Origin of the sequence: Pseudomonas koreensis, from assembly GCF_012986595.1 — a bacterium.
Classification (GTDB): domain Bacteria; phylum Pseudomonadota; class Gammaproteobacteria; order Pseudomonadales; family Pseudomonadaceae; genus Aquipseudomonas; species Aquipseudomonas koreensis.
This window is the reverse complement of sequence record NZ_JAAQYM010000005.1, coordinates 172,311-228,449: the sequence shown is the minus strand read 5'-3', so window position 1 is coordinate 228,449 and position 56,139 is coordinate 172,311. Positions and strand designations below refer to the sequence as shown.

General features: G+C 60.2%; 57 protein-coding genes, 2 tRNA genes and 1 pseudogene (2 of these 60 running past the window's edge). 32 read left to right on the top strand and 28 right to left on the bottom strand.

The window, feature by feature from the left end:
* Positions 1-133, top strand: partial view of a divergent polysaccharide deacetylase family protein gene (locus HBN98_RS16985; RefSeq protein ID WP_083367283.1) — the 3' end only. The gene continues 644 nt to the left of window position 1, outside the view; the window shows 133 of its 777 coding nt (coding positions 645-777); its start codon lies off the left edge, out of view; its stop codon occupies positions 131-133.
* Positions 134-178: 45 nt separating this feature from the next.
* Here HBN98_RS16985 and HBN98_RS16980 read toward each other — a convergent pair whose 3' ends face one another.
* The 7 genes from HBN98_RS16980 to HBN98_RS16950 form a co-directional block, all read right to left on the bottom strand.
* Positions 179-934: a substrate-binding periplasmic protein gene (locus tag HBN98_RS16980; RefSeq protein ID WP_083367284.1), complete on the bottom strand. Its 756-nt coding sequence runs from the start codon at positions 932-934 to the stop codon at positions 179-181.
* Between the two features lie 73 nt (positions 935-1,007).
* Positions 1,008-1,778 carry an imidazole glycerol phosphate synthase subunit HisF gene (gene hisF / locus HBN98_RS16975; protein ID WP_007909211.1) on the bottom strand — a complete coding sequence of 257 codons (771 nt, stop codon included), beginning with the start codon at positions 1,776-1,778 and terminating at the stop codon, positions 1,008-1,010.
* Between the two features lie 9 nt (positions 1,779-1,787).
* Entirely contained in the window at positions 1,788-2,525 is a 738-nt protein-coding gene (hisA, locus tag HBN98_RS16970; protein ID WP_064585536.1) for a 1-(5-phosphoribosyl)-5-[(5-phosphoribosylamino)methylideneamino]imidazole-4-carboxamide isomerase, read from the bottom strand.
* A gap of 42 nt (positions 2,526-2,567) precedes the next feature.
* Positions 2,568-2,828, bottom strand: a complete 261-nt coding sequence (locus tag HBN98_RS16965) for a DUF2164 domain-containing protein (RefSeq protein WP_064585535.1) — start codon at positions 2,826-2,828, stop codon at positions 2,568-2,570.
* Positions 2,829-3,467 carry an imidazole glycerol phosphate synthase subunit HisH gene (gene hisH, locus HBN98_RS16960; protein ID WP_083367285.1) on the bottom strand — a complete coding sequence of 213 codons (639 nt, stop codon included), beginning with the start codon at positions 3,465-3,467 and terminating at the stop codon, positions 2,829-2,831.
* Positions 3,467-4,060 (bottom strand): imidazoleglycerol-phosphate dehydratase HisB, encoded by a 594-nt coding sequence (hisB, locus tag HBN98_RS16955; protein WP_007909204.1) that lies wholly within the window; start codon positions 4,058-4,060, stop codon positions 3,467-3,469. Before hisB ends, hisH begins: the two co-directional genes overlap by 1 nt.
* Before the next feature lie 269 nt (positions 4,061-4,329).
* Positions 4,330-5,994, bottom strand: a complete 1,665-nt coding sequence (locus HBN98_RS16950; RefSeq protein WP_083367286.1) for an OFA family MFS transporter — start codon at positions 5,992-5,994, stop codon at positions 4,330-4,332.
* Positions 5,995-6,311: 317 nt separating this feature from the next.
* Here HBN98_RS16950 and HBN98_RS16945 point away from each other — a divergent pair, with 317 nt between their 5' ends.
* The 6 genes from HBN98_RS16945 to HBN98_RS16920 all read left to right on the top strand — a co-directional run bounded on the left by HBN98_RS16945 (position 6,312) and on the right by HBN98_RS16920 (position 11,046).
* The gene (locus HBN98_RS16945) at positions 6,312-6,716 is read left to right on the top strand and encodes an acetyl-CoA sensor PanZ family protein (RefSeq protein ID WP_083367287.1); all 405 of its coding nucleotides are present in this window, start codon (positions 6,312-6,314) and stop codon (positions 6,714-6,716) included.
* A gap of 78 nt (positions 6,717-6,794) precedes the next feature.
* A complete protein-coding gene (locus HBN98_RS16940; RefSeq protein WP_083367288.1) occupies positions 6,795-9,020 on the top strand; it encodes an AsmA family protein in 2,226 nt (741 codons plus the stop codon).
* The gene (gene mutY, locus HBN98_RS16935) at positions 9,017-10,084 is read left to right on the top strand and encodes an A/G-specific adenine glycosylase (RefSeq protein WP_083367289.1); all 1,068 of its coding nucleotides are present in this window, start codon (positions 9,017-9,019) and stop codon (positions 10,082-10,084) included. Before HBN98_RS16940 ends, mutY begins: the two co-directional genes overlap by 4 nt.
* Complete coding sequence (locus HBN98_RS16930; protein WP_083367290.1) at positions 10,081-10,353, top strand: oxidative damage protection protein; 273 nt, start codon at positions 10,081-10,083, stop codon at positions 10,351-10,353. The genes mutY and HBN98_RS16930 overlap by 4 nt, the downstream gene beginning before the upstream one ends.
* A gap of 103 nt (positions 10,354-10,456) precedes the next feature.
* Positions 10,457-10,532 (top strand) — tRNA-Phe (locus HBN98_RS16925).
* Between the two features lie 163 nt (positions 10,533-10,695).
* Positions 10,696-11,046, top strand: coding sequence for a hypothetical protein (locus HBN98_RS16920; protein WP_064585529.1), 351 nt, complete (start codon positions 10,696-10,698; stop codon positions 11,044-11,046).
* 13 nt (positions 11,047-11,059) lie between these two features.
* Here HBN98_RS16920 and HBN98_RS16915 read toward each other — a convergent pair whose 3' ends face one another.
* Positions 11,060-11,341, bottom strand: a complete 282-nt coding sequence (locus tag HBN98_RS16915; protein WP_083367291.1) for a YceK/YidQ family lipoprotein — start codon at positions 11,339-11,341, stop codon at positions 11,060-11,062.
* A gap of 74 nt (positions 11,342-11,415) precedes the next feature.
* Positions 11,416-11,532: pseudogene (locus HBN98_RS27950) on the bottom strand (carboxypeptidase regulatory-like domain-containing protein); the annotation flags it as partial.
* A gap of 159 nt (positions 11,533-11,691) precedes the next feature.
* Here HBN98_RS27950 and HBN98_RS16910 point away from each other — a divergent pair.
* From HBN98_RS16910 to HBN98_RS16900, 3 genes are read left to right on the top strand one after another with little or no spacing between them, the layout of a single operon-like run.
* Complete coding sequence (locus tag HBN98_RS16910; protein WP_083367292.1) at positions 11,692-12,642, top strand: alpha/beta hydrolase family protein; 951 nt, start codon at positions 11,692-11,694, stop codon at positions 12,640-12,642.
* Positions 12,643-12,670: 28 nt separating this feature from the next.
* On the top strand, positions 12,671-13,084 hold the full coding sequence (locus HBN98_RS16905) for a hypothetical protein (protein ID WP_025110944.1): 414 nt from the start codon (positions 12,671-12,673) through the stop codon (positions 13,082-13,084).
* Between the two features lie 6 nt (positions 13,085-13,090).
* A complete protein-coding gene (locus tag HBN98_RS16900) occupies positions 13,091-13,543 on the top strand; it encodes a hypothetical protein (protein ID WP_083367293.1) in 453 nt (150 codons plus the stop codon).
* Between the two features lie 69 nt (positions 13,544-13,612).
* Here the strand turns inward: HBN98_RS16900 and gabP are convergent, their stop codons facing one another.
* Positions 13,613-15,004: a GABA permease gene (gene gabP, locus HBN98_RS16895; RefSeq protein ID WP_083367294.1), complete on the bottom strand. Its 1,392-nt coding sequence runs from the start codon at positions 15,002-15,004 to the stop codon at positions 13,613-13,615.
* Between the two features lie 552 nt (positions 15,005-15,556).
* Between gabP and HBN98_RS16890 the strand changes: the two genes are divergently transcribed.
* The 6 genes from HBN98_RS16890 to HBN98_RS16865 all read left to right on the top strand — a co-directional run bounded on the left by HBN98_RS16890 (position 15,557) and on the right by HBN98_RS16865 (position 20,262).
* Complete coding sequence (locus HBN98_RS16890; RefSeq protein WP_064585522.1) at positions 15,557-16,330, top strand: ABC transporter ATP-binding protein; 774 nt, start codon at positions 15,557-15,559, stop codon at positions 16,328-16,330.
* Positions 16,331-16,343: 13 nt separating this feature from the next.
* Positions 16,344-17,093 (top strand): ABC transporter substrate-binding protein, encoded by a 750-nt coding sequence (locus HBN98_RS16885; RefSeq protein ID WP_083367295.1) that lies wholly within the window; start codon positions 16,344-16,346, stop codon positions 17,091-17,093.
* 75 nt (positions 17,094-17,168) lie between these two features.
* Positions 17,169-17,864, top strand: coding sequence for an ABC transporter permease (locus HBN98_RS16880; RefSeq protein WP_083367296.1), 696 nt, complete (start codon positions 17,169-17,171; stop codon positions 17,862-17,864).
* Positions 17,861-18,550 carry an ABC transporter permease gene (locus HBN98_RS16875; protein ID WP_003220713.1) on the top strand — a complete coding sequence of 230 codons (690 nt, stop codon included), beginning with the start codon at positions 17,861-17,863 and terminating at the stop codon, positions 18,548-18,550. The genes HBN98_RS16880 and HBN98_RS16875 overlap by 4 nt, the downstream gene beginning before the upstream one ends.
* Complete coding sequence (locus HBN98_RS16870; protein ID WP_083367297.1) at positions 18,531-19,766, top strand: methyltransferase; 1,236 nt, start codon at positions 18,531-18,533, stop codon at positions 19,764-19,766. The genes HBN98_RS16875 and HBN98_RS16870 overlap by 20 nt, the downstream gene beginning before the upstream one ends.
* Before the next feature lie 420 nt (positions 19,767-20,186).
* Positions 20,187-20,262, top strand: a tRNA-Thr gene (locus HBN98_RS16865).
* A 201-nt stretch (positions 20,263-20,463) separates the two neighbouring features.
* Here HBN98_RS16865 and HBN98_RS16860 read toward each other — a convergent pair.
* Positions 20,464-21,144, bottom strand: coding sequence for an RES family NAD+ phosphorylase (locus tag HBN98_RS16860; RefSeq protein ID WP_083367298.1), 681 nt, complete (start codon positions 21,142-21,144; stop codon positions 20,464-20,466).
* Complete coding sequence (locus HBN98_RS16855; protein ID WP_083367299.1) at positions 21,141-21,551, bottom strand: MbcA/ParS/Xre antitoxin family protein; 411 nt, start codon at positions 21,549-21,551, stop codon at positions 21,141-21,143. Before HBN98_RS16855 ends, HBN98_RS16860 begins: the two co-directional genes overlap by 4 nt.
* A 333-nt stretch (positions 21,552-21,884) precedes the next feature.
* On the opposite strand from HBN98_RS16855, the gene HBN98_RS16850 reads away from it, so the two are divergent.
* A complete protein-coding gene (locus HBN98_RS16850) occupies positions 21,885-22,811 on the top strand; it encodes a LysR family transcriptional regulator (protein ID WP_007961685.1) in 927 nt (308 codons plus the stop codon).
* On the opposite strand, the gene HBN98_RS16845 is transcribed toward HBN98_RS16850, so the two are convergent.
* From HBN98_RS16845 to HBN98_RS16820, 6 genes are all read right to left on the bottom strand, one after another.
* Positions 22,728-23,045, bottom strand: coding sequence for an AzlD domain-containing protein (locus HBN98_RS16845; protein WP_003220702.1), 318 nt, complete (start codon positions 23,043-23,045; stop codon positions 22,728-22,730). The two genes, HBN98_RS16850 and HBN98_RS16845, sit on opposite strands and share 84 nt — an antisense overlap.
* Positions 23,024-23,740 carry an AzlC family ABC transporter permease gene (locus tag HBN98_RS16840; RefSeq protein WP_003220701.1) on the bottom strand — a complete coding sequence of 239 codons (717 nt, stop codon included), beginning with the start codon at positions 23,738-23,740 and terminating at the stop codon, positions 23,024-23,026. Before HBN98_RS16840 ends, HBN98_RS16845 begins: the two co-directional genes overlap by 22 nt.
* Positions 23,737-24,114, bottom strand: a complete 378-nt coding sequence (locus HBN98_RS16835; RefSeq protein ID WP_003220700.1) for a GNAT family N-acetyltransferase — start codon at positions 24,112-24,114, stop codon at positions 23,737-23,739. Before HBN98_RS16835 ends, HBN98_RS16840 begins: the two co-directional genes overlap by 4 nt.
* Before the next feature lie 79 nt (positions 24,115-24,193).
* On the bottom strand, positions 24,194-24,940 hold the full coding sequence (locus tag HBN98_RS16830; protein WP_064585516.1) for a 2OG-Fe dioxygenase family protein: 747 nt from the start codon (positions 24,938-24,940) through the stop codon (positions 24,194-24,196).
* A 231-nt stretch (positions 24,941-25,171) separates the two neighbouring features.
* The gene (locus tag HBN98_RS16825) at positions 25,172-26,458 is read right to left on the bottom strand and encodes an OprD family porin (RefSeq protein WP_083367300.1); all 1,287 of its coding nucleotides are present in this window, start codon (positions 26,456-26,458) and stop codon (positions 25,172-25,174) included.
* A 295-nt stretch (positions 26,459-26,753) separates the two neighbouring features.
* Positions 26,754-27,422, bottom strand: coding sequence for a DsbA family protein (locus tag HBN98_RS16820; protein ID WP_083367301.1), 669 nt, complete (start codon positions 27,420-27,422; stop codon positions 26,754-26,756).
* A 251-nt stretch (positions 27,423-27,673) separates the two neighbouring features.
* On the opposite strand from HBN98_RS16820, the gene HBN98_RS16815 reads away from it, so the two are divergent.
* On the top strand, positions 27,674-29,767 hold the full coding sequence (locus tag HBN98_RS16815) for a TonB-dependent receptor (RefSeq protein ID WP_083367302.1): 2,094 nt from the start codon (positions 27,674-27,676) through the stop codon (positions 29,765-29,767).
* Positions 29,768-29,917: 150 nt separating this feature from the next.
* Here the strand turns inward: HBN98_RS16815 and HBN98_RS16810 are convergent, their stop codons facing one another.
* The 3 genes from HBN98_RS16810 to HBN98_RS16800 all read right to left on the bottom strand — a co-directional run bounded on the left by HBN98_RS16810 (position 29,918) and on the right by HBN98_RS16800 (position 34,647).
* Complete coding sequence (locus HBN98_RS16810) at positions 29,918-30,130, bottom strand: hypothetical protein (protein WP_007961849.1); 213 nt, start codon at positions 30,128-30,130, stop codon at positions 29,918-29,920.
* Positions 30,131-30,376: 246 nt separating this feature from the next.
* Entirely contained in the window at positions 30,377-31,483 is a 1,107-nt protein-coding gene (gene aguA / locus HBN98_RS16805) for an agmatine deiminase (RefSeq protein WP_083367303.1), read from the bottom strand.
* Between the two features lie 251 nt (positions 31,484-31,734).
* A complete protein-coding gene (locus tag HBN98_RS16800) occupies positions 31,735-34,647 on the bottom strand; it encodes an aminotransferase (RefSeq protein ID WP_083367304.1) in 2,913 nt (970 codons plus the stop codon).
* A gap of 239 nt (positions 34,648-34,886) precedes the next feature.
* On the opposite strand from HBN98_RS16800, the gene rfbB reads away from it, so the two are divergent.
* The 7 genes from rfbB to HBN98_RS16765 are packed head-to-tail and all read left to right on the top strand — an operon-like array spanning position 34,887 to position 41,925.
* Positions 34,887-35,969, top strand: a complete 1,083-nt coding sequence (gene rfbB, locus HBN98_RS16795) for a dTDP-glucose 4,6-dehydratase (protein ID WP_083367305.1) — start codon at positions 34,887-34,889, stop codon at positions 35,967-35,969.
* On the top strand, positions 35,966-36,841 hold the full coding sequence (gene rfbA, locus HBN98_RS16790; protein ID WP_083367306.1) for a glucose-1-phosphate thymidylyltransferase RfbA: 876 nt from the start codon (positions 35,966-35,968) through the stop codon (positions 36,839-36,841). Before rfbB ends, rfbA begins: the two co-directional genes overlap by 4 nt.
* Positions 36,838-37,383 (top strand): dTDP-4-dehydrorhamnose 3,5-epimerase, encoded by a 546-nt coding sequence (gene rfbC, locus HBN98_RS16785; protein ID WP_083367307.1) that lies wholly within the window; start codon positions 36,838-36,840, stop codon positions 37,381-37,383. Before rfbA ends, rfbC begins: the two co-directional genes overlap by 4 nt.
* Complete coding sequence (gene rfbD, locus HBN98_RS16780; protein WP_083367308.1) at positions 37,380-38,249, top strand: dTDP-4-dehydrorhamnose reductase; 870 nt, start codon at positions 37,380-37,382, stop codon at positions 38,247-38,249. The genes rfbC and rfbD overlap by 4 nt, the downstream gene beginning before the upstream one ends.
* Positions 38,250-38,282: 33 nt before the next feature.
* Positions 38,283-40,091 carry a sensor histidine kinase gene (locus HBN98_RS16775; RefSeq protein WP_083367309.1) on the top strand — a complete coding sequence of 603 codons (1,809 nt, stop codon included), beginning with the start codon at positions 38,283-38,285 and terminating at the stop codon, positions 40,089-40,091.
* Positions 40,088-41,473, top strand: a complete 1,386-nt coding sequence (locus HBN98_RS16770) for a sigma-54-dependent transcriptional regulator (protein WP_083367310.1) — start codon at positions 40,088-40,090, stop codon at positions 41,471-41,473. Before HBN98_RS16775 ends, HBN98_RS16770 begins: the two co-directional genes overlap by 4 nt.
* On the top strand, positions 41,470-41,925 hold the full coding sequence (locus HBN98_RS16765; RefSeq protein ID WP_083367311.1) for a thioesterase domain-containing protein: 456 nt from the start codon (positions 41,470-41,472) through the stop codon (positions 41,923-41,925). Before HBN98_RS16770 ends, HBN98_RS16765 begins: the two co-directional genes overlap by 4 nt.
* Before the next feature lie 85 nt (positions 41,926-42,010).
* Here HBN98_RS16765 and cysQ read toward each other — a convergent pair whose 3' ends face one another.
* Positions 42,011-42,844: a 3'(2'),5'-bisphosphate nucleotidase CysQ gene (cysQ, locus tag HBN98_RS16760; protein ID WP_083367312.1), complete on the bottom strand. Its 834-nt coding sequence runs from the start codon at positions 42,842-42,844 to the stop codon at positions 42,011-42,013.
* 5 nt (positions 42,845-42,849) lie between these two features.
* Complete coding sequence (nudE, locus tag HBN98_RS16755) at positions 42,850-43,416, bottom strand: ADP compounds hydrolase NudE (RefSeq protein ID WP_064585501.1); 567 nt, start codon at positions 43,414-43,416, stop codon at positions 42,850-42,852.
* Between the two features lie 88 nt (positions 43,417-43,504).
* Here nudE and yrfG point away from each other — a divergent pair, with 88 nt between their 5' ends.
* Positions 43,505-44,167 (top strand): GMP/IMP nucleotidase, encoded by a 663-nt coding sequence (yrfG, locus tag HBN98_RS16750; protein WP_083367313.1) that lies wholly within the window; start codon positions 43,505-43,507, stop codon positions 44,165-44,167.
* A 111-nt stretch (positions 44,168-44,278) separates the two neighbouring features.
* Here yrfG and lysM read toward each other — a convergent pair whose 3' ends face one another.
* Complete coding sequence (gene lysM, locus HBN98_RS16745) at positions 44,279-44,719, bottom strand: peptidoglycan-binding protein LysM (protein WP_083367314.1); 441 nt, start codon at positions 44,717-44,719, stop codon at positions 44,279-44,281.
* Positions 44,720-45,001: 282 nt separating this feature from the next.
* Between lysM and fdhD the strand changes: the two genes are divergently transcribed.
* From fdhD to HBN98_RS16730, 3 genes are all read left to right on the top strand, one after another.
* Entirely contained in the window at positions 45,002-45,841 is an 840-nt protein-coding gene (gene fdhD / locus HBN98_RS16740) for a formate dehydrogenase accessory sulfurtransferase FdhD (protein WP_083367315.1), read from the top strand.
* Complete coding sequence (locus HBN98_RS16735; RefSeq protein WP_064585497.1) at positions 45,838-48,186, top strand: FdhF/YdeP family oxidoreductase; 2,349 nt, start codon at positions 45,838-45,840, stop codon at positions 48,184-48,186. Before fdhD ends, HBN98_RS16735 begins: the two co-directional genes overlap by 4 nt.
* 279 nt (positions 48,187-48,465) lie before the next feature.
* The gene (locus HBN98_RS16730) at positions 48,466-48,945 is read left to right on the top strand and encodes a glycine zipper domain-containing protein (protein ID WP_083367316.1); all 480 of its coding nucleotides are present in this window, start codon (positions 48,466-48,468) and stop codon (positions 48,943-48,945) included.
* Between the two features lie 64 nt (positions 48,946-49,009).
* On the opposite strand, the gene HBN98_RS16725 is transcribed toward HBN98_RS16730, so the two are convergent.
* The 4 genes from HBN98_RS16725 to HBN98_RS16710 all read right to left on the bottom strand — a co-directional run bounded on the left by HBN98_RS16725 (position 49,010) and on the right by HBN98_RS16710 (position 53,753).
* Positions 49,010-49,441, bottom strand: a complete 432-nt coding sequence (locus HBN98_RS16725; RefSeq protein ID WP_083367317.1) for an acyl-CoA thioesterase — start codon at positions 49,439-49,441, stop codon at positions 49,010-49,012.
* 126 nt (positions 49,442-49,567) lie between these two features.
* The gene (locus tag HBN98_RS16720; RefSeq protein ID WP_083367318.1) at positions 49,568-50,794 is read right to left on the bottom strand and encodes a 3-hydroxyacyl-CoA dehydrogenase; all 1,227 of its coding nucleotides are present in this window, start codon (positions 50,792-50,794) and stop codon (positions 49,568-49,570) included.
* Positions 50,795-50,917: 123 nt separating this feature from the next.
* The gene (locus HBN98_RS16715; RefSeq protein ID WP_083367319.1) at positions 50,918-52,852 is read right to left on the bottom strand and encodes a RecQ family ATP-dependent DNA helicase; all 1,935 of its coding nucleotides are present in this window, start codon (positions 52,850-52,852) and stop codon (positions 50,918-50,920) included.
* 397 nt (positions 52,853-53,249) lie between these two features.
* Positions 53,250-53,753 (bottom strand): polysaccharide deacetylase, encoded by a 504-nt coding sequence (locus HBN98_RS16710; protein ID WP_083367320.1) that lies wholly within the window; start codon positions 53,751-53,753, stop codon positions 53,250-53,252.
* Between the two features lie 290 nt (positions 53,754-54,043).
* On the opposite strand from HBN98_RS16710, the gene HBN98_RS16705 reads away from it, so the two are divergent.
* The 3 genes from HBN98_RS16705 to HBN98_RS16695 form a co-directional block, all read left to right on the top strand.
* Positions 54,044-54,331 carry a hypothetical protein gene (locus HBN98_RS16705; RefSeq protein ID WP_064585491.1) on the top strand — a complete coding sequence of 96 codons (288 nt, stop codon included), beginning with the start codon at positions 54,044-54,046 and terminating at the stop codon, positions 54,329-54,331.
* 95 nt (positions 54,332-54,426) lie between these two features.
* Positions 54,427-55,554, top strand: a complete 1,128-nt coding sequence (locus tag HBN98_RS16700; RefSeq protein ID WP_083367321.1) for a lipase family protein — start codon at positions 54,427-54,429, stop codon at positions 55,552-55,554.
* Between the two features lie 367 nt (positions 55,555-55,921).
* Positions 55,922-56,139 carry the 5' portion of a hypothetical protein gene (locus tag HBN98_RS16695; RefSeq protein WP_083367322.1) on the top strand. Its footprint extends 82 nt past the window's final position, so the window shows 218 of its 300 coding nt (coding positions 1-218); it begins with the start codon at positions 55,922-55,924; its stop codon lies off the right edge, out of view.

Below are 56,139 nucleotides of genomic sequence, written 5' to 3'. Positions count from 1 at the left end.
ACTGGCGGTGCTGGAGCGCGAATTACCGAAGCTCAAGTCCCAGGGGATTGAGTGGATCGACGTCAAGCAGATGATCAGCGTGCGCAGCAATCGCGCGACGGCTGCTCACGGCAAGGATGGCGTGTACCGCTGACCCGGCAACATCCGCTCCCACATGTGTATCAGGGAAGCTCAGGCCTCAGAGATACCGGCCCATGATCTCGTCCACCACGCCGTCCTTGCGCATCTGATCCAGCGCTGCCTGCAGCTTCTTCACCGTCTCGTCCGACACGTTCTTGTTCAGCGCCAGGTACAACTCGGCGCTGTTGAAGCGCAGTACGGTCTTGAGCCCGGTCACGCCGTCCTGTCTTGCCAGGTAGCGCCCGGCCGGGTCACCGGTGGCCCACAGGTCGATCTGGCCGTTGACCAGTTTTTTCGCGTTGTCCTGATCGCGCAGCACCACCAGCGGCTTCAAGCCTTGCTTGGTCAGCGTCTCGGCAATCGCGTCGCCCTTGTAGGCGCCGATCTTGTATTTGCGGGCGTCATTGAGGGTGTCGAGGATGATCTTGCTGTCGGCCCTGGCCAACATGATCCAGTCGTCCGGACCGATGGGGCCGACCCATTTGAACAGTTTTTCGCGATCCGGCAGCCGCGCCATCACGAAGGCACCGTAACCGGGATTCTCCAACGCCAGCTTGTAAACCCGCTCCCAAGGGAAGCGCAACGTCAGGCTGTAGGTCAGGTCGGCACGCTTGAACATCTCACGCACGATGTCGGCGGCAATGCCATTGATGTTCTCGCCTTTGGCGAAGTTCTTGCCGTCTTTCGCCATGTTGTACGGCGGGAAGTTTTCGGTAAGGAGCACCAGATCGGTGTCGGGACTGTTTTCGGCGCGGGCCGTGTTGAGCAGCAACACAGAAGCGCTGGCGAGAACAAGAAGCAGGCGTTTGATCATGTCGGGCTACCGGAATCCATGGCGTGCCCAAGAGTGCCTTGGGTACGCCATGCTGTCCACTGGCCTGTACGGTTTAGCGCATCACGATGCCGCGTTTGGCCATATACGCTTTGGCTTCCTGCACGGTGTATTCGCCGAAGTGGAAAATACTCGCCGCCAGTACCGCGCTGGCGTGGCCTTCGAGGATGCCGTCGGCCAGATGCTGCAGGTTGCCGACGCCGCCGGAAGCGATCACCGGAATGCCCAGCGCATCGCTGATGGCGCGGGTCACGCCGAGGTCGAAGCCGTTTTTCATGCCGTCCTGATCCATGCTGGTCAGCAGGATCTCGCCGGCACCCAGGCCTTCCATCTTTTTCGCCCACTCGACCGCGTCGAGACCGGTCGGCTTGCGCCCGCCGTGGGTGAAGATTTCCCAGCGCGGGGTTTCACCCGGGCCGGAGACCTTCTTCGCATCGATGGCGACGACAATGCACTGCGAACCGAAATGCTGCGCGGCTTCGCCGACAAACTCCGGGTTGAACACCGCTGCGGTGTTGATCGAGACCTTGTCCGCGCCGGCATTGAGCAGGTTGCGAATGTCCTGCACGGTGCGCACGCCGCCGCCCACGGTCAGCGGGATGAACACCTGGCTGGCCATGCGTTCGACAGTGTGCAGCGTGGTGTCGCGGCCATCGACGCTGGCGGTGATGTCGAGGAAGGTAATCTCGTCGGCACCCTGCTCGTCATAGCGACGGGCGATTTCCACCGGGTCACCGGCGTCACGGATGTTCTCGAACTTCACACCTTTGACGACCCGGCCGTTGTCCACGTCCAGGCAAGGGATGATGCGTTTGGCCAGCGCCATGGTCAGTCCTCAGCCTTGATACGAGTCGCAGAAAGCTTGCGCTTCGGCGACGTCGAGGGTGCCTTCGTAGATCGCCCGGCCAGTGATGGCGCCGATGATGCCCGGTGCCTTGGCGTCGAGCAGCGTCTTGATGTCACCCAGATTGTGAATGCCGCCGGAAGCGATCACCGGGATCTTGGTGGCTGCAGCCAGCGCAGCGGTGAACGGTACGTTGCAGCCCTGCATCATGCCGTCTTTGGCGATGTCGGTATAAACGATCGAGGACACGCCGTCGGCTTCAAACTGCTTGGCCAAATCGATGACTTGCACGGTGCTGATTTCAGCCCAGCCATCGGTGGCGACGAAACCGTCCTTGGCATCCAGACCGACGATGATTTTGCCCGGGAACGCGCGGCAGGCTTCAGCGACGAACGCCGGATCTTTCACCGCTTTGGTGCCGATGATCACGTAGCTCACGCCGGCCTTGACGTAGTGCTCGATGGTTTCCAGCGAACGGATGCCACCGCCGATCTGGATCGGCAGGTTCGGGTAACGCTTGGCGATCGCGGTGACCACTTCGCCGTTGACCGGCTGACCTTCGAACGCGCCGTTCAGATCGACCAGATGCAGACGGCGGCAGCCGCCCTCCACCCACTTGGCAGCCATGCTCACCGGGTCATCGGAGAACACTGTGGAATCTTCCATGCGGCCCTGGCGCAGACGTACGCAGGCACCGTCTTTAAGATCGATAGCGGGAATAATCAGCATCTGGCAAACCTTCAAATTTGAATGTTCAGCTTGGCTCGGAAATCAGTTTTTCTCGAGCGCCCACAGGTCGCTTTCGATGCTTTCAAACCGCTCTTTGAGGTGGGTCTGCACATCGAAAATCGCCCTGTTGTAATAGTGCGGAGCAATTTCGCGGGTAAACAGCTCAAGAATTTCCGCCGCTTCGAACGAACCCAGGTCGAGTTCGAAACGATCCTCCATGAACCGCTGGATCTTGCGGTTGGCCTCGTTCTCCTGTTCGGGAGTGAGGGTCAGGATCGGCGGCTTGGACTTCTTGGCAACCATTTACCAGCGACCGTCCCACGCAGCGAAGTTCTGCAGCAGCTGCAGGCCATGGGTATGGCTTTTCTCCGGGTGGAACTGCACGGCGAAACGCGAGCCGTCGGCCAGCGCTGCAGCGAAATCGACCCCGTAATGACCGCTGCCGACCACCTGCCGCGCGTTGGCGGCGGCGATGTAGTAGCTGTGCACGAAGTAGAAACGCGCCAGGTCCGGAATGTCGTGCCACAGCGGGTGGCTGACCTTCTGCTGCACTTCGTTCCAGCCCATGTGCGGGACTTTCAGGTGCTCGCCGTCTTCATGCAGGTCTTTGCCGAAGAACTTCACCGCGCCCGGGAACAGGCCGATGCAATCGACGCCGTCGTTCTCTTCGCTGGTGTCGAGCAAGGCTTGCATGCCGACACAGATACCGAGGAACGGACGATCCTGGCTGACTTCACGCACCAGCGAGTCGAAACCGAGGCGACGGATCTCCGCCATGCAGTCGCGAATCGCGCCAACCCCGGGAAATACCACGCGGTCGGCTTCGCGGATCACGTCCGCATCGCTGGTGATCAGCACCTTGCCGGCGCCGACGTGCTCGAGGGCCTTGGCCACCGAGTGCAGGTTGCCCATGCCGTAGTCGATAACTGCAACCGTCTGCATTACAGAACGCCTTTGGTCGATGGCATTTGCCCGGCCATGCGCTCATCCAGCTCGACGGCCATGCGCAGGGCGCGGCCGAAAGCCTTGAACACGGTTTCGATCTGGTGGTGGGTGTTGGTGCCACGCAGGTTGTCGATGTGCAGGCTGACCAGTGCGTGGTTGACGAAGCCCTGGAAGAATTCCTGGAACAGGTCGACGTCGAAGCCGCCCACGGTGGCGCGGGTGTACGGCACGTGCATCTGCAGGCCTGGGCGGCCGGAGAAGTCGATCACCACGCGCGACAGCGCTTCATCGAGCGGCACGTAGGCGTGGCCGTAGCGACGGATGCCTTTCTTGTCGCCGATGGCTTTGGCGAACGCCTGGCCGAGGGTGATACCGACGTCTTCCACGGTATGGTGGTCGTCGATATGCAGATCGCCCTTGCATTCGATATCCAGGTCGATCAACCCGTGACGGGCAATCTGATCCAGCATGTGCTCAAGAAAAGGAACACCGATATCGAATCGGGCCTTTCCGGTGCCATCAAGGTTGATCGAGGCTTTGATCTGGGTTTCCAGAGTGTCGCGCTCGACAGACGCCTTACGTTCGGCCATCACCAGCTCCGCAAAATCATTGGGCGAAAAAGGCAGCCATTATAGGCACGCGGGGCCGAAACAGAAACACGAGACGTGATATGGCTGACGGACAGAAGCCCCGGCTGTCGCGGGTAGACATGTGCATACAAGCCATTACAGGCACCCCAAAACAACTGTAGGAGTGGGCCTGCTCGCGATGTGGGCCTCACCGTCAACATTTCTGTGACTGTCAGACCGCTGTCGCGAGCAGGCTCACTCCTACAGGGGTACTGCGTTTTACAGCTTACTTAGTGAAACAGTACCGCCGTCTTCTGCAGGGTCACCCACACACCCCACGCCAACGGAATCCCCACCACCAGCCACGCGGCGATCGCCAGCGGCTTGGTGCCCGGCGCGGCTTTCCACTCCAGCACGGTGCTGGCGTCAGCACCTTTGTCGTGACCCAGCGCCTGTTCGGCAGCCAGTTCAGCGTCAGTCATGAAGTATTTGTCGGCCACCGGACGCACCAGCAGGTTGCACAGGAAACCCAGCACCAGCAAGCCGGCGAGGATGTACAGGGTGATGTCGTAAGCGGCCGCGCGTTCAACGCCGATGCTCAACTGATACTCACGCAGGTAGTTGACCAGCACCGGACCGAGCACACCGGCCGCCGCCCAGGCAGTCAACAGACGACCGTGGATCGCGCCCACCATTTGCGTACCGAACAGGTCGGCCAGATACGCCGGAACGGTCGCGAAACCACCGCCGTACATCGACAGGATGATGCAGAACGCCGCCACGAACAGCGCAACGTTGCCCAGATGGCCCATGTTCGGGATCAGCGCGTACAGGGCAAAACCAAGGGCGAAGAACACGAAGTAGGTGTTTTTGCGACCCAGGTAGTCCGAGAACGAAGCCCAGAAGAAGCGGCCACCGATGTTGAACAGGCTGAGCAGACCAGTGAAACCGGCAGCGATCGCAGCGATCGAAGCCAGTTGCCCGGCGTCCAGTTGACCGAACGGCACGTCAACGCCCAGCAGCTTGCCGCCGAACACTTCCTGCAACAGTGGCGAGGCCATGCCGAGAATGCCGATACCGGCAGACACGTTCAGGCACAGCACCAGCCACACCAGACGGAATTGCGGGGTTTTCCACGCCACATTCACGTGCACGTGACGGTGAGTGATCATCGCGTTCGAGGCTTTTTTCGCCGGAGCGGTCCAGCCTTCAGGCTTCCAGCCGGTTGGCGGCACACGGTAAGCCAGAGCGCCACCGATCATGAACACGAAGTAGATCGCCGCCATGGCCACAAAGCTCTGCCACACGCCGACACCGGCAGGCGAAGCGAAGTGGCTCATCAGCGCAGTCGCCAGCGGTGCACCAACCATTGCGCCACCGCCGAAGCCCATGATCGCCATGCCGGTCGCCATGCCGCGCTTGTCCGGGAACCACTTGATCAGGGTCGAGACCGGCGAGATGTAGCCCAGGCCCAGACCGATACCGCCGATCACCCCGGAGCCGATCCACATCAGCCAGATCTGGTGGGTATAGATACCCAATGCCGAGATCAGCAGACCGCCGCACCAGCACAGTGCCGATACCACACCGGCCTTGCGTGGCCCGGCGTGTTCGAGCCAGCCGCCCCAGATCGCTGCCGAGCAGCCGAGGAAGATGAAGAACAGGGTGTAGATCCAGCCGAGCATCGAGATCGGCCAGTCACATTGCGACGAAAACACTTGTGCGATGAAGCTCATGTCCGGTGCGCAAGCCACCGGAGCGGTGACGCCCAGCGCCTTGGACAGCGGCAACCAGAACACCGAGAAGCCGTAAGCCATGCCGATGCACAGGTGGATGGCCAGAGCGGCCGGTGGAACCAGCCAGCGGTTGAAACCGGGCTTGGCGATGATGCGTTCCTTGGACAGGAACCCAGGCTGGTCGGCTTGCAGGCCGCCCGCCGTGATGCTTGTGCTCATTGTGTATCCCCCAATTATTAGTATGGTTCGCCAGCCACTGTTCACCCTCGGCCTTGATGCACGCAGGCATGACCGTTTTTTAGGTGAAGCTCCTTGAAGGCGCGACGTTAAGTCGCAGAAGGACGGACGAACTGGCGAAGGTTACCATTTGCACGTGACAGAAAAACCAAACTGACATCACCTTTTTCGTGTCACCTGATCTCTTCTCCTGCAGGAGCTGCGCAACGCTGCGATCTTTTGACCTTGTTCGAGAAAGCAAAATCAAAAGATCGCAGCCCGCGGCAGCGCCTGCACAGGGCCTTACAAACGGGAAAATCATGCCTGTCATCGTTCAAACGCTTGAAGACGCCAGTCACCAGGATCAACAGGATCTGCAGAAAATCTATCGGGACGCCCCGCAATGGCTGTTCACACCGTATTGCGGAGACACTCAACTGATCGAAAGCAGCCTGGCTGACGGGTCTTTGATTGCAGGACGTTTCAATGATCGACTGCTCGGTGCAGCACGACTGACAAGGCACGACACCGTTTGGTACTTGTCCCATTTGTGTGTGCGAAAAGTCACCCGACGCCGTGGCGTGGCTGAGCGGCTGGTGAACCAAGCGCAAAAAATGGCGTCGCAAGCGGGTGCGCAACTGCGCCTGCTGGCACCTGCCGGACAGCTTGAAGCGCAGGCGCTCGCGGCCAAACTGCACGTGCCGCTGCAAGTCATCGCGACATGACGGCGCGCCGAATCGGGCAGATGCAGCGCTATACTCCCCGGCTAAATTACGAATTCGACTAACTACAAGGACTCGCCCATGAAAGCGTTCGGCAAAATCCTGGGTCTGGTACTTCTCGGGCTGTTGCTGATTATTGTGGCGGCGGGCTTCGCCCTGACCCACCTCTTTGATCCCAACGACTACAAAGACGAGATTCGCCAGATAGCCCGCGACAAGGCCCACATCGAGCTGACGCTCAATGGCGATATCGGCTGGAGCCTGTTCCCGTGGCTCGGCCTGGAACTGCACGAAGCCAGCGTCGCCACGCTGATCAATCCGACCGAACCGTATGCCGACCTGCAGATGCTCGGCCTGTCCGTGCGCGTGCTGCCACTGTTGCGCCGCGAAGTGCAGATGAGCGACGTGCGTGTCGAAGGCCTGAATCTGCGTCTGAAGCGTGACAAGAACGGCCACGGCAACTGGGAAGACATCGGTAAGCTGCCGCCGCCCGCCACGCCTGCCGGCAGCCCGGCGCCAGCCAGCGCACCGGTTGCAGAGGCCACCGCCCAGCCGGAAAAACCGCCGCAGCCGATCCGCCTCGACATCGACAGCCTGACCGTCAACAACGCCCGCGTTGAATACAACGACGAGCAGACCGGCAAGCAATACAGCGCCGAAAGCATCCAGCTCAGCACGGGGGCAGTGCACGATTCGACCAATATTCCGCTGAAAGCCACGGCGTTCCTCAGCACCAATCAGCCGGTGCTGCGCGTGCGTACCGAACTCAATGGCGAGTTGCGCATTGAGCGCGCCCTGCAACGCTACAAGTTCGAAGACATGAAACTGTCTGGTGAGCTGACCGGCGATCCGCTGCAAGGCAAGACCATGACCTTCTCCGCTCAAGGCCAGGTATTGCTTGATAAAGCCGCGAACGTCGCCGAATGGACCGGGATCAAGATTTCCGCCAACCAGTTGCGCGCCTTGGGTGAGCTGAAGGCCAACGACCTCGACAAGACCCCGCAGATCACTGGCGGCCTCTCGATCGCCCAGTTCGATCTGGCGAAATTCGTCGACAGCATCGGCCAGACACTGCCGGCCATGGCGCCCGGCAGCCTGAGCAAGGTCGAGCTGGTCAGCCGCGTGGCTGCAACGCCAACCAGCGTCGCCTTCGACAACATCAACCTGAAACTCGACGACAGCAGCTTCAGCGGGCGTATTGCCGTGGAAGATTTCGCCAAACAGTCGCTGCGGGCGATCCTCAAGGCTGACACTTTCGACGTCGACCGCTACCTGCCGCCGAAATCGGACAAGGCGAAAAACGCCACGCAAGTGCGTCAGGCCGAAGTCGCCAGCACCGAAGCCGATGCAATGGCCGGTGCCGGTTCCACGCCGCTGCCGGACAAACCGAGCAAAAGCGCCTGGAGTACCGAACGTTTGTTGCCGGTCGAGCGTCTGGCCAAACTCGACGTCGATGCCGATCTGAGCTTCGGCCAACTGACTCTCGACAAACTGCCGATCCAGAACGCCGCACTCAAGACCACCGGCCAGGGCGGCCTGCTGACCCTGGAGAGTCTGCGCGGCGGCCTGTACAACGGCGACTTCGAAGCCAAGGGCACCCTCGACGTGCGCCCGAGTGCGCCGGTGCTGAACCTGCAGACCAAAATCAACCGCGTGCCGGCCGAGAAAATCCTCGAAAGCCAGGGCAAGAACCCGCCGGTCAAAGGTCTGGTCACACTGACCAGCAACCTCACCGGCAGCGGCAACAGCCAGCAGGCGCTGATCGAAACCCTCAACGGCAACGCCAGTTTCGTGATCAACAACGGCGTGCTGCTCAACGCCAACCTTGAACAGCAACTGTGCAAAGGCATCGCCACTCTTAACCGCAAAACCCTCAGTGGCGAACCACGGGGCAAGGACACGCCGTTCCAGGAACTCAAGGGCAACCTGACCTTGCGCAACGGCGTCGCCAGCAACCCGGACCTGAAAGTGCGCATCCCGGGCATGACCGTCAACGGTGACGGCGACATCGACCTGCGGGTGCTGGGCATGGATTACCGCGTCGGCATCATCGTTGAAGGTGACACCAGCGCCATGCCGGATCCGGCCTGTCAGGTCGGCGAGAAATTCGTCGGCATCGAATGGCCGCTGCGCTGCCGTGGTCCGCTGGAACTGGGGGCCAAGGCTTGCCGCGTGGACAACGAACGCCTGGGTCAGGTTGCGACCAAACTGGCCGGTGACAAACTGAGCGAAAAAATCGATGAAAAACTCGGCGACAAGGTCAGCCCGGAACTGAAAAACGCATTGAAGGGGCTGTTCAAGCGATGAGAGCGGAGCAGTTTTCCACGGCGGTGCTGGAATGGTTCGACCGCCACGGCCGCCACGATTTGCCTTGGCAGCAAGACATCAACCCGTATCGGGTGTGGGTGTCGGAGATCATGTTGCAGCAGACCCAGGTCAGCACCGTGCTCAATTACTTCGACCGCTTCATGACCGCGCTGCCGACGGTTCAAGCGCTGGCCGAGGCGCCGGAGGACGAAGTGCTGCACCTGTGGACCGGGCTGGGTTACTACACCCGCGCGCGCAATTTGCAGAAGACCGCGAAGATCGTCGTCAGCCAGTACGGCGGCGAATTTCCGCGGGACGTCGAAAAGCTCACGGACCTGCCGGGCATCGGCCTGTCCACCGCCGGCGCCATCGCGAGTATCAGCATGGGCCTGCGTGCGCCGATCCTCGATGGCAACGTCAAACGCGTTCTGGCGCGTTTCACCGCGCAGGAGGGCTACCCGGGTGAGCCGAAGGTCGCCAAGCAGCTGTGGGCCGCCGCAGAGCGTTTCACGCCGCATGATCGAGTCAACGCCTACACCCAGGCGATGATGGATCTCGGCGCCACGCTGTGCACCCGCAGCAAACCGAGCTGCCTGCTGTGCCCACTGGAAAAGGGCTGTGAAGCGCACATGCTCGGCCTGGAGACGCGCTACCCGATCCCCAAGCCGCGCAAGGCGATCCCGCAGAAACGCACGCTGATGCCGATGCTGGCCAATGGTGAAGGCGCGATTCTGCTTTATCGCCGCCCGTCCAGCGGCCTGTGGGGTGGATTATGGAGCCTGCCGGAGCTCGACGACCTCGACGACCTGCAACATCTGGCCGATCAGCACTCGCTAACAATGGGCGAGCAGCAGGCGCTGCCAAGCCTCGTCCACACCTTCAGCCATTTCCAGCTGTCCATCGAACCCTGGCTGGTTCAGGTGCAGGAGGCCAGCCATCACGTGGCCGAGGCCGACTGGCTCTGGTATAACCTCGCCACCCCGCCGCGCCTGGGCCTCGCCGCCCCGGTCAAAACCTTGCTCGAACGCGCGGCCGCCGTATTGAATGCAGGAGAGTCATCATGACCCGCACCATCATGTGCCGTAAGTACAAAGAACAATTGCCCGCCCTGGAACGCGCTCCTTTCCCGGGCGCCAAAGGTCAGGATATTTTTGACCACGTCTCGGCCAAGGCCTGGGCTGACTGGCAGAAGCACCAGACCCTGCTGATCAACGAAAAGCGTCTGAACATGATGAACGCTGAAGATCGCAAATATCTGCAGGGCGAAATGGACAAGTACTTCTCCGGCGAGGAATACGCCAAGGCCGAAGGCTACGTTCCGCCTGCGGAGTAAACACGCAAAATCGGGGGTCGGATCGTAAGCGACGGAATTAATTTAAGAAATTTTAAAAAAGTCGTTGACGTAAATCCGAAAAACCCTTTTAATGCGCCCCGTTGCCCAGATAGCTCAGTCGGTAGAGCAGGGGATTGAAAATCCCCGTGTCGGCGGTTCGATTCCGTCTCTGGGCACCAAATACCGAAAACCCTGAATCGCAAGATTCAGGGTTTTTTTATGCCTGCGATTTGATAACGGCTCAATCCAGCCCTTTTGCGCAGCCCAAAAGCGCGACGGGTTTCGAACCAAGGCGATCCGCGCTACTTTGACCGCACCTTATGGAAGAGGGTCATCCATTCGATGAACCAGAAAAGAACCCGCGTCCCCCTGCCCCATCCGCCACCCTATCGCCAGAGCCGGGTTTCCTTCTGGCTGATGGTGCTGGTCGGCGTACTGATCGCCTTCCTCATCGGCGCGTCGATTTACCTGATCGTCCACAGCTTGATCAGCGGCTCCATCACCACCTGGAACCGATCGGGCCCACGCCAGACCTACACCCTCGCGCTACAACCCCGGATGTACTGGTTCGAGATCGTGTCGCAGTGCGTCGGCACGGTATTCCTGATAGCCGTCGGCTGGATCGGATTATGGATTTACCGAATGGCGCACGAGCCCAGCGAAAAGCAGAAGGGCAAGCGTACGCGGGGGTAAATGGAGGTCGGCCTCAGAGGGTGTTGACGTAATCGACCGGCAACAAAACCGTGTCGAGCGCAGCGTCTACCGGTAGCGATACCACGGTAATCAGCGGGCAAACGATCATCATGTAGCAGATGACCGCTGAGGGCATGCCATCTCCCCCTCTCACGCCGAGCAAGTGCAGGTTCCCATCGACACCTTTGTAGTACGGCTCTGCAGAATCACCGTTCAGGCGCCCCATCATCGTTCCACATCCTGCCAACAGCAAAGCCCGGCTCACCGCTGAGCCGATACGCAAAATCCCTTTCAAACCATCACTTCCTGCATCACGAAACATAAGGCGCGGGATTGTACCCGCGCCTCGATTCTCCAATACACCCAACGTTATCCAGCGTCATTCCAGTGAAACACCAGATTGCGTGCCGTGCCGCTGCCAACGTCTGTCACGTCACGCCGTGTTTCGCCATTGCGAATGGCGACCACCGTGTATTTACCGGGTGGCGACTACACCTACAGGACCGCTCTGATTTTGTGACGCGGTGCGTCACGATTTCTCGACAGCGCAATGACTTCGAATCCTCAACGCAGCACACTCCGAATCGTTGCATTTACGCCTCGATGAAGTTCATTCTCAGGAGATCCCGCATAGACCGAGTGCTTATGAACTCATGCAGCATTACGCTCCCGCACAGCACCGTTACCGTCAATGATCCCTTCCATGAGGCCGCCGCCGACGGCTTTATGCTCGGCGGCTTCACCTGGCGTCACGTCCTGCCCGATGCGCAACGCCCGGTAGTCATCATCAACGCCGCCACCTCGGTACGCTGCCGCCACTATTCGCGCTTCGCCGATTACCTGTTCGCCACCGGCTTCGACGTGATCACCTACGACTACCGAGGCATCGGCGAATCGCGTCCGGCAACCCTGAAAGGCCTGGAGACCTCATGGACCGACTGGGGCGCGCTGGATTTCGAGGCGATGCTCAAGCGCGCGCAACGGGAGTTTCCCGGCCAGCCAATCGATGTCGTCGGCCACAGTTTCGGCGGTTGTGCGGCGGGGCTTGGCGAATCCGGGCAGGTCATTCGTCGGCTGGTGACGGTCGGCGCGCAGTTCGCTTACTGGCGCGACTATGCGTCTGAACACCGTTGGCGCATGTTCGGCAAATGGCATTTGCTGATGCCGCTGCTGACGCGCATCTGTGGCTATTTCCCCGGCAAGCGCCTCGGCTGGCTGGAGGACACGCCCGCCGGCGTCGTACGCGACTGGAGCACGCCTGCCGCGCGCTACGAGCAGCGCCCGAGCGGCCGCCGACTGCTGACGGCAACCGGTCGGCTGCCCTTCGCCAACGTCCGCGCAGAGACCTTGGCGATCAGCATCAGCGACGACCCCTACGGCACCATTCCAGCAATCGAACGCCTGCTCGGCTACTTCAGCCATGCGCACAAAACCCACCTGCGCATCGAGCCGCAGGACATCGGCGAACAACAAGTCGGACATTTCGCCTTTTTTCGTAGCGCATACCAAGCCACACTATGGCCCATCGCTCTGACCTGGCTGCAAATCGGCGAGCTGGCCCCCGACTCACCCGGGCGGACAGTGCCGCGCAGCTGAGCCCTATCAACGCACGACGGAACACACCATGGCCTCCGCCAACAAGCAGCAAAAACGCGCCGCCCGGGCCAAGACCAAGGCCAAGCAAAACCGCACCAAACGCGCCGAGGCGCCGGTCGAGCTGGACCCGAACGATGACCGCATCGACTTCGAGTCGGTGGACCTGACCGAGCTGTTCAAGAAAATGATCGACGCCGAGAAGATCAGCCAGCAAGCCCTGTGCACCGCGTTCCTAGAAGACCCGCTGCTGGAGCTGGTTTACGAGCAGGAAGGCGAAGAAGGCGCGATGGATTTCATCCTCGCCGCGCTGATCGAGTATCGCCAGTGGTCGAAAGAGACCGACGAAGCCGGCGCGCTGGCCTGGATCGAATCCCCGGCCTTCCAGGCCGACTATGTGGCGGCGTCCGACGCGATCGCCGCACAAACCCAACAGAAGAACTGAGTTCCCATGGCATCCCTGAACAAGCAACAGAAACGCGCCAAACGCGCCAAGGCCAAAGCCAAGCACATCCGCATGGTCGGCCGTAAGCCACTGGAACAGGACGCCGACCTCGGCCATCTCGCCGAGCCGATCCCGGAATACACCCTGGCGATGTTCAGCAAAATGCGCGACGCCGAAGCCGTCAGCCGCAACGAGATGCTGCTGACGCTGCTGCGCGAACTGGCGTTCATCATCGTTGACCATCCAGAGCTGCTGGACATGGAAAACGCCGAGAACGAAGGCATGGCCGCCACTCACCTGGCCGCCGACATGCTGATCGACTACCGCATGTGGGCCGACGGCATGGACATCGAAACCGCCCAGGCCTGGCTGAGCGAGCCGCAGTTCATCACCGATTTCGGGGTTGCGCTGGATGCATATGGCAAGTCGGTGAATACCGAAGAAGAAAAGAGCGAATAAACCCGCTCACCAACAAAAACGGCCGCTCGTCATCACTGACAGCGGCCGTTTTGCATTACGCGCTACGGATCAGTTGAGCACCACCGCACCACGTTTTTCCAGCTTGCGACGGCGTGCTACCAGCAGGCCGGCAGCAACCACCAGCAGGCTCAGCAGGCCGGTCGCGAGGATTTCCACGCGATGGGCTTCCTGGAACAGCATGATGGTCAGGGCGGCGACGATGAAGATGATCACCGCATAGGTCAGGCCCGGGAACAACCACATGCTGAAGGCGATTTTCTCGCCGCGGGCCATGCGCTGTTTGCGCATGCGCAGTTGCGAGAACGCGATCACCAGGTACACCAGCAGCGCGATGGCGCCGGAGCTGGCCAGCAGGAACTCGAACACCGCAGCCGGCGCCACGTAGTTGGCGAAGGTGCAGAGGAACGCCGCGCCGGTGGACAACATGACTGCCCAGTAAGGCGTACCGCTTTTGTTGGTGCGGGTCGACATGGCCGGCGCGTCGCCGCGCTTGCCCAGGGAGAAGAGCATACGCGACGAGGTGTACAGCGCCGAGTTCAGGCAGCTGGTTACCGCGACCAGCACCACGATGTCGACGATCATCTTGGCGTTCGGAATGCCCATGCGCTCAAGCACAGTCTGGTAGGAACCCAGGTTGGCCAGCGTAGGATCGTTCCACGGCACCAGGGCCACGACGATGAAAATCGACACGAGGTAGAACAAGCCAATCCGCCAGATCACCGAATTGGTGGCCTTGGAGATCTGCTTGCCCGGGTTCTTCGATTCCGCGGCCGCGATGGTCACGATTTCAGTGCCCATGAACGAGAACATGGTGGTCAGGATCGCGCCCAGTACCGCGCCCATGCCGTTGGGCAGGAAGCCGCCGGAGTCGAACAGGTGCGAAACGCCGCTGACCTGGCTGTTCGGCAGGAAGCCAAAAATGGCTGCCAGACCAAGGATGATGAAGCCGATGATCGCCAGCACTTTGATCAGGGCAAACCAGAATTCGAACTCGCCGTAATTCTTCACGCTGAACAAGTTGGTGATGGTCAGCAGCATCGTGATGACCAGAGCAAAAGCCCAGATGCCTACACCCGGGAACCAGGCGTGCAGGATGGTCGCGGCAGCGTTGGCTTCCAGCGGAATCACCAACACCCAGAACCACCAGTACAACCAGCCGATGGTGAAACCGGCCCAGTGCCCGATGGCACGGTCGGCGTAAGTCGAAAACGAGCCGGTGTCGGGCGAAGCAACAGCCATCTCACCGAGCATGCGCATCACCAGCACCACCAGGGTACCGGCGGCAGCGTAAGCCAGCAGCACGGCAGGACCGGCGGCAGCGATGGCGTGGCCGGAGCCAACGAACAGACCGGCGCCGATAACACCGGCGATCGACAGCATGGTCACATGACGCGGTTTGAGCCCCTGTTCGAGGCCATTGGAGCTTGGGGTACTGCTCATCGGAACTACCTTTGCGAGGAAAGCGATTGCGTCCGCCCGGTCTGGTTTTCCTTCTCGTAAAAAGAAACCAACGGGGCGTTCCAGATTCTGCACGCAATAAATGCGCCAAAATGTTTCAAACTCATCTGGGCTGCGGTTTTGCGCGCGACCGGACAGTCATCGCAAGTCCTTGGAATTAATGGCAATTCGCCAGAGCGTTACCCTGCGACTCACTTTTCAAACGATTGAGCGCACCAGAAACACACTGAAAAAGTGTGGGATGCACAATAAAAGGGCGATTCAGGAACGTTCGGCCGGATAGCGCTTCCAACACCCCGCCAAAGCTGGCAACATCGCGCCTTTTTTTACGCAACACCCACGGGTTTGCACGTTCAAACACCCGTTCGGTTGTTGATGGGGCGACAGTCTGCTGTGCCGATGCGACAACCTGCCACACGCCATCCGCTTACCGCCCGTAGCGCTGTTGGCTGCCATTGAAACGCTATGCTAGCTTGGCCGCCTCGCCAGGAAGGCCCGCCAACAGCAGGAGCGCAACATATATGAGGAACGCACATGGCTGAGGCCACGCCCGCGCTTGAAATTCGCAACTTGCACAAACGCTACGGACAGCTTGAGGTGCTCAAAGGCATCTCGCTGACCGCCCGCGACGGCGATGTGATCTCGATCCTCGGTTCCTCCGGTTCCGGCAAGTCCACGTTCCTGCGCTGCATCAACCTGCTGGAAAACCCGCACCAGGGCCAGATTCTGGTGGCCGGTGAAGAACTCAAGCTCAAGCCCGCCAAGAATGGCGAACTGGTTGCTGCCGACGGCAAGCAGATCAATCGCCTGCGTTCCGAGATTGGTTTTGTGTTTCAAAACTTTAATCTGTGGCCGCACATGAGCGTGCTCGACAACATCATCGAAGCCCCGCGCCGCGTGCTCGGCCAGAGCAAGGCCGAAGCCATCGAAGTCGCCGAAGCGCTTCTGGCCAAGGTCGGCATCGCCGACAAGCGCCACGCGTATCCGTCGCAGCTGTCCGGTGGTCAGCAGCAACGCGCGGCCATCGCTCGCACCCTGGCGATGCAGCCGAAAGTGATTCTGTTCGACGAGCCTACCTCCGCCCTTGACCCGGAAATGGTTCAGGAAGTACTTAGTGTCATCCGCGCACTGGCCGAAGAAGGCCGCACCATGCTGTTGGTGACCCACGAAATGGGCTTTGCCCGTCAGGTCTCCAGCGAAGTGGTGTTCCTCCACCAGGGGCTGGTGGAAGAGCAAGGATCGCCTCAGCAGGTGTTCGACAACCCGCTTTCGGCGCGCTGCAAACAATTCATGTCCAGCAACCGCTAACGGAGCAACATGCATGCAGAATTTTAAAAAGGTCTTCCTGGCCGCCGCCGTCACCCTCGCGTTCAGCGCCGGTGCCATGGCCGAGACCCTGAAGATGGGCATCGAAGCGGCCTACCCGCCGTTCAACAATAAAGATGCCAGCGGTAACGTGGTCGGCTTTGACAAAGACATCGGCGACGCCCTGTGCGCGAAGATGAAAGTCGAGTGCACCGTGGTCACTTCCGACTGGGACGGCATCATCCCTGCGCTGAACGCCAAGAAGTTCGACTTCCTGGTCTCTTCGCTGTCGATCACCGACGAGCGCAAGGGCGCGGTGGATTTCACCGACCCGTACTACTCGAACAAGCTGCAGTTCATCGCGCCGAAAAACGTCGACTTCAAAACCGACAAGGATTCGCTCAAAGGCAAGATCATCGGTACTCAGCGCGCGACGCTCGCCGGTACCTGGCTTGAGGACACCTACGGTAGCGATATCGAAGTCAAACTCTACGACACCCAGGAAAACGCCTACCTGGACCTGACCTCCGGTCGTGTCGATGCCATCCTCGCCGACAAGTACGCCAACTATGACTGGCTGAAAACCGACGCCGGCAAGAACTACGAGTTCAAAGGTGAACCGGTCGTGGAAAGCGACAAGATCGGCATCGCTGTGCGCAAAGGCGATCCGCTGCGTGAGAAGCTGAACGCTGCACTGAAGGAAATCGTTGCCGACGGTACCTACAAGAAGATCAACGACAAGTACTTCCCGTTCAGCATCTATTGATCTGACCTGCGGGACCGGCGCCGTGATCCGACGGCACCGGCTCCCGGCCTTGCCTGCCGATTTGAAAAGAAATCCATGATTATCGACCTCTACGGATTCGGCCCGGCCCTCGCCGCCGGCGCGCTGATGACCGTCAAACTGGCGCTGACGGCCCTGTGCCTGGGACTGGTACTCGGTCTGCTCGGCGCCTTGGCCAAGACTTCCCCGTACAAGCTGCTGCAATGGCTTGGCGGCACTTATTCAACCCTGGTGCGTGGCGTCCCGGAATTGCTCTGGGTGCTGTTGATCTACTTTGGTACGGTCAACCTGATGCGCAGCCTCGGTGAATTTTTCGGCAACCCCGACCTGCAACTCAGCGCCTTCGCCGCTGGCGTCATTGCACTGGGCCTGTGCTTCGGCGCCTATGCCACGGAAGTATTCCGCGGCGCAATCCTCGCCATTCCCAAGGGCCACCGTGAAGCCGGTGTGGCGCTGGGCCTGTCGAAATGGCGGATCTTCACCAAGCTGATCCTGCCGCAGATGTGGCGCATCGCCCTGCCGGGCCTGGGCAACCTGTTCATGATCCTGATGAAAGACACCGCGCTGGTGTCGGTGATCGGCCTGGAAGAAATCATGCGTCACGCACAGATCGGCGTGACCGTCTCGAAACAGCCGTTCACTTTCTATCTGGTGGCTGCGGTCATGTACCTGGGCCTCACCGTGCTGGCGATGACCGGCATGCACTTCCTGGAAAAACGCGCCGCTCGCGGCTTTGCGAGGAGCGCTTCATGAACTGGGAAGTGATCATCAAGTGGCTGCCGAAACTGGCGCAGGGCGCGACCCTGACCCTGGAGCTGGTGGCGATTGCCGTGATTGCCGGCCTGCTGCTGGCGATTCCGCTGGGCATCGCCCGCTCTTCGAAGCTGTGGTACGTGCGCGCCTTGCCCTACGCCTACATCTTCTTTTTCCGTGGTACGCCGTTGCTGGTGCAACTGTTCCTCGTCTACTACGGCCTGGCGCAGTTTGATGCAGTACGTAGCAGCGCCCTGTGGCCGTACCTGCGTGATCCGTTCTGGTGTACCACCGCGACCATGACCCTGCACACCGCGGCATACATCGCCGAGATCCTGCGCGGCGCGATCCAGGCGATTCCGCCCGGGGAAATCGAAGCGGCGCGGGCGCTGGGCATGTCCAAACCCAAAGCGATGTTCTACATCATGCTGCCGCGTGCCGCGCGCATCGGCCTGCCGGCGTACAGCAACGAAGTGATCCTGATGCTCAAGGCCAGCGCGCTGGCGAGCACCGTGACCCTGCTGGAACTGACCGGCATGGCCCGCACGATCATCGCCCGCACCTACCTGCCGGTGGAAATCTTCTTCGCCGCTGGGGTGTTTTATCTGCTGATGTCCTACGTGCTGGTGCGCGGCTTCAAGCTGCTGGAGCGCTGGCTGCGCGTCGATGCCTGCCAAGGGCGTTGAAACTTCCCACGTGCTGACGGGCGATGAACTACTCGCCCGCTTCACCGCGCTGGATGCTTTTTTGATTGAGCATCAGGCGTTGTGGAAACCTCGTCCGTTCACTCATCGTTCGCTACCGTGGGAAACCGCCTACCCCCAATTGTCTTCGTGGCTACGCGGACGATCGCTGCAAGAGGCAGAGCGTGCGCATAACCATCCTGCCGATCTCCTCGATGCGCCGGAGCCGTTCGCCACATTGGCGGCATTGTCGGCTGAGCTGAGCGCGGTCGGTGAGTTGCCAGGACATGCGCTCGAAGCGGCAGGCCATCACTTGAATGTCGATGTGCCGGGGCGCAAGTGGCAGCAGATCGAAGCGTTCGCCAGTCGTTTGTCTTTCACCTCGCAGCCGACGCATTGGCTGGACTGGTGTTCCGGCAAAGGGCATTTGGGCCGGCGCCTGTTAGGTGCAGGGCAACAGCTGACTTGCGTTGAATACGATCCGGCGTTGGTCGCCAGCGGTCAGGCGCTGAGTCAGCGGCATCATCTGCACGCACTGCATGTCGAGCAGGATGTGCTGGCATCAAACGCAGCAACCGTGTTGAGCGCTCAACACACCCCCGTCGCCCTGCACGCCTGCGGTGATCTGCATGTGCGCCTGATGCAACTGGCAAGCGCTGCCGGCTGTCAGCAGATGGCCATTGCCCCATGCTGTTACAACCGGATCAATCGCAGCGAGTACCAGGCATTGTCCTGCGCGGGCTTGCGATCCGCCCTACAGCTCTCGCTCGAAGATCTGGCGCTGCCCATGAGCGAAACCGTCACCGCCGGTGCCCGTGTCCGACGTCAGCGCGACACCTCCATGGCCCGACGCCTGGCCTTCGACCTGCTGCAACGGCAACTTCGCGGTGTCGACGAATACTTGCCAACCCCATCCCTACCCAGCGCCTGGCTGGACAAACCGTTCGCCGATTACTGCCGCGACCTGGCCGCGCTGAAAGAGTTATCCACAATCGGCACGCCAGATTGGCAGGCGCTGGAAACCGCCGGTTGGCAGCGGTTGGCCGAAGTTCGCAACCTGGAATTGCTCCGCGGATTGTTCCGACGGCCGCTGGAGCTTTGGCTGAATCTTGATCGAGCCATTTTCCTCAACGAACGGGGATACGTCGTACGCCTCGGCACCTTCTGCGACACCCCGCTGACCCCGCGTAATTTCCTGCTGCTGGCCGAACGCGCTTAGAATCTTTGCAGCCTGTGGATAACTCTGTTGATGGATTTCGAGTGGATCCAATATCCACGGCCGTTGCGCGACAAAAACAGCATTGGTCATTTTTTGTTCACATTGATAAAAAACCTGTAAAACAGGGCTTTGCGCACAAAATGAGAACCTGTCCACAAAATCCCCCGCAACACCGCTGTTGCGCCGATCCGTTGTGCATAAGCTTTCAATCAAAAGGACATAAACGGCGGAAATGAGTGCTTTAACGCTACAGAATTTCCGCCATCTCTCTCGGGCTGGAGTGGCCGCCGAGCAGCCCTATTTTGCGGCTTAAAACCCAACGACACAGCCCATGCCGCGCCTGATCCAGTGCCTGCGTAAAAATAGTCAGAATTCAGGGGTTTACAGAACCAACCCAATCGCTATAATCGTCGCCCACACGCCGGTATAGCTCAGTTGGTAGAGCAACTGACTTGTAATCAGTAGGTCCCGGGTTCGACTCCTGGTGCCGGCACCATACAAAACAAAGCCCCTGCAGAAATGCAGGGGCTTTGTTGTTTCTGGAACGTCCACATCACGTCCACATTGGCTTTCACGGCCGGATAATCAAAAATCGTCGTTAATCTGGATGGCTCTTCAGCGAGGCACATGTTTCTCTCGGCGCAGAGTGCGGCACCTCCGTGACACGTGCAGCCTGACACGCGCAAAGCCTCGCTTTTCACACCTGACTAATCTCAAACACAAACGAAATCCTGCGCTGACTCGCACTCCACACATAACGCAGATGCTTGCCCTGCTTCGGAATCGACACCGCCGGCGGTCGGAACGCGGCGACACATTCGTGGCCCGGCAGGCGGACGCTGTTGTAGAGCAGGCCCCAGGACTCAGACTCGCGCAGTTGTCGGGCGAATACCTGGGATGGGCCGTAGGCGTCTGGATCGGGTTGATGTAAATCGGGAAAGTCGTGACGCACATCGTGCAGCGGTTTAACCACGCGATTGACGTAAGTACGCATGGTCAACTCAAGATCCGCTTCGCGGGTGGCCGCGAGGAAACGCTCCTGGTGATAGCAGGTTTCGGCAATAGCGGCGGCCTGGCTACTGGCGGCGTAGTACACGCCGAAAGTGCCATCGGTAAAGCGGCTGCTTTTGCCGATGTGAGTAAACGCCGCCATGACCGGGGTGGAGCCGGGGCCGGAGAGTCGGTCTTCGGGGCGCACGCGGGCCAGAACGCCGGCCTGCTCGATCAGCCGATCGTTGGTCAATGCCTCCAGCGCGTAGGCGATTTCCAGGTCTTCGGGGTCGAGCACATCTTCGAACAGCGCAATCGGCGGGAAGCTGCTGTTGACGATCCGATAAGCCTTGGGCCATTGCGGTTCGGCCAGCGGTGGGGCCTTCACCCGCGCACCCCGTCGAGGTAACGGCGCACGTCGGCGATGTCGACCACCCTCCCCGCCAGCATGTAATCCAGCGCCGTTCGGCCATTGAATGGCGCAGCTGTGTTGGGGCTGCTGACCCATGTGTAGGCGCGCTCGCGGCTGTTGCTGAAGATGATGCTCAACGCCTTATGAATGCCCATCAAGTACGAGATACGCTCCAGCGTGTCGTGTGGCAGGCGAATGTTCGGCGGCAGGTGTTTGTACTTGTAGAACGTGGTGTTGCCGACGCCACCCAGCAACGTGCGCTGCTGCTCGGCGTTGCAACCCCAGCGGCCCATGAGATTGAAGAAGAACTTCAACGCAACGCGCCCGGCTTCGGGGACGTCGAGTTGTTCGCGCGGGTTGAGGGCTGGGGATGAGGTAGGCAAGGCCGTCTCCACTGCTGAGTGACATGCCTTCAAGACTAGTACAGATACGGATGTTTGTTTTCTTTTAATCCGCAAATGAATCAACTCGTCCCTTTGATCAAATCCTGTAAAAAGTCACGAATTGTTATTCCAAGTCAGTATTTTTTGACCTTCATCACCCCCAGGTCATCAAAAATCCCGATCCTGTGTCAGCTTCCAGCCATCGGCGGGGACATCAATTCGCTACTAAACCCGCGACAACTATGCTCAGGTGCTGGAATATAGCCGGCATATGACGCCGGATCGGCAGTCTCGTAAACAACAATACCCAGCCCACTTCAGAGGGCATTACCCATGGATAGCAGAACCTTACGCAACCTCATGCGCATCGTGCAGACCGGCTCGTTGTCGGCCGCAGCCGAGCATTCGTGCCTGACTGTGCAGGCCTTGGCCGCCCAGTTGAACAAGGTCGAAGAGCAGTTCGGTTTCCGCTTGTTTCGTCGTTCCAACAAGGGCCTGACGCTTACGCCGCAAGGCACTGAGCTGACGCCCTACATGGACAAAGTGCTGATTGCCACGCGACAGATGGAAGAAAAGGTCGAGGCGCTCAAGGTGCCGGGCCAGCGCACATTGAAGGTCGCGTTGAACAACACGTTGTCGTCTGACTTCAACCGGCGAATGATCGGACGCCTGATCGAGGTGTTTCCTGATTATCAGATGGAATTCAGCTACGCCGAGTCGATGGAAAACCTCAGCAAGCTGAAGAACGAAGACTTTGACCTCGCGGTGCTGATCGGGCCGCAGCGTCCGGGTTTGCCGAGTATCGTCCTGCCGGATGTGCAGGTACAGGTGGTCGGTGCCCATTGCGGGCAGGAAAACGATCCACTGACGTTGCTGGGCAACAAGTTTCAGGTGCGTCCTGCGGAAGATTGTCCGTATTCCCACAGCTTCCTGCGCTTTCTCGACGCCGGATTGGGCAATCACGAGAACGGTCAGCGCATGGTCTATTCCTGCAGCGAGACCCTGACCCTGTCGTTGATCACGCAGATGGACGCAGTAGGCATGGTGTCTCGCGAGGCCGCGCAGAAGAACGGCCTGACGATTTTCCCCGGTTTCGAGGATTTCCTCGAAGTGCGTCTGGCGGTGAACAACCCGAACCTGTCGGGCCAGGCCTTGAACGACGTGGTGGATCTGCCGTTACATGAACGAGCCGAGCGCAATGTACGCAGCCGTCCCAACCGCCACACTGAGAAAGAGGTTTTTGCTGAAATACGCACATAACAACGTCGGAATCGCTGCATAAAATTCCGGGCGATCGAGCTGTAGGTGCTGATCCTTGATCAACAAGGGTGTCAGGCTGATCGCAGCGACGATCGCCACCGGCAGGTACTCCAGCGCCCGCGCAACGAACGGCGGCCAGTGCTCGGTGTTGACTTGCAGTGGCAGTGCGCGCGGCAGGAAGGTCACGGCCATCATCAGCGCCACCACCAGGATCAGGAACGTTTGGTCAGGCATACACCCACTCCGCAGCCCACAAACGTGGCGATGAATACGTTGAACGGCGAGGTGCCGACCAGGCTCAGCGCGCCCATGCAGGCGACGGCGGCCGCGGCGGCGATGAGTTTGTTGCGGGTGTTGCACAGAGACACCAGCACGTAGAGCATCATCGCGGTCAGTGCGTAGTCGAGCTGATATTTGATCAGGTGCGACGCATATTGCGCGCAGACGGCGCCCAGCAATCCGCCCAGCACCCAGGAGGTGTGGCAAAACAGGTTGAAGCCGATCAGGTAACGGATATTGACCGGCGCGCCGGTGCCCAGCTTGACGCTGTGAAACGCAAAGGATTCGTCGGTGAGACCGCCAGCGTAGGCCCAGCGCTCCATGCGGCTAAGCCCGAGGGCTCGCAAGGCCTTGGCCATGTACACCGACATCAGCATGTGTCGCGCATTGATCAGGAACGTGGTCAGCACGATGGTGGTCAGCGAAGCCCCGCTGGAGATCAGCGCCAGCGCGGCGAATTGCGAAGCGCCGGCGTAGACGAACAAGCACATCGCCACCGGCAGCCACATCGGCAGCCCGGCGTTGACCGCCATCAGCCCGAACACGAACGACACCGTGAAATAACCGGCCACCACCGGGCTGGCTTCGGCAAACGTGCGCGATGGCTGATGGGCAGCCATCAGCGGCGCACTGCCGGACGTTTCATTCATAGATCCCTCTCAAATGTCCGCTCGCCGTGGGGTTCGCAAAAACCCTGGGCAGTCCAGAATCGCTTGCCCGCGAGGTTAGCATCGTCGACGAACAGAAACATCCGTAATACACCGACCCGCTTCATGTCAGACGACGCCGCTTCCACCAGCCGCTGGCCGACGCCCTGGCTGCGATAGCGTGGGCTGACCGCCAGATGGTTGATGGTGCCGCGACTGCCAAGCATGCCACCGAGCACCGCACCGACGATCTCGCCCTCGACGTCGAAGGCCAGGTAGGCCGTGGTGGTCTTCTGGATTAATACACCGCGCAGGCATTTGGCGTCCTGCCACTCGCAGAACGACACTTCGTCGAACTGACGGAAGAAGCGCTCCATGCGCTGCGCGTCCTTGGCGGTGGCGCGTCGCAGCACCACCGGCGTCGAGCACTCGACACCATCGACTGGGGTGATCTGATTAGCGAACAATGTCGAAAGCGGTCCCGGGCCGCGAGAAGGAAATCGCCAGAATCTGCCGATACGCCATGGCATGGGTGTGAGTGTTGCGCGCCGGGGTCACGTAGTGGCGCATGTCACGGTCAAGGAAGTACGTGGTATCGAGGATTTCCTGGTAAGTGGTTGACGCCAGTTGATGCTCGTGAACATCGTACAAACGGCTTTCCGCGCCCTCGACGTTGTTGCGCCCCCAGAAGTGCACGCCGCTGAACGGATAACCGTCGCAGTGAATCCCTTCCGGGGTGATTTCCAGTTGTTTGCCGGGTTTGATCTCGATACGGATCTGATGGATCTGGCATTGCCAGATTTCATCGTGCAGCTCTTCCGGCAAAACGCTTTTGTACACTTCGAAGTCGGTGTCGATGAGGCTGCGCATCACCGGCGAAGTAATCACTTCATCGGAGAAGTCCTGAAAGTGCCGCACAACACCGCCCACGTAGGCGTTGTTCTCTTTCGACTGCACGTAGGCGCGATGTTCGAGTTGCTTGAGTTCGCGTGTTTTCGGGTTGTATTCAAAGTCGCTGTAACGACGGTAACGCATGCCGGCTTCGGCCTGACCGTAGTAACTGTCTGGCTCCATGTTTTCCCAACTTTTGGTCAGTCTGACGAAGTCGGCAAAATGACCGTAGAGATTGAAGTCACCACCCTGGACGTTGACATATTTGTCGCGCCGTAGCGATTCGCCCACTTCTCTGTTCAAAACGATCATTACCAAATTCTCCGCTGCGTTGAGCGGCCTAATCTATTAGGTGGAGAATTTGCGTCCATGAGAAAGAATTTCAGGCATTTAAAGCCCTGTTTGAAACGGAACTTGAAGGTACTTGAAAACAACTTTTACGTGACAAAAACACGGGTTTTTTACGGTTTTTGCGGAAAAAGCGGCGAAAAAAAACCCCGAACCAGTCGGGGTTTTCTCATGTTTCTTACACCGGATCGCTCATCAGAAGATGTTGATCGGGTAGTCCACGAATACACGCACTTCGTTGCCGCTGCTGTTGTAGTCGGCGGATTTCTGCGAAACGCGCAGGATCGAGCTGCGCAGTTTCACGCTCAGGTCTTTGGCCGGGCCGCTTTGCACGACGTATTTGACCTGGTTGAAGATCTCGCGCTCAGTACCGCCGCTGCTGGTGTCGGTGGTGATGTTGTCGCCACGCACGTAAGCGAAGTTGTAGCTCAGACCCGGTACGCCGAATGCGCCGAAGTCCAGGCCGTAGCCCAACTGCCAGCTGCGCTCGTCTTCAGCGTTGAAGTCCGACCAGTAGGAGTTGGCCAGGTAGATGGTGTTGCCACCGTCGCCCTGACGACGACCATCGTTCTGATAACCGCCGTACGGATAACCCAGATTGCTGTCACCGGTGCTGCGCTGGTGCGCCACGGTGAACGAGTGCGGGCCGGTGGCGAATGTGGCCGCCAGGCTCCAGATCTTGTTGTCCTGGCCCCCGGTGTTCTTGATGTCGGCATACGACTTGTCGAGCTTGGTGCGATAGCCGTTGAAGTCCAGGGTCAGGGACTGATCCTTGTCGATCGGGAACACGTAGTTGGCGTTCACGTACTGCTTCTTCATGACGTCTTCGACGTCGGAAGCGTACAGCGCCGCCTTGAACTGCTCGGTGAACTGATAGCTACCGCCCAACACGTTGATCGACTTCAGACCACCGCTGTCACGGCCTTCAGCGCTTTTGCGCGATTCGGCGGTGAAACGACCGGCATCCAGTTGCAGGCCTTTGATCTCTTTGGAAGTGATCAGGGTACCGGTGTAGCTTTCCGGCAGCAGACGCGAGTTGTCGTAGTTCAGCACCGGCAGGGCAGGCATCTGGTCACCGTAGGTCAGCACGGTGTTGGACACGCGGAATTTGACCGCAGCGCCACCTTTGGACAGGTCGTCAGCCGCGTTGCCGCTGGCACCCTTTTTGAAGAAGTCGATACCACCAGCGCCGCTGCGGCCCTTGCCGCCATCCAGACGCAGTGCGTACAGACCGAATGCATCGACACCCACACCCACGGTGCCTTGGGTGAAACCGGACGAGAACGTACCGATGGCCGCTTGGCCCCACTCGGCTTTATCCGGGTTGCCGTCTTTGTAATCACGATTGATGTAGGCATTGCGCAGCAGCACTTTGAGGCTGCTGTCTTCGACAAAACCCTTGGACTCGGCCTGGCCGTCAGCCATGGCCTGTGTAGCACTCAACATCCCCAGTGCGATCAGGCTGATTCGCTTGTTCAACATTTTGTTTTCCTTATTACGGGTTGAAACGCGCTGTGTCGAACGGCTGAAACGGCGCTATTGCGCTCTTTTTTCACCCCGAAACAAAAAGACCCGCCCACGGTGAAACCGTGTCGGGCCCTTTTATTATTTTGAGTCATGGCGGTTGGCCACAGGCGTTGGGCCGAATCGTAGCCGCGCCCTCAATAATGTGTCAATTTCAAGAATCGTCTTTAAATAGGTAAAAATCGTCTAAGAATCGTAAATTTTGCGATAGCGCATTGCTCGGAAATGCGCCTGGCCAGTGAATCCAGCGCAATTACGCGCAGCCGTCGAGGCCACATTGCGCAGGGGATTGAGCGGCCTCATCAAAGACAATCGCTTGCCCCAACCAGTCAGCAAAGGCCTGCGGTTTACCCAGCCATGGGCTGATGTCGATCAAGGTGAATTGCCCGTCCTGTTCCAGCGCGAACGTTGGGAAGCCCTGCCCGCCCAACCGGGCCAGCAATGCGCGACTGGCTTTTACATGAGCCTGAGTATCAACGGATTTAAACGCAGCCACGAAAGCCTCGTGCGCGTAATTCATCTGAGCTGCGATCTCGAACAGCACTGACTCATCGGCAATCCTTCGTCCGTCCACGTAATGCGCGGTTTGCAACCGCCCGAGCATCTGCAGGCCGCGGCCGTCGATGGCCTCGGCTGCCATCACCGCAGCGATGGGTGGCGTCGAGTCGAAAATTGCCGAGTGATCGCGCAGCAGGCCTTCGAAATACGCCTCGCCAAAGGGCTGTCCGGTGTATTCGGCAATGCGCCGGTCGTGGGGCATGACGTAATTGCGCAGTTGCGGTGAGACCTGTTGGCGATTCGGGCCGCTCATCATCCCGCCCGCATGGGCCACCACCGGCAGCACGTGCTGCGCCGCTTGCACCAGCGGTTTGGCGCCGTAGCACCAGCCACACAACGGGTCGTAAATGTAATGAAGGATCATGAGAAAACTCCGGCAGCAAAGTCAGAAAAATCGATGCCGGCAGACTATGCCTCTGCGGATCGGGGAAAAACGCCGGAATGGCTTTCAGACTGTTTCGTGAATCGGTCGAATGAACGCACGGTCACATTGTTTCGAAATCGACATAAATTGAAACAAACTGACAAGGGAACTTCTCAGGAATAAATTACGGAAGCAAATGCAAAGCATTACCATTCGCGCACTTGAATTTTCTCCCTTTTGGATGCGCTTCAATGCCTGCCCCGTTCCGCCTCACGCCTGTCACCCTTGGATTGTCTGCCGTTCTGTCCAGCGGTTTTGCTTATTCCGCCACCGAGTTGCCCGCCACGGCGATCAGCGCCGAAGAGCAAGCCGAGGATCCGCGCGTCAAGATCAGCAGCACCGCCACCCGCACCTCGACACCGGTGCGCTATGTGCCGCAGGCCATCGACTCGATCAAGACCTCGAACGTCGCCAATTACGGCACCAATGACATCGGTGACGCCCTGAGCGGTATTCCCAACGTCAGCAGCAGCGCCGATACGCGCTTCGACAGCCTGCGCATCCGCGGCTTCGATGCCAGCAACGATTTCTATCTGGACGGTATTCGCGACGACAGCCAGTACAAGCGCGACCTGCACAATGTCGAGCGGGTCGAAGTGCTCAAAGGCCCGGCAGCGGTGCTCTACGGCCGTGGCAGCCAGGGCGGGATCGTCAACCGCGTGAGCAAGATGCCCGAGTTCGGCCGCCGTTCGACCATCGAAGCCCAGGCCGGCAGCGAAGACCTGCGCAGCCTGTACGCCGACCTCAGCACCGACCCGAGTGAAAACATCAGCCTGCGCCTGAACATGGGCAACATGGACGAAAACAGCTTCCGCGACGGTGTCAGTGGCAACCGCCAACTGTTCGCCCCGTCGATGAGCTGGCAGGTGACCCCGGACCTCAACTGGCTGGTGCAATACGAATACAGCCGTTACAACCGCACGCCGGATCGCGGCATTCCGGGGGTGAATGGCCGCCCGGCAGACGTTGGTCGTGACACCACCTACGGCAACGATCACGATTTCATCGACGACAAGGCGCAGTCCCTGCGCTCGAAACTCACCTACGAGATCAACGATAACTGGCAACTGCGCCAGACCTTGGGAGTGTTCAAGCTCGACAGTGATTTCGATAACACTTACCTCACCAACTTCGACCCGAAAACCAACAAGGTCGTACGCCAGCACTGGCAGCAGGATCTGACCACCCGCAACGTTTACAACAACATCGAGCTCGAAGGCGGTTTCGATACCTTTGGCCTGGAGCATCGCTTGTTGACCGGCGTCGAGATCGGCAGCCAGCGCCGCGATCCGAAGCTGTACAACGCTGCGACTGGCAAAACGCCGGGCGCACAACCGGTGCCATCGCTTGACCTGTTCAACCCCACCCGCGAGCTGCGCCACACGGGCAGCATGCAGGTGTTCAGCGACAGTCATACCGAAGTCGAAAGCCGTGCGGTCTACGTGCAGGACCAACTGCGCCTGAACGATCAATGGCAACTGCTGGCCGGTCTGCGCTACGACACGTTCGATATCGAGTCGACCAACCAGCTCAAGAACATTTCCGAAGACCGCGACAGCCACAGCACCAGCCCGCGCTTCGGGATTGTCTGGACGCCGCTGCAGAACCATTCGTTCTACGCCTCGTGGTCGAAGACCTTCTCGCCCGTCGGCGGTGGCCTGATCGGCATCACCCCGGGCGCCGCCGGCAATAGCAACGACTTGAGCCCGGAGCTGACCAAACAGAAAGAGATCGGGGTGAAAAGCGACTGGCTCGATGATCGCCTCAGCACCACGCTGGCGGTCTATGACCTGGAGCTTTACAACCGCCGCACCAGCGATCCGAACGATCCGACCCTGACCGTCATGACCGGCCTGCAGCGCTCGCGCGGCATCGAACTGACCGCGACTGGCAAACTGGTCGGCAACTGGTACATGCGCGGTGGCGTCGGCGTGCAAGACACCACCATCGAGAAGGACAACAACGGCCTGGAAGGCAAGCGTGTCAACAACGTAGCCAAACACAACGGCAGCCTGTTCCTGACCTGGAAACCGGAAATGGGCTGGTACGGCGAAACCGGCCTGACCCTGGTCGGCCAGCGTTATGCCGATAACGCCAACACCACGGTGTTGCCGGGGTACGGCCGTTGGGATGCGCTGGTCGGCTACCGCTTCAAGGACTGGGACTTGCGCGCAGCACTGAACAACATCACCGATCGTGAGTATTACGCCTCGGCCACCAGCCAGAATCAGATCCAGCCGGGTGCACCGCGCAGCGTGGTAATGACCGGTACCTATAGTTTTTAAAAGCAGGATCAAAAGATCGCAGCCTTCGGCAGCTCCTACAGGGAAGCACACCACCCCATGTAGGAGCTGCCGAAGGCTGCGATCTTTTCGGTTTTCCATAAAAAAGCGCCGCCATCCCGGCAGCGCTTTTACCAATCCCTGTTGTTCTTCTTATCCTTCCATCACAGCCCATAACGCTTCCAGTTCGGCCTCGCTGAACAGGCCAGCGGGATAGCGCTCGATCATCATCCGGCGCGGATCAGGTTCCCTGATCTGACGCGTTCCGTTGGATTTCAAAAAGTGCGCGACAATCTGGAGCGATTCGCCGTTTACGGCCATGGGATGCAAAGTCCGCTCGCTGACTACGTTCACTTCGGCGTTCATTTCAGCGCTCTCTCCCCGTTCGTGAGCGGCTAAGTTATCCAAGGTTTATGACAGAACTGTTGAAGTTCCTTCCCCTCCCTAGTGCGCTTCGTCCGATACAAGAGCTATGCCAAGGTTTGCGATTTGTCGACCAGCGGATACAAACAAGCCCGCGGTCCAGTTGGGCCGCGGGCTTGTTTGTATCGATAGCGAGCTAATTTTTCCCTTGGCTGATTTACTAATCAACTCAAGGTGTTACGTCTCAACTCACTCTTTGTGCGGGGCTGGCTGTTGTTGGGTAAGGCAGTGGATATTGCCACCGCCCAGTAACAGTTCACGGCCCGGGACCATCACCACTTCGTGTTGCGGGAACAGCTTCTGCAGGATTTCCCGCGCAGGAGCATCCATCGGATCGTCGAAGCTTGGCGCGATGATGCCGCCGTTGACGATCAGGAAGTTCACGTAGGAGCCGGCCAGGCGCACGCTCGGGTTGCGTTCCTGAGTACCGTCCACCGGATCGACCCCGGCGCACTCTTCTCCGGTCGCGTACAGCGGCCCCGGAATCGGCATCTTGTGCACCGTGAACGGGCGTCCCTTGGCGTCGGTGCTGCTTTGCAGCACTTTCATCGCAGCCTGGCAGCGCGGGTAGTTCGGATCCTGCGGATCGTCAGTCCAGGCCAGCAACACTTCGCCCGGACGCACGTAGCAGCAGAAGTTATCCACATGGCCATCGGTTTCGTCGTTGAACAGGCCGTCCGGCAGCCAGATGATTTTATCCACCGACAGATTGTCGCGTAGCACCGCCTCAATCTCTTCGCGACCCAGGTGCGGGTTGCGGTTGTGATTGAGCAGGCACTCTTCAGTGGTGATCAGCGTGCCTTCGCCGTCGACGTGAATCGAACCGCCTTCGAGCACAAAACCTTCGGTGCGATAACGCGGGCTGCGCTCGATCTCGAGGATCTTGCCGCCGACCTGCGAATCACGGTTCCACGGCGAGTACAGTCCGCCCTCAAAACCACCCCAAGCGTTGAAGTCCCAGTTCACACCGCGCACTTCGCCGCTGTTGTTGATCACGAACGTCGGACCGGTGTCGCGCACCCAGGCGTCATCGCTGGACATCTCGACCACACGGATATTCGGCACGTCGAGACGCGCACGGGCATTCTCGTACTGGCCGGCCGACACGGCGACGGTCACCGGTTCGAAACGGGCGATGGCCTTGGCGACGGCAACATGCGCTGCTTGCGCCGGCTTGCCACCGAGGCGCCAGTTGTCCGGGCGCTCGGGCCAGATCATCCAGGTCTGGGTCTGCGGCGCCCACTCGGCCGGCATGTAGAAGCCATCGTCACGCGGGGTACTTTTCAAAGTGGTCATCGGATCAGGACTCCTGGGAACCGTCGAAGGGTTGCAAAGCAATGACGACTTTATAACCGATAAATATCGTATTTTAAATGCTTAAAAATGCAGCGCGTCTAAAAAACTTCGATAAATACCGATACAAATCGAATTAACATCAGTCCCTGTAGGAGTGAGCCTGCTCGCGATGGCGGCAAGTCAAACGACACAAGGCCGACTGACACACCGCCATCGCGAGCAGGCTCACTCCTGCAAAAGCTCGGTGACAGTTACAGGCCTTCCTCGAACACCCGATCCAGCATGTCGACAAAGAAGTCCACGCTACGGCGCGAGGTCACCATCGGCGGTTTGATCTTGAGAATGTTCAGATCGTCCCCGGTCGGCTGCATGAAGATCCCCAGCTCACGCAAGCGATCGCACAACTGGGTGGTTTCCTCGGTGGCCGGCTCGAGTGTCTCGCGATTGCGGATCAGCTCCAGCCCCAGGTAAAAGCCGGATCCGTGCACCGCGCCCACCAGCGGATGTTTATCGATCAGCGCTTGCAGACGCGCCTTGAAGTGAGCGCCCACCACCTGCGCATTTTCCCAGAGCTTTTCTTCTTCCATGACATCCAGAACCGCCATGCCGATCTGACAGCTCACCGGGCTGCCACCGGCAGACGAGAAGAAATAGCCTTCGGCTTCCAACGCTTCGGCAATCTCCCGGCGAGTGATCACCGCGCCGAGCGGCTGACCGTTGCCCATGCCCTTGGCCATTGTGATGATGTCCGGCACCACGCCCTGCTCTTCGAAGCCCCAGAAAAAGTGGCCCATGCGCCCGTAACCGACCTGCACTTCGTCGGCGATGCACACCCCGCCCTGGGCCCGCACCAGCGCATAGACCTGTTTCAGATAATTCGGCGGCAGCGAGATACCGCCGGCATTGCCGTACACCGGTTCGCAGATGAACCCGGCCAGTTGGCGCTTCTGCGCGGCGATATGCGCCAGTTGCGCCTCGACGCTGCGCACATAGTCCGGCGCAGAATCGAGACCACGAAATTGGCCACGATAAATATTCGGCGCGGTCACCGGGTGCACCCAGTCCGGACGGCTTTCCAGCGCTCGCGGGTTGTCGGCAATGGATGTCGATACCGCATCGGCGCCGACTGTCCAGCCGTGATAGGCCTCGAGCACGCTGAGCATGTCGCGCCCGCCGCTGTAGGCCCAGGCCAGGCGAATCGCCAGGTCGTTGGCTTCGCTGCCGCTGTTGACCAGAAACACCCGGTCCATGCCGTCCGGCGCCAGCTTCAGCAAGCGTTCGGAGAATTCCGCCACCGCCGCATAGTTGAAGCGTGAATTGGTGTTGAGCAGCGACCACTGCCGCGCGGCGACCTGCGCCATGCGCGGATGGCCGTGCCCCAGCACCGCGACGTTGTTGAGCATGTCGAGGTAGGAGCGGCCCTGCATGTCGATCAGGTGATTGCGCCAGCCGCGCTCGATGCGTGGCGGGTCGACGTAATAGTGCTTTTGCGTGCGAGCGAAACTGGCGTCGCGGCGTTCGAGCAAGGTTTTGCCGTCCAGCTCCGGCTCGGCATCGCAGGCCAGGCCCAGCAGCGTCGCTGGCGAGGGGCACAACGCCTGCCACGCCGCCGCCCGCGAAGGCGTGCAAAACAGCGGCGCTTCAACCTGCGAGCCGCGCACCAACTGCACCCGCAACGGACCGCTGACCGCCCCCAGCACCTGTCCTTTGACCAGCGCCGCACCACTGTGCAGCGAAGGCGTAACGCCCCAGAGCCGCACGCTGAGCTGCGGGCCATCGAGTTGCAGCACGCCATCGGACGCTTGATGCAGCACGCCGGCAAACGGCGCCTCCACCGTGGTGCCGCCGGGTACACGCAATTCCACATGCAGCGCGAAGGTGTCAGGCTCCTCGGCGCGGTCCGGGCGAGTGCGCGACAAACGGTATTGCCCATATCGACTAGCCGCCAACCCATGGACCGCGGCCGCTTCGTTCAATAACCGCTGATCGATACCGTCCTGTTCCCAGTTGCCCGCTTCGAAATGTACGCTCAGGACACCCAGGTCGATCAGGGCAAACTCACGTCCGACCAAGCCCGGCAGCAGCGGCGCGAAACCCTCGCTGCCAATGCTCGGCAGATGCTGACCGGTGGCCGTCAGGATGGCCGCCTCCATCAACGCCAGCGGCACAGAAGTGGCGACACGGAAGATTTCCCACTCGTGGGTGAGGTTCTCGCGGCTGTAGGTGTTACCGGGATCGATGCTCACCTGCTGTTCGCCACTGAGCACCAGCACCGCCGCGCGCGCGACGATCAGTGGCCACAGCGCCAGCAGTTCTTCGTGTTGCAGCGGGTTGACCGCGTGGTACGCCTGCACCGCCGGCAGAATGACAAACGGATCGCCCGCCGCATGGTGCAGCAACGCGGCGCAGGTCACCGACAGATCGGTGATCCGCCAGGTGCGGATCAGGTCGCCAAAATCGATCACGCCTTGCAATTGCCAATGACGCCGGGCATCCCGTTGCCAGACCACGTTGTCGTCGGTGATGTCCATGTGGATCGCCTGCACCGGCAGCTTGTCGAGCAGCGGCTGCAAGCGGCGCTCGGCCTGTTCGGCGGCGTCAGCGATCAAGGCGCGCTGTTGCGCATCCTCAATCACCGGCAACAAATGGCTGATCAGCGCACTGGCGTGGCGCGCGTCCCATTGCAGGGTGCGCTCAAGCCCGGGGTGGTCGAAACCGCACAGCGCCAGGTCCATTTCACCGCAGAGCCGGCCAAACCCTGCCACCACTTGATGGCCGAGGTGATCGAGGTGGGTCAGCGACTGGCCTTCGATGTAGTCCAGCAGACGCACATGCACCGCTTCGCCATCGGCCTGCAGCGTCAACAGGTCTTCGCCATTATTGGCCGCGATCACTCGCGGCACGTGAACAGTCGAATGCTCGGCAAGGTATTTGAGGCCCGCGTGCTGCGCCTGCAATTCAACCAGCGAATAATCGCCACGGCAGATTTTCAAGACGAATCGCCCGCGCTCACTGTCGACCCGGAAGTTCAGATCCTGCTGACTGCCTAGCGCCTGCAACGTGCCGCTGAGCCCGTAGTGCTCGGCCAGCCATTGTTGGGCCTGCTGCGCAGAGACCTGCGGGCTGGGCAAACTGGCGCGATGAATCAACGTGGCGAGCGACATGAAACGACCCCTGGAGTTTTATCAGGCGCCTATATCGCCATTGCCCCGTGGGATAATCAACCCCCGGGTTGTAGACGCACCCTCGGCCATGGGCAATCGGCAACGCCCGTGCGTCGAATATCCACCGCTAAAGCACAGCGCAGACAAAATAGCGGGGACAACCCTCTTGCACCGTCCCTCACCTGCCGACAAGCTATGCTCCACTCGCTTTATCGTCTTACGGAAAAAGGCCAACCTGCATGCGTATTCTCATCACCGGTGGTGCCGGTTTCATTGGCTCCGCACTGGTTCGCCATCTGATTCGCAACACTGATCACGAGGTTCTGAACCTCGACAAACTGACCTATGCAGGCAATCTGGAGTCGCTGACCAGCATCGCTGACAACAGTCGTTACGAATTCGTGCAGGCCGACATCGTCGACCACCCAACGGTGAGCGCCATCCTGCAGCGCTTCCAGCCTCAGGCGATCATGCACCTGGCTGCCGAATCCCATGTCGACCGCTCAATTGACGGTCCGTCGGAATTCATCCAGACCAATATCGTCGGCACCTACAGCCTGCTGGAAGCGGCGCGAGCCTACTGGCAAGGGCTGACCGAACCAGAGAAAAGCGCTTTCCGCTTTCACCATATTTCCACCGACGAAGTCTATGGCGACCTGCATGGCGTCGATGACCTGTTCACCGAAACCACGCCCTACGCCCCAAGTTCGCCTTACTCCGCGAGCAAGGCTGCGTCCGACCACCTGGTTCGTGCCTGGCAACGCACCTATGGCTTGCCGGTCCTGCTGACCAATTGCTCGAACAACTACGGGCCGTATCACTTCCCGGAAAAACTGATTCCGCTGATGATCCTCAATGCACTGGCGGGCAAACCGCTGCCGGTGTACGGCAATGGCCAGCAAGTACGTGACTGGCTGTTCGTCGACGACCATGCGCGGGCACTGCTCAAGGTGGTCACCGAAGGCGTGGTCGGCGAAACCTACAATATTGGCGGCCACAACGAGCAGAAGAATATTGATGTGGTCACCGGCATCTGCACGTTGCTCGAAGAGCTGGCGCCGCACAAACCGCAGGGCGTCGTCCACTTCCGCGACCTGATCACGTTCGTCAAGGATCGTCCCGGCCATGATCTGCGTTATGCCATCGACGCCGGAAAAATCGAACGCGAGCTTGGCTGGGTGCCGGAAGAAACATTCGAGACCGGACTGCGCAAGACTGTCCAGTGGTATCTGGACAATCTCGATTGGTGTCGCCGTGTCCAGGACGGCAGCTATCAGGGCGAACGCCTGGGCGCCATGGATATCAAGGAGCTGCAAGCATGATGAAAGGGATAGTTCTGGCCGGTGGCTCCGGCACACGCTTGCATCCGATCACGCTGGGTGTCTCGAAGCAGCTGTTGCCGGTCTACGATAAACCGATGATCTATTACCCGATCTCGGTACTGATGCTGGCCGGCATCAAGGACATCCTGGTGATATCCACCCCGCACGATCTGCCGCAATACCGCAATCTGCTGGGCGACGGCAGCCAGTTCGGCGTGTCGTTCAGCTATGCCGAGCAACCGTCCCCGGACGGCCTCGCGCAAGCCTTTCTGATTGGTGAGCACTTCATCGGTAACGATCCAGTCTGCCTGATCCTCGGTGACAACATTTTCCACGGCCAGTATTTCGGCGAGCAGTTGAAGAAGGCAGCCCAACAAAAGGCTGGCGCGACCGTGTTCGGCTACTGGGTCAAGGATCCGGAACGCTTCGGCGTGATCGATTTCGACAGCGATGGGCGCGCGCTGTCCATCGAAGAAAAACCGGCGAAGCCAAAGTCCAGCTACGCCGTCACCGGGTTGTACTTCTACGATAACGACGTGGTGAGGATTGCCAAGGCCGTCAAACCCTCTCCCCGTGGCGAACTGGAAATCACCGACGTCAACAATGCCTATCTGCAGCGCGGCGATCTGCAGGTCGAGCGCTTCGGTCGTGGATTCGCCTGGCTGGATACCGGCACACACGACAGCCTGCTTGAGGCGTCGCAGTACGTGCAGACGATCGAACACCGTCAGGGCCTGAAGGTCGCCTGCCTGGAAGAAATCGCTTATCAGAACGGCTGGATCAGTCGCGATTACCTGCTCGAACGCGCCCAGTATTTCGGCAAGACCGGATATGGCCAGTACCTGTTTTCAATTGCCGGAGACAACCAATGAACGTGACCGAAACCAGCCTGCCGGGTGTAGTGATCATCGAGCCCAAAGTCTACGGTGACGAACGCGGTTTTTTCTATGAAAGCTTCAACGCCCGGGCGTTTGCCGAAGCAACCGGCGTGGACGCACAGTTCGTCCAGGACAACCACTCGCGCTCGCACAAGGGCGTCTTGCGCGGTTTGCACTATCAGTTGGAAAACACCCAGGGGAAACTGGTGCGGGTAACGCTGGGTGAGGTGTTGGATGTGGCTGTGGATATCCGCCGCAGCTCGCCGAATTTCGGCAAGTGGGTCGCCGTGCGCCTGTCCGCTGACAACCATCGTCAGCTCTGGGTGCCGGAAGGCTTCGCCCACGGTTTCGTCGTGCTGAGCGACGTGGCCGAGTTTCTTTACAAGACCACCGACTACTACACGCCATCGGCCGAACGCAGCATTCGCTGGGACGATCCGACGCTAGCCATCGACTGGCAGCTGAAGGAGGCTCCGCAGCTGTCAGCCAAGGATCAGGACAGCAAAAGCCTGCAAGAGGCCGATCTGTTCCCATGAAAATTCTTATCTGCGGTCAGAATGGGCAAGTCTCGCGAGAGTTGCAGACGTGCCTGGACGGTCTCGGCAATTTGGTGGTGCAGGGGCGCGACCGCCTCGACCTCGCGCAACCCGCGCAAATTCGCCAGCAAGTCAGACAAGTCGCGCCCGACCTGATCATCAACGCAGCGGCACACACGGCGGTTGATCAGGCACAAAGCGAGCCTGCGCTGGCGTTCGCCATCAACGCGACCGGCCCCGGCGTACTGGCCGAAGAGGCCGCCCTGCTGGACGTTCCGCTGATCCATTACTCCACCGATTATGTGTTCGATGGCAACAAGCACGCGCCTTATGTCGAGTCCGACGCGACCAATCCGCTCGGGGTCTACGGCAAGAGCAAGCTGGCCGGCGAGCAAGCGGTCGCTGCCGCTCATGCGCAGCATTTGATCCTGCGCACCAGTTGGGTCTATTCGACCCATGGCCGCAATTTCCTGTTGACCATGCAGCGCCTGCTTCAGGAAAAACCCGAGCTGCGGGTCGTCGCTGACCAGATCGGTGCGCCGACCTGGGCCGGCAGCATCGCCCGCAGTACCCTCGCGCTGATCAAGCGCTGGCAAGATGGGCAAGCGGGTGCCTGGGGTACCTACCACTTGACCGCGCAAGGTGAAACATCCTGGTTCGGCTTTGCCCAGGCCATCGGCAACGCGCTGCGTGAACAAGGGAAGCCTTGCGCAACGCTGCTGCCGATTCCCTCGAGTGACTATCCGACGCCTGCCGCCCGGCCATTGAATTCGCGTCTGGATTGCAGCAGCCTGCAGCGGGAATGGGGTGTCAGTCAGCCTGACTGGCAAACTGCGCTGCATGAGTGTCTTGCCCGGCAAGCCTAGGCATAATGCGCCTGTACCCACAGGCGCACGCCCATGAAACCCACTCTCCCTCGCCGCCCCCGCTGGCGCAGTCTCGCGCTGCTGGCCCTGTGCCTGGCACCGCTGCTGTGGCCACTGGAGCATCTGGCCGAGCGTTATTACCGCAGTGAACTCGCCGGGCAAAACCGCCAGACACTCGATCTCTACGTCGCCAACCTGCTCGGCACCCTGCACCGCTATGAAGTGCTGCCGCAGATTCTCGGTGACCTGCCGGCCCTGCGCGCGGTGCTCGGCGCGCCGGACGACGGCGTCACCCAGGGCAACGCCAATCGCCTGCTGAAAAACATCGCGGCGCAGACCGGTGCCGAAGTCATGTACCTGATGGACACCAGCGGACAGACCCTGGCGGCGTCGAACTGGGACAAACATGACAGTTTCGTCGGACGCAATTTCGCTTTCCGTCCGTATTTCAGCGAGGCCATGGCCGGACGCCTGGGACGCTTCTTCGGCCTCGGCACCACCTCGGCCAAGCGCGGTTATTTCTTTGCGGCGGCGGTGCGTAACGGCGAAAAAATCATCGGTGTGCTGGTGATCAAGGTCGACCTCGACCACACCGAAAGCCTGTGGGGCAAGACCCCGGAACAACTGCTGGTGACCGACCACAACGGTGTGGTCATCCTCACTTCGCGCCCGGAATGGCGTTTCCGTTCGACCCGCACCTTGAGCGACACCGAGCGCTCGGCGATCACCGCCATCCTGCCCTATCCGACCCGCGAGCCGCGCCCGCTGAACCTCAGCCCCAACGCTTGGCTGACGCAGACCGTGAACATCGCCGAAACCGGCTGGAGCGTGAGTATTCTTGCCCCGCGCACGCTGATCGACCGCCCGGTGCGCACCGTCGTCGCGATCGGCGGCGCCACGCTGCTGGTGGTAATGCTGCTGCTCGGGTTGATGATGCAGCGTCGTCGGCATTATCTGGAGCGTATTGCCTTCGAAGCCAAGGCCCGTCGCGAGCTGGAAGGCCGGGTGGCCGAGCGGACCAGCGACTTGGAAGGCCTCAACCGCCGCCTCAAGCAGGAAGTGCTGGAGCGTGAACAGGCTCAGCAGGAATTGGTGCGCGCCCAGGACGATCTGGTCCAGGCCGGCAAACTGTCGGCACTGGGCACCATGTCGGCGAGTATCAGTCACGAACTCAACCAGCCGCTGGCGGCGATCCGCAGCTACGCGGAAAACGCCGAAGTGCTGCTCGATCACCAACGCACTGACGACGCTCGCGGCAACCTCAAACTGATCAGCGAGCTGACCGGGCGCATGGCCTCGATCATCGCCCACCTGCGCGCTTTTGCCCGCCGCGATCGTCACGCCCCGGAAAGCGTCGCCCTACAACCGGCGCTGGACGATGCGCTGGCACTGCTCGCCAAGCGTCGCCGCAGCATGGAGGTCGAGCTGATCCGCGACCTCCCGGCCGCCACCCTGTGGGTCGAAGCCGGGGAAACCCGTCTGCGCCAGGTGCTCGGCAACCTGCTGGCCAACGCCCTCGATGCACTGACCGAAAAAGGTCCGCCGCGCAAACTGTGGCTGAGTGCCGAATCCACCGCCGACGGCGTCAATCTGTACATTCGCGACAACGGCCCGGGGTTCTGCATGGAAGCCTTGGGCCGCGCCAGCGAGCCCTTCTACACCACCAAGACCCGCACCCAGGGCCTTGGCCTGGGGCTGGCGATCTGTGAAACCCTGATGCGCGCCTTCGGTGGAGAACTGTCGTTCGCCAACCACAAGCAAGGTGGCGCCTTGATCACCCTGCGGCTGCGCGCCGGCGCACCCGGGGTCAGCCTGCAACCGCCCGAGGATCGAAGTGCATGACCATCGACAATCGCATTCAGGTGGTGTTGATCGACGACGATCCGCACCTGCGTCAGGCCCTCGGCCAGACCCTGGACCTGGCCGGGCTGAAAATCCTCCCGCTGTCCGAAGCCAAAGGCCTGGCCGGCCAACTGGAGCGTGACTGGCCCGGTGTGGTGGTCAGCGACATTCGCATGCCGGGCATGGACGGGCTGGAATTGTTGAGCGAACTGCACGCTCAGGATCCGGAACTGCCGGTGCTGCTGATCACCGGCCACGGTGACGTGCCGCTGGCGGTGCAGGCGATGCGCGCCGGCGCCTATGACTTCCTGGAAAAGCCGTTCGCCAGTGACGCGCTGCTCGACAGCGTGCGCCGCGCCCTGGCCCTGCGCCGGCTGGTGCTGGATAACCGCAGCCTGCGTCTGGCCTTGAGCGACCGCAACGAATTGAGCGCACGACTGGTCGGCCCTTCGGCGCCGATGTTGCGCCTGCGCGAACAGATCGGCGCGCTGGCGGCGACCAAGGCGGACGTGTTGATCCTCGGTGAGACCGGCGCCGGCAAAGAGGTCGTGGCCCGTGCGTTGCACGACTTGTCGAGCCGACGCAACGGCCCGTTCGTGGCGATCAACGCCGGGGCACTGGCCGAATCGGTTGTGGAAAGCGAGTTGTTCGGGCATGAGCCGGGCGCCTTCACTGGTGCGCAGAAACGCCGGATCGGCAAGTTCGAATTCGCCAACGGCGGCACGCTGTTCCTCGATGAAATCGAAAGCATGAGCATGGACGTGCAGGTGAAACTGCTGCGCATGCTGCAAGAGCGTGTGGTCGAACGCCTCGGCGGCAATCAGTTAATCCCGCTGGACATCCGCGTCATCGCCGCAACCAAGGAAGACCTGCGTCAGGCGGCCGATCAGGGGCGCTTCCGCGCCGACTTGTATTACCGCCTGAACGTCGCGCCGCTGCGCATTCCGCCGTTGCGCGAACGCGGCGAAGACGCGCTGGTGCTGTTCCAGCATTACGCCGATGAAGCCAGCGCCCGTCACGGCTTGCCGCCGCATGAACTGCAACCGGCGCAACGCGCCTTGCTGTTGCGCCACACTTGGCCGGGCAACGTGCGCGAGCTGCAGAACGCTGCCGAGCGCTTCGCGCTGGGTCTGGAGCTGGCGCTGGATAACAGTGGCGCCGAAGGCGCCGGCACTGTCGTGGAGGTCATCAGCGGCGGCCTGAGCGAGCAAGTGGAAAACTTCGAGAAATCGTTGATCGCCGCTGAGCTGGCGCGCTCCCACAGTTCGGTGCGCAGCCTCGCCGAAGCACTGGGCATTCCGCGCAAGACCCTGCACGACAAGCTGCGCAAGCACGGCTTGAATTTCGCCGACAGTAACGCCCATGGAGACGAAGCCGAATGAACCGCGACAGCCGCTACCTGGAATCCGTGCTGCATCACGACATTCCGCTGACCCGCGAGATGGGCCTCAAGGTTGTCGACTGGCGCGAACAACAGCTGAGCCTGCACTTGCCGCTGGAGCCGAACGTCAATCACAAGAGCACCATGTTCGGCGGCAGCCTCTATTGCGGAGCGGTGCTGGCGGGTTGGGGCTGGCTGCATCTGCGCCTGAAGGAGGAAGGCATCGAAGACGGGCACATCGTGATTCAGGAAGGCCAGATCAGCTATCCGCTGCCGGTGACCGGCGACGCCACGGCGATTTGCCCGGCACCCGAGGCGGCGGTCTGGAAAAAGTTTCTGGCGATGTATCAGCGTTATGGACGCGCACGATTGACGCTCAATACGCGGATCGTCAACGCCGGGAGTGATGAGGATGCAGTGACGTTCAGCGGTCAGTACGTTTTGCACCGCTGAAGCAAAAGATCGCAGCCTTCGGCAGCTTCTAAAGGGGGTTTCGCATTTAACGGTAGGAGCTGCCGAAGGCTGCGATCTTTTGATCTTACGAGCGTGCCAGTTCCAGCAGTCTTGAACGCCAAGCCGCTTTCGCCGGCAGCGCCAAAAAGTACTCATTGAGCAACGATTCCCGCGCCGGATAACAGAACGCTGCACCCTGCAGATCCAGCACCTCGCCGCCGGCCCCCTCAAGCACGCCCTGCGCCGCTGCGGTGTCCCACTGCGAAGTCGGCGCCAGACGCGGATAACAATCCGCCGCCCCTTCGGCCAACAGGCAAAACTTCAGCGAGCTGCCGATGTTTGCCAGTTGCAACTCGCCAAGGCTGGCGCTCAAGCCGGCAAGCAGACGCTCCTGCTCAGGGCTGGAATGGCGACGGCTGGCCACCACGGTGAACGCTTCACCGGGCGCGAGCACGTCACGCACCTGAATCGCCACCGGCGAAGCACCTTTATCCCCACGCCACGCGCCAAGCCCGGCACCACCGACATAGAAGCGGCCATTGGTCGGCATCGACACCACGCCAAACACCACCCGGCCGTTTTCGATCAGGGCGATGTTGACGGTGAACTCTTCACTGCCACTGATGAACTCCTTGGTGCCATCCAGCGGGTCCACCAGCCACCAGCGCTGCCACCCGGCGCGTACGCTCTGCGGGATGTTGGCGTCTTCTTCGGACAGCACCGGAATGCTCGGATCGAGCGCCACCAGCCCGGCGACGATCACGTGGTGCGCGGCCATGTCCGCTGCGGTCACCGGTGAATCGTCGGATTTGGCAGTGACTGCTACGCCAGAGCGCCAGAACGGCAGAATGGCTTCGCCGGCCTGCAATGCCAGCTCGATCACCGGCGACATCAATGGATGGGGAAAACTCATCGACATCTCACTCATGCTTGGAAAAACCCGCGTTGCGTCAGCAGGTCACGGGCCAGGTACAGCGCCGCCAGGGCACGGCCTTCAGTAAATTGCGGATTTTGCGCCAGCGCTGCCAGTTCACGCAGGTTGACCTTGTCGACTCGCATCGGCTCAGGCTCATCGCCCTCGAGACGCTCTTCGTAGAGATCGGTAGCCAGCACCACCTGAATCTTCTGGCTCATGTAACCGGGCGACAGTGACAGTTCGGTCAGGTGCTCCAGTTGGCGCGCGCCGAAACCGGCCTCTTCCTTGAGCTCGCGCTCAGCTGCCGCCAGCACGTCCTCACCCGGCTCGACCAGGCCTTTGGGCAGGGACAACTCATATTCGTCAGTGCCGCCGCAATATTCCTCGACCAGCACCGCGTGTTCGCTATCGAGCATCGCCACGATCATCACCGCGCCATACCCCGCGCCTTTGCCGACCAGCCGCTCGTAAGTGCGCTCCACGCCATTGGAGAAACGCAGCTTCAGTTCTTCGACGCAAAACAGGCGACTGGTGGCGACGATTTCGCGGGCGAGTACAGTGGGTTTCTGGCGCATGCAAAGCTCCTTGGCGTGAACGCGCTACTATAACGCGGCTTTCCCGATTGTTTGTGTCGGATATCTTTCTACCGCTCGAGACGTTGCCATGCCTTCTTTACCGTGGTCTGACATCGATACCGTCCTGCTGGACATGGACGGTACCCTGCTGGACCTGCACTTCGACAACCATTTCTGGCTGGAACACCTGCCGCAACGCTACGCCGAACTGCACGGGGTGAGCCGGGCCATGGCCGACATGGAGTTGCAGCCGTTGTTCGAGCGCCATGCCGGTCAGTTGCAGTGGTACTGCCTGGATTTCTGGAGCGCTGAACTGAAGTTGTCAGTGCGCGAACTGAAACAGGAAACCGCCCATCTGATCGCCCTGCGTCCGGACGCCGACACCTTTCTGCAAGCGATCAAAAAGGCCGGCAAAAGGGTGATCATGATCACCAACGCACACCGCGACTCGCTGTCGCTGAAACTGGAACGGATCGAACTGGCGCCGTATTTCGAACGGCTGATCAGCTCCCACGATTACGGGTTCCCCAAGGAGAATCCGCAGTTCTGGGATGCCCTGCAGGCGGATATCGGTTTTGATCCGGCACGCAGTCTCTTTATCGACGATACGTTACCGATTCTGCGCAGTGCGCGGGAGTTCGGCGTCGCTCATTTGCTGGCGGTCAGGGAGCCAGACAGCCGCAAAGGGCCGAAGGACACCGCCGAGTTTGCGGCGGTTGAAGACTACCGCGATCTGATCCGGGGACTCTAGCAACACCACTGTGGCGAGGGAGCTTGCTCCCGATGGGCTGCGAAGCGGCCCAAATGTTCACGACTGCTGCGCAGCCGAACGGGCGCAAGCTCCCTCGCCACAGCGTGGTAATTACTTCGGAATACGGAGCTTCTGGCCCGGATAGATCTTGTTTACATCCTTGAGCATCGGTTTGTTGGCATCGAAGATTTTCTGGTACTCGTTGGCATTGCCATAAACCCGCAGAGAGATCGCACTGAGCGTGTCACCTGCCTTCACCTCGACAAATTCCGCAGCCACCACGACCGGCCCTGTAACAGTAATCTGGTCGTCAACACTGCCTACACCGGCAATGTTACCCACCGCCAACAGAATCTTTTCCTTCTCCTCCTGGCTCGCCACTTCACCGGTGACCGTGACCTTGTCGCCATCTACGGTCGCGTGCACATTCGGATTGCCCAGGCCGACCTTGCTGATGTGTTCCTTCAATTGTTCGCTGGCATTGGCGTTGCCCGGGGTCAGCAGGTCGATCAATTTTTCGCCGGCCTCTTTCACAAAGCTAAAAATACTCATAGCGCACACTCCTTGATTTGGGTTCCAGACGTCCAAGCCTAGACCACGCCAGACAAACCCGGTTCCAGACCGACCAATGACCCACCCATTCCCGTTGCTGCAAACCGTGCGCGGCGATTTCTGCTGCGCGGTGATACCGCTGGCCGACGCCTGTTTCGCGCTTTACCAGAAATCATCGACAGCGCCTTGATCGATGGCGTCTATCAATAGATCGATAGTAGCGATTAGACGCGACAAGTTGCCGCGCCTAGTCTTAACGTTGATCAATCCGTCGGTGATGCCATGAACGCCAAGCGCACAGCCTGCGCGGCGCCTGCACTCGAAACGCCCGCGCCCGCCGCCAGCCAGACTTACAGCTACAGTGATCTGCCCCTCGTGGAATCGGCCAGCACCGCGCTCGCCGAGGAAGTCGCGCTGGCGATTGCCTACAACGGCATCAGCCAGGCCGTGATGCTGGTGACCCCGACCGACCTGGAAGACTTCATCGTCGGTTTCAGCCTCGGCAGTGGCATCATCGAGGACGCCAGCGACATTTATGACCTGCAACTGAGCGGTGCCGGCTCGGCGCAATACGCGCAAGTGACCATCGCCAACCGCGCCTTCTGGAACCTCAAGCAACAACGTCGGCAACTGGCCGGCACCAGTGGCTGCGGGTTGTGCGGCGTCGAAGCGGTGGAACAGGCCTTGCCCGACCTCAACGTGTTGCCCGGCGCACCGCTGCCGCCCGCTGCATGGCTCGATGGCTTGCGCCAGCGCATCGGCGCGTTCCAGCCGCTCGGCCAGCACTGCGGCGCGGTCCACGCGGCGGTGTTCATGAACGCCAGCGGTGAATTGCTGCTGGGCCGCGAAGACATCGGCCGGCACAACGCCCTCGACAAGCTGATCGGCGGCCTGATCCGCCAGAAGATATCCACAGACGGTGGCCTGGCGATTGTCACCAGCCGTTGCAGTCTCGAATTGATCCAGAAAGTGTTGCGCGCCGGCATCCAGACCCTCGTCAGCCTGTCCGCACCCACAGGCCTTGCCGTGCAATGGGCCCGTCGACATAACCTCAATCTCATCCACCTGCCGCAGAAGAATGCGCCGCGGGTCTACAGCCCAGCGATGGAGAATCAAGCGTGAGCCAACATCATCAAGCCGACCAGAAACCTGTTCCCCGCTACAAGCCCTACAAAGGCCCTGCCGGTGGTTGGGGAGCCCTGATCAGTGTGGCCCAGGCCTGGTTGACCAGCGACAACGCGCTGAAAAACCTGCGCATGATGCTCAAGACCAACCAGAACGGTGGTTTCGACTGCCCAGGTTGCGCCTGGGGCGATTCGCCGGAAAGCGGCATGGTCAAGTTCTGTGAGAACGGCGCCAAAGCGGTGAACTGGGAGGCGACCAAGCGCCGGGTGGATGGCAAGTTCTTCGCCAAGCACAGCGTGACCTCGCTGCTGGAGCAGAGCGACTACTGGCTTGAATATCAGGGCCGTCTGACCGAGCCAATGGTCTACGACGCCGAGACCGACCGCTACAAGCCGATCGCCTGGGACGACGCCTTCGCCCTGATCGGCAAGCACCTGCAAGCGCTGTCGAGCCCGGATCAGGCCGAGTTCTACACTTCGGGCCGGGCCAGCAACGAAGCGGCGTACCTCTATCAACTGTTCGTGCGGGCCTACGGCACCAACAACTTCCCCGACTGCTCGAACATGTGCCACGAGGCCAGCGGTGTGGCCCTGGCGCAAAGCGTTGGCGTCGGCAAAGGCACCGTGACTTTCGATGACTTCGAACACGCGGATGCGATTTTCGTCTGGGGCCAGAACCCTGGCACCAACCACCCGCGGATGCTCGAGCCGCTGCGCGAAGCGGTGAAGCGCGGCGCGCAAGTGGTGTGCATCAACCCACTGAAAGAGCGCGGTCTGGAACGCTTCCAGCATCCGCAACATCCGCTGGAAATGCTCACCAACGGCGACAAGCCGACCAACACCGCATACTTCCGCCCAGCACTGGGCGGCGACATGGCGTTGCTGCGTGGCATGGCCAAGTTCCTTCTGCAGTGGGAACGCGACGCGCAGAAGGCCGGCACCCCGGCGGTGTTCGATCACGACTTCCTCAATGCCCACAGCACCAACGTGCTGGAGTATCTGGGCGTGGTCGATGACACGCCGTGGGAGCAGATCGTCGCGCAATCCGGCCTGACCCTGGTCGAGATCGAACAAGCCGCGCGCATGTACGCCAAAGGCAAAAACGTGATCATGTGCTGGGCGATGGGCATCACCCAGCATCGCCACTCGGTGCCGACCATCCAGGAAATCGCCAACCTGATGCTGCTGCGCGGCAACATCGGTAAGCCCGGTGCCGGTCTGTGCCCGGTGCGCGGCCACAGCAACGTGCAGGGCGACCGCACCATGGGCATCAACGAGCGGCCACCGGTGGCGTTCCTCGACTCGCTGGAGCGGCGTTTCCAGTTCAAGGTGCCGCGTGAAAACGGTCACAACGTGGTCGAAGCGATTCACGCCATGGCCGAAGGTCGCGCCAAGGTCTTCATCGGTCTGGGCGGCAACTTCGCCCAAGCCACGCCGGACAGCCCGCGCACCTTCGCGGCGCTGAGCAATTGCGACCTCACGGTGCAGATCAGCACCAAGCTCAACCGCAGCCACCTGGCCCACGGTAAAGACGCTTTGATCCTGCCGTGCCTGGGCCGTACCGACATCGACATCCAGACCGAAGGCCCGCAAGCGGTCACCGTCGAAGACTCGTTCAGCATGGTCCACGCCTCCAACGGTCAGTTGCAGCCGCTGTCGAACCAGATGCGCTCGGAACCGGCAATCATCGCCGGCATCGCCGCCGCCACGCTGGGCAGCAAACCGGTGGACTGGAATTGGCTGGTGGCCGATTACGGGCGCATCCGTGACCTGATCGCCGACACCATCCCGAACTTCAAAGACTTCAATGAGAAGATCAAGAACCCGGGCGGTTTCTACCTTGGCAACAGTGCCGGTGCACGCAAGTGGAACACGCCGTCCGGCCGGGCCAATTTCCGCGCCAACCTGCTGCCCCAGGATCTGGTGCACGAACGCACCCGCGCCACCGGGCAATTGCCGGACCTGATCCTGCAATCGATGCGCTCCCACGATCAGTACAACACCACGATCTATGGCCTCGACGACCGTTATCGCGGGGTCAAAGGCCAGCGTGATGTGCTGTTCGTCAACGAGGCCGATATCATTCGCCTGGGCTTCCGTCCGGGGCAGAAGGCCGACATCGTGTCGCTGTGGGACGATGGCCGTGAGCGTCGGGTGAAGGGTTTTACCTTGCTGGCGTTTGATATTCCGGCGGGTCAGGCCGCGGCTTATTACCCGGAAGTGAACCCGCTGGTGCCGCTGGAGAGCACCGGGGATGGCAGCCATACGCCGACGTCGAAGTTCATTGCGATCCGCCTGGAGGCGGCGAGTGAGACCGGGTTGATCATGGCCAAGTCGGCCTAGGATCAAAAGATCGCAGCCTGCGGCAGCTCCTACACCAATCTCTGTAGGAGCTGCCGCAGGCTGCGATCTTTTTGCTTTTCTGACACCCACAAAAAAGGCCGCTTTTTCACAAAAGCGGCCTGTCCGAAGTAGCTAAAGACCGGCGAAAATCGCTTAAGTTCCGCATACAAAACAGCAACTTGCAAAATTGTATACAAGTCGTGTTATTCGTCGGATTTCGATTGTCAGCCTTGTTACACAGCCTCAGGATCGGCGCCGTCATCCCTTTGAGGCTCCTCTATGAAGTTCTCCTCGATTCTCTTGTTGTCCCTTGGCCTGGTCAGTGGCTTCGCTTCTGCCGGAGGCACCACCGAAGCAGGTGTGGGCGGCGCATTGGGCGGGGTTCTTGGCTCGGTCGTCGGTCAGTCTTTAGGCGGCAGCACAGGTTCAACCATTGGCGCGGCCCTGGGCGGCGCGGGTGGCAGTGCGGTTGGCGCCAACAAACACAGCCGTGGCGAAGCCGCCATTGGCGGTGCGTTGGGCGCAGCCGGCGGTAACGTGGTCGGCCGCAGCATGGGCGGCACCACCGGCAGCCTGATCGGCGCCGCAGCAGGTGGCGGCGCCGGTGGCGCGCTGGGCAACTACATGGGTAACCAGAGCAATGACGAGGGTCGTCATTACGATCGCGGTCGTGACGACCGCCGCTACTACCGCGACCGTCACCATGGCCGCGGCCACGCTTATGGCCACCGCAAGCATCACCGCTACTATCGCGACTGATGCGTTGCGTTAAGCGGGAAAACAAAAATCGCAGCCCAAGGGCTGCGATTTTTTTTGTCCTGATTCAGACCACCAGGCGCTCCAGGGCCTCACGCAATCGCCCTGGAATCGGCACCGGTTGATTGCTCGTCCGATCCACGAACACATGCACAAACCTCCCCGCTGCACACGCCTCGCTTTCACCGACCTTGAACACCGCCAGTTCGTATTGCACTGAACTGTTACCCAGTTTGCCGACCCGCAGACCGATCTCGATCAGGTCCGGGAAAGCGATCGAGGCAAAGTAGTCACAGGCCGAACTGACCACAAACCCCACCACCTCGCCGTCATGAATATCCAGCCCGCCGACCTGGATCAGGTAAGTGTTCACTGCCGTATCGAAGAAGCTGTAATAGGTGACGTTGTTCACATGCCCGTAGGCGTCGTTGTCGTGCCAGCGCGTGGTGATGGGCTGGAAGTGCGGGTAGTCGGTGCGTTGGGGCATCGGGTTGGACATCAGTATTGATCCATGAAGTTTTGTCAGCAGTCTAAAGCCAAAACCGGGGTGAACCCATCGCGAGCAGGCTCGCTGCCACAGTGGATGCACATCCCGCTGGCAGCGGTTTCCCGTGCAAGACAGCGCTCAGCGCTCAGCAAACCCCTTGCCCTGCGCCGCCAGCTCACCCACCAACCGCGCCGGCTGCCACTGATCGCCTTGACGCGTCTGCAATGCCAGCAAGCGCTGATGAATGTCCGCCAGCCCTTGTTGATCCGCCCAGGCCATCGGCCCGCCCTTGTCGGCCGGGAAGCCATAGCCGTTCAAATACACCAGATCAATATCATGGGCCGACCCGGCAATGCCTTCCTGAAGAATCTTTGCGCCCTCGTTGACCAGCGCCAGCAGGCAGCGCTCCAGAATCTCTTCCGGGCCGATCTCGCGGCGCTGGAAACCCAGCTCTTCACTGACCCGCAACACCAATGCATCGACCTCGGGATCATGCTCGGCCTGTCGACTGCCCGGCTCATAGTGGTAATAACCGTTGCCGGACTTCTGCCCGAAGCGGCCCATCTCGCACAAGCGGTTATCCACCTGAACCTCCGGCGCATCCTGGCCCTTGCCGGCCAGTTCCCGCGCGCGCCACTCCAGATCGATACCCACCACGTCGTACATGCGAAACGGCCCCATGGCGAAGCCGAACCCTTGCAGCGCCGCGTCCACCTGCTGTGGATAAGCGCCTTCGAGCAGCATCTTGCGCGCCTCCAGCACATACGGATGCAGCATGCGATTGCCGATAAAACCGTGGCAGTTGCCCGACACCACACTGACCTTGCCCATGCGCTTGCCCAACGTCAGCGCGGCCTCCAGTACTGCCGGAGAAGTCTGCGCACCGCGGACGATTTCCAGCAATTTCATGATGTGCGCCGGGCTGAAGAAATGCAGGCCGAGCACCTGCGACGGACGTCGTGTCGTCGCGGCAATCGCGTCGATATCCAGCGCCGACGTGTTGCTCGCCAACAACGCTTCAGGTTTGAGCAGGCCATCCAGTTCGCGAAAGATCTTCTGCTTGAGCTCGAGGTTTTCGTACACCGCCTCGATCACCAGATCGACATTACGGATCGCCGGGTAATCCGCCGCCGCGCTGATCCGGGCAATACGCGCATCCGCTTCGCCCTGATCGATCCGACCCTGGCGCACATTGTGTGCATAAGTGTCGGCCACCGTCCCCAAGGCCTGTTCGAGCATCTGTGGATTGTTATCGACCCACTGCACGGCGATGCCGGCATTGGCCAGACACATGACAATGCCACGGCCCATGGTTCCCGCGCCGATTACGGCGGCTTGCTGAATATCGAAGGGTGTCTGGCTCATGTTGTTCTCTTGTTGATGATCCGAAGACAGCCTTCACCATAGTCAGGCACCGGGCGTTTTTGAAGTTTATTACCGTGATGAGCGACATTCAGCGGATGGATGCAGCTCTTCAGGGTCAAGCGTTCATCCGGGCAAATGGTTGTCAGCCCAGCTGCGGACCTCCGCGTATGGATACTCCTCCAGCGCCGCATACCCGGAAATCGTCCGCGCCTTGAGCCTGGTGAACAGCGGCACGCTGATCCCGCACAGAAACCGCGTCAGGCGCTCTGCCGTCGGCACACGGCCGGCGTGTTGTTCGTGCCTGTGGATAAAATCACCGCACAGCGCCGCGAAATTCTTATCCACAAGCGCGGACAATTCCGGCGGCGCCGGCAGGTGCGCCACATCCCCATGACACACCGAACAGTGCCCGCATCGCTCGGGCGCGTTGTGGTCGCCGAAATACTCGGCGAGGCGATAACCCAGGCAGCGCTCAGTGGCGAACAGCTTGAGCATCGCGTGGATCCGGGCGATTTCAGTCTGCTCATGCTGTGTGAAGTACTCGTGCAACTCAGCGCTCAACACAGCACTGTCGAAATCGCTGTGCAGCACGTTGTAGACCTCGGTCATCTGCTTGCTCTCAAGCTCGACCCAGCCCTTCTCCTGAAAGTAATCCAGCGCCTTCACCACCCGATTGCGCTCAGCCGAATACTGCGTGTACATCGCTTCGAAATTCACCGTGGCCCAGGTGCGTGCACGGCTCGAGGTCTGGACAATGGCCGCGACAAAATCCCTGCGCTCACCTTCGAAACGCTCAAGCAATGCTTCCGGTTCGAGCAGGTATTTGAAACGGTACTCCGCGTAATACGCATAGCGCGGCGCGATCAAGCCGCGCAGCTCCAATTGCACCAGCAGCGTCTTCAGCGGCAGCGCGCGAATGTTGCTCTGGTCGGCCAGCGGCCCGAGCAGAAACTCCCACTGCCCTTCGGGCGCGGCAGCCTGCATTTCCTCCAGCACGCAACGAATCCCCTCGCGCTCAGGGGTGTCGCCGTAGACGAAGTTTTCCAGCACGTTGAGGCTGTCGCGATTGGCCAGCACCAAGCAGTCCGAGGGCTGCCCGTCGCGTCCGGCACGACCGATTTCCTGACTGTAGTTTTCGATGGATTTGGGGAGATCGAAATGCACCACGTTGCGGATGTCGCTCTTGTCGATACCCATGCCGAAGGCAATCGTTGCAACGATGCAATTGGATTGCCCGGCCATGAAGCGCTTCTGGATCGCCTCGCGCTGATCGTTGGGCAAACCGGCGTGATAGGCCTCGGCCTGAATCCCGTTTCGTCCCAGATGCTCGGCGATGTGTTCGGCGGTTTTCTGCAGCGTCACGTAGACGATGCTGGGCTGGCCCGGACGCTCACTCATCCACTCCACCAGCCGCCGTCGTTTGTCCTGACCGCGCACCGGCTCGACCAGCAGATTGAGATTGGGCCGGTAGAAACCGGTGGTCACCACATCCGCTTCGGCAATGGCGAATTTGGCCTGCATGTCGGCAATCACTTTCGGTGTGGCCGTGGCCGTCAGCAGCAGGGTTTGCGGGATATTGAACTGACGCTGGTAGTCCGGCAGTTTCAGGTAGTCGGGGCGGAAGTTGTGGCCCCACTCCGAGATACAGTGCGCCTCGTCGACCACCAGCAGCGAGATCGGCACCTGCTGCAAGAAGTTGCGAAAGCGCTCGTTCTTCAAACGCTCCACCGAGATCATCAGAATCTTCAATTCACCCGAACGGGCGCGGGCCATCACATCGTTGGCATCATCGCGGCTTTGCGCCGAATCGATGCTGCCGGCACTGATGCCATGACGTTTGAGGAACGCCAGTTGATCCTGCATCAACGCCAACAGCGGCGAGACCACCAGGGTCAGATGTGGCAACAACAGCGCCGGCACCTGGTAACACAGCGACTTGCCGGAACCGGTGGGGAAAATTGCGGCCGCCGAGCGCCCGGCCAGTACGGCGCTGATCGCCGCCTCCTGTCCGGGTCGAAACTGTGGATAACCGAAAACCTGTTCCAGGGTGTTGTGCATGCGCTGTCACTCCGTTGACCGCTGTGATGCCAACAGCCTAGCGGGCGATCGCAGCGCGTCGAGAAAAGGTCGGGGGTCAATTCGATACGGGATGATACAGCGCCGGGGCGGATGCCACCGGATCAAACAAAGGAAACAATTTGCCTCTCGCAGGCCTGGCGGCAACAAAGGTAACGTGCGCCGCATCCACGTAACGAGCGTCGTGCCAGGACGGCCGACGCCCGTGGATCAACTCAAGGAATGACCATGCCCAACAGACTGAAACTGCTCCTGACCCTTACCCTTGCGTCGCTGTTGCTGGGCGGATGCATGCAAGTACCCGATGATCTTCCGCCCCTCGCCATGTGTGCCACGGCAGATCAGGGGGTCGCCACTTAAGTCTCGCCGGAACGCCGGGCTACGGACGCAGCACGGCCACCCGAAGTTGTTCATTCAGCTCCTGCTCATGCACACCCTGACTCTTGCTTGCCCACTGTGCATGAGCCGGGCTGATGTCGCCGGTGAAAGCCGCCGCCAGTTGGCGCAGATCGGCCACACTGCGCACTCGCGGACAAAACAGCTGTTCGCCACAGTCCTGACTGGCGTTGCGATAGATGCCCAGCAAACGATCCCACAGCCCTTCGCGCACCTGCCAGACTGACTTGAGCTGCACATGCGGCACACCCAGCTGCCGCTGTAATCCGCCCTCATCCAGCGCTTCACTCGCCAACAGGGCTTTCGCGAACATCAACACTTCGGCGCGTGACGCGGTATCGATGCTCGCCTGGCTGGAAAGCGTATCGGGCCAGCCGGTCCGTTGCAGATCGACAAACATCCAGCCGTTGCCGGCGTCAGACGCCACGGCCAAACGGCAACCACTGGCCCACAGCAATAAAATCGAGGCCATTCGTAGCCACTGCATACTCAATTCCCTTTAAGCGCGTATCGGACGTTTGGAAACGCCCTACAGATTCTGGCGCGCACCATACAGAGGTTTCCCAAGAAACGCCTGTGAATCCCGTGGGAAATGTCTGCGCTAAGGGTTTCACCTCGAAAAACCTGCAAAACCTTGTAGGGCAAATGCCCGAGTCTCGGAAAAACCCCTACGAACTCTGTCGATCACGGCGGTCTTGTGACCACTTGCCACGCACTTCTATAGTGACCAGCGCGGCTGAAACCACTGGAGCGACTTCGTACAGGACACGTCTCGACATGAACACGCACAACCCGCTGGCCAATCGTTATCACCCCCTCAAAAGCACCCACAGCGATCACCCGGTGCTGACCATCGATACCCAGGCCAGCCATGGCGATCTGCTCGATGCTGCGCACCAACGCCTGCGTGCCGCCAGCGACTTGCTGGAGACTCTTTACTGTTTGTGTTTCAAACAGGCCGATGTCAAAGACATCCCTAACATCGTCAATGCGCTGTATTTATTGACGCAAGACGGCTGCGAACTTCTGGAAGTAGCAAAACTTCAACTGGCAAATCATCTTTAATCGTCGCGCACACAAATAACGCAACAACTAATCACTTCAAATAAATAATATTAAAAACTAGCCTGTTTGCTCTTACATCAATTAAGAGCAACATCATGACTACACTGACTATTTTCTTTTGCGGTACAGGTTCCACAAAGTTCGATACAACCAATATCAACTATTGGAACGGCGAACTGGTGTCCACCCTCGCCTCCCACCACGCTGGCCGCGAGTTCGCCGAATGGATTGTCGTCGACGGCCCCGGCACCAGTAACCTGCAGGCCGATGAGCTGTTCACCAAGTCCGCCGACTATGGCCTCAGCGGTACGCTGTTCGGTAAAGGCTGGGAGGAAAACGTGCTGCACGCGATGAACATCATCAAAGGCAAGTGCGACTGGCAACGCAAGCAACTGACCGAAGCGGAATACAACCGCCTGAAAGCGGCCGGCATTCCCATTGAAGATGTAAAAGCCGAAGGTTCCTGGTTCTGGCGTAACTACAACTATGGCGAACGCAGCGTGACCCAGCAGAAGTTGCAGGAACAGATCATTAAAACGTTCCGCAAAGACGGCATTCTTCCAACTAAAGTTAATCTGGTCGGGTGGAGCCGTGGCGGTATCAGTTGTCACATGTTGGCCAATGCCATGTTCAACGACAGCGCGCTGAAGAACATTCCGGTAAACATCTTCGCCATTGACCCGGTACCCGGCATCGGCAACTTCCAGGAACATCGCGTCAAACTCAATGCCAACGTCAAAGAGTATGTCGGTTTCTACGCCCGCGATGAACGCTCGAAAGGCTTCAGCTGCGTCATTCCGCAGACCGCCACCGGCACGCGAACCCATATTTTCCCGATCCCCGGCCGCCACGCCACCCTGGTCGGCAACGCTGCCGCTGACGGCAACGCCGGCCCGAAAGTACTCGCCGAACCCGGCCAGTTCGTCCGCCACTTCGCGGAAACCTGCCTCACGCGCTGGGGCACCTCACTGACCAAAACCCTGAACCTGAGCGACGCCACCCTGAAAAACTTCGGCGACGCGATGGTCAAGGACGCGGCGAAATACAAGGCCATGGAAAAGTGCTCCTACACCTGGTTCACCGAACTGGACCAGGGCGAGCGCTATGTATCGCTGGGCAGCAAAGGGGTGCCGTTCTCGTCGGTGAAGGGCGCGATCTATGCACCGAATACCGGGTTGACCACCAGCGTGCTGGATCTGGCGGCGTATCGGCCTATTCGTTGAGGAAGGTGGGTGGTGATCGGCGAAAGCGCGAAAAATCCTACGGTGTTTACCTATCACAAGTTCGTCCCGTTCCTACGCGTACAGACACCTTGTCGCCTATCGCCACCCGTTAGCCCACACCTATAGTCGTGACTGCCGCTGCCAAATCAGCGGCTCGGGCTTGGTCACCTGAATGGATCGTGCGTACGCGTCCGCTGTATGCTGCCGGCACTCAATTGCCTGCAGTTTTATGGTGGCTGTGTTTGGGACGCCTTCGGGTGTGCCGGGTATGCACGATCCTCACCGGTTGACCAACCCGAACACAGTCGCCTCCTGTCGCTTGGTCACGATGTGGTGGCTTCACTTGAAGCAATTGAGGATCAACAAAATGAAAACATGGAATCAACTCACCCCTGATCGCTACCGCTCACTCGAATCCAACCTCACCGACACCAAGCCCCTGATCATCGACACAGAGGCCGATCCCCAAGACATCCTCGAATGCGCCGTCCAGCGCCTGCGCGCCTCCAGCGACCTGCTTAAAACCCTCTACTGCCTCAGCTTCAAACAAGCCGACGTCGAAGACATTCCCCACATCACCCACGC

Coding starts and splice junctions, on each gene's coding strand:
- HBN98_RS16950 (WP_083367286.1), bottom strand. CDS start 5,994: ATGAGCACAAGCATCACGGCGGGCGGCCTGCAAGCCGACCAGCCTGGG.
- gabP (WP_083367294.1), bottom strand. CDS start 15,004: ATGAGCAGTACCCCAAGCTCCAATGGCCTCGAACAGGGGCTCAAACCG.
- HBN98_RS16885 (WP_083367295.1), top strand. CDS start 16,344: ATGCAGAATTTTAAAAAGGTCTTCCTGGCCGCCGCCGTCACCCTCGCG.
- HBN98_RS16765 (WP_083367311.1), top strand. CDS start 41,470: ATGAACCGCGACAGCCGCTACCTGGAATCCGTGCTGCATCACGACATT.
- HBN98_RS16980 (WP_083367284.1), bottom strand. CDS start 934: ATGATCAAACGCCTGCTTCTTGTTCTCGCCAGCGCTTCTGTGTTGCTG.
- HBN98_RS16715 (WP_083367319.1), bottom strand. CDS start 52,852: ATGCACAACACCCTGGAACAGGTTTTCGGTTATCCACAGTTTCGACCC.
- HBN98_RS16940 (WP_083367288.1), top strand. CDS start 6,795: ATGAAAGCGTTCGGCAAAATCCTGGGTCTGGTACTTCTCGGGCTGTTG.
- HBN98_RS16930 (WP_083367290.1), top strand. CDS start 10,081: ATGACCCGCACCATCATGTGCCGTAAGTACAAAGAACAATTGCCCGCC.
- fdhD (WP_083367315.1), top strand. CDS start 45,002: ATGAACGCCAAGCGCACAGCCTGCGCGGCGCCTGCACTCGAAACGCCC.
- HBN98_RS16920 (WP_064585529.1), top strand. CDS start 10,696: ATGAACCAGAAAAGAACCCGCGTCCCCCTGCCCCATCCGCCACCCTAT.
- yrfG (WP_083367313.1), top strand. CDS start 43,505: ATGCCTTCTTTACCGTGGTCTGACATCGATACCGTCCTGCTGGACATG.
- HBN98_RS16810 (WP_007961849.1), bottom strand. CDS start 30,130: ATGAACGCCGAAGTGAACGTAGTCAGCGAGCGGACTTTGCATCCCATG.
- HBN98_RS16890 (WP_064585522.1), top strand. CDS start 15,557: ATGGCTGAGGCCACGCCCGCGCTTGAAATTCGCAACTTGCACAAACGC.
- HBN98_RS16820 (WP_083367301.1), bottom strand. CDS start 27,422: ATGATCCTTCATTACATTTACGACCCGTTGTGTGGCTGGTGCTACGGC.
- lysM (WP_083367314.1), bottom strand. CDS start 44,719: ATGAGTATTTTTAGCTTTGTGAAAGAGGCCGGCGAAAAATTGATCGAC.
- HBN98_RS16800 (WP_083367304.1), bottom strand. CDS start 34,647: ATGTCGCTCGCCACGTTGATTCATCGCGCCAGTTTGCCCAGCCCGCAG.
- hisF (WP_007909211.1), bottom strand. CDS start 1,778: ATGGCGCTGGCCAAACGCATCATCCCTTGCCTGGACGTGGACAACGGC.
- HBN98_RS16705 (WP_064585491.1), top strand. CDS start 54,044: ATGAACACGCACAACCCGCTGGCCAATCGTTATCACCCCCTCAAAAGC.
- HBN98_RS16875 (WP_003220713.1), top strand. CDS start 17,861: ATGAACTGGGAAGTGATCATCAAGTGGCTGCCGAAACTGGCGCAGGGC.
- HBN98_RS16965 (WP_064585535.1), bottom strand. CDS start 2,828: ATGGTTGCCAAGAAGTCCAAGCCGCCGATCCTGACCCTCACTCCCGAA.
- nudE (WP_064585501.1), bottom strand. CDS start 43,416: ATGCGCCAGAAACCCACTGTACTCGCCCGCGAAATCGTCGCCACCAGT.
- hisB (WP_007909204.1), bottom strand. CDS start 4,060: ATGGCCGAACGTAAGGCGTCTGTCGAGCGCGACACTCTGGAAACCCAG.
- HBN98_RS16905 (WP_025110944.1), top strand. CDS start 12,671: ATGGCCTCCGCCAACAAGCAGCAAAAACGCGCCGCCCGGGCCAAGACC.
- HBN98_RS16730 (WP_083367316.1), top strand. CDS start 48,466: ATGAAGTTCTCCTCGATTCTCTTGTTGTCCCTTGGCCTGGTCAGTGGC.
- rfbA (WP_083367306.1), top strand. CDS start 35,966: ATGATGAAAGGGATAGTTCTGGCCGGTGGCTCCGGCACACGCTTGCAT.
- hisH (WP_083367285.1), bottom strand. CDS start 3,467: ATGCAGACGGTTGCAGTTATCGACTACGGCATGGGCAACCTGCACTCG.
- HBN98_RS16815 (WP_083367302.1), top strand. CDS start 27,674: ATGCCTGCCCCGTTCCGCCTCACGCCTGTCACCCTTGGATTGTCTGCC.
- HBN98_RS16825 (WP_083367300.1), bottom strand. CDS start 26,458: ATGTTGAACAAGCGAATCAGCCTGATCGCACTGGGGATGTTGAGTGCT.
- HBN98_RS16850 (WP_007961685.1), top strand. CDS start 21,885: ATGGATAGCAGAACCTTACGCAACCTCATGCGCATCGTGCAGACCGGC.
- HBN98_RS16835 (WP_003220700.1), bottom strand. CDS start 24,114: ATGGAGCGCTTCTTCCGTCAGTTCGACGAAGTGTCGTTCTGCGAGTGG.
- rfbD (WP_083367308.1), top strand. CDS start 37,380: ATGAAAATTCTTATCTGCGGTCAGAATGGGCAAGTCTCGCGAGAGTTG.
- HBN98_RS16880 (WP_083367296.1), top strand. CDS start 17,169: ATGATTATCGACCTCTACGGATTCGGCCCGGCCCTCGCCGCCGGCGCG.
- aguA (WP_083367303.1), bottom strand. CDS start 31,483: ATGACCACTTTGAAAAGTACCCCGCGTGACGATGGCTTCTACATGCCG.
- rfbB (WP_083367305.1), top strand. CDS start 34,887: ATGCGTATTCTCATCACCGGTGGTGCCGGTTTCATTGGCTCCGCACTG.
- HBN98_RS16870 (WP_083367297.1), top strand. CDS start 18,531: ATGCCTGCCAAGGGCGTTGAAACTTCCCACGTGCTGACGGGCGATGAA.
- HBN98_RS16900 (WP_083367293.1), top strand. CDS start 13,091: ATGGCATCCCTGAACAAGCAACAGAAACGCGCCAAACGCGCCAAGGCC.
- cysQ (WP_083367312.1), bottom strand. CDS start 42,844: ATGTCGATGAGTTTTCCCCATCCATTGATGTCGCCGGTGATCGAGCTG.
- HBN98_RS16830 (WP_064585516.1), bottom strand. CDS start 24,940: ATGATCGTTTTGAACAGAGAAGTGGGCGAATCGCTACGGCGCGACAAA.
- rfbC (WP_083367307.1), top strand. CDS start 36,838: ATGAACGTGACCGAAACCAGCCTGCCGGGTGTAGTGATCATCGAGCCC.
- HBN98_RS16700 (WP_083367321.1), top strand. CDS start 54,427: ATGACTACACTGACTATTTTCTTTTGCGGTACAGGTTCCACAAAGTTC.
- mutY (WP_083367289.1), top strand. CDS start 9,017: ATGAGAGCGGAGCAGTTTTCCACGGCGGTGCTGGAATGGTTCGACCGC.
- HBN98_RS16720 (WP_083367318.1), bottom strand. CDS start 50,794: ATGAGCCAGACACCCTTCGATATTCAGCAAGCCGCCGTAATCGGCGCG.
- hisA (WP_064585536.1), bottom strand. CDS start 2,525: ATGCTGATTATTCCCGCTATCGATCTTAAAGACGGTGCCTGCGTACGT.
- HBN98_RS16770 (WP_083367310.1), top strand. CDS start 40,088: ATGACCATCGACAATCGCATTCAGGTGGTGTTGATCGACGACGATCCG.
- HBN98_RS16775 (WP_083367309.1), top strand. CDS start 38,283: ATGAAACCCACTCTCCCTCGCCGCCCCCGCTGGCGCAGTCTCGCGCTG.
- HBN98_RS16725 (WP_083367317.1), bottom strand. CDS start 49,441: ATGTCCAACCCGATGCCCCAACGCACCGACTACCCGCACTTCCAGCCC.
- HBN98_RS16710 (WP_083367320.1), bottom strand. CDS start 53,753: ATGCAGTGGCTACGAATGGCCTCGATTTTATTGCTGTGGGCCAGTGGT.
- HBN98_RS16945 (WP_083367287.1), top strand. CDS start 6,312: ATGCCTGTCATCGTTCAAACGCTTGAAGACGCCAGTCACCAGGATCAA.
- HBN98_RS16840 (WP_003220701.1), bottom strand. CDS start 23,740: ATGAATGAAACGTCCGGCAGTGCGCCGCTGATGGCTGCCCATCAGCCA.
- HBN98_RS16910 (WP_083367292.1), top strand. CDS start 11,692: ATGAACTCATGCAGCATTACGCTCCCGCACAGCACCGTTACCGTCAAT.
- HBN98_RS16845 (WP_003220702.1), bottom strand. CDS start 23,045: ATGCCTGACCAAACGTTCCTGATCCTGGTGGTGGCGCTGATGATGGCC.